Annotated in this window: 51 protein-coding genes (1 of these 51 running past the window's edge); 22 read left to right on the top strand and 29 right to left on the bottom strand. The window is 51.4% G+C overall.

Annotated elements, in window-relative coordinates:
- Positions 1-428: 428 nt before the first annotated feature.
- Together H6F94_RS08015 and H6F94_RS08010 are read left to right on the top strand one after the other, a co-directional pair.
- A complete protein-coding gene (locus H6F94_RS08015; protein WP_190801687.1) occupies positions 429-1322 on the top strand; it encodes a glycosyltransferase in 894 nt (297 codons plus the stop codon).
- A complete protein-coding gene (locus H6F94_RS08010; RefSeq protein ID WP_190801686.1) occupies positions 1319-1462 on the top strand; it encodes a hypothetical protein in 144 nt (47 codons plus the stop codon). The genes H6F94_RS08015 and H6F94_RS08010 overlap by 4 nt, the downstream gene beginning before the upstream one ends.
- 743 nt (positions 1463-2205) lie before the next feature.
- Here the strand turns inward: H6F94_RS08010 and H6F94_RS08005 are convergent.
- Positions 2206-3141, bottom strand: coding sequence for a DMT family transporter (locus tag H6F94_RS08005; protein ID WP_190801685.1), 936 nt, complete (start codon positions 3139-3141; stop codon positions 2206-2208).
- An 828-nt stretch (positions 3142-3969) separates the two neighbouring features.
- Between H6F94_RS08005 and H6F94_RS08000 the strand changes: the two genes are divergently transcribed.
- Both H6F94_RS08000 and H6F94_RS07995 read left to right on the top strand, forming a co-directional pair.
- Positions 3970-5196, top strand: coding sequence for a glycosyltransferase family 4 protein (locus tag H6F94_RS08000; RefSeq protein ID WP_190801684.1), 1227 nt, complete (start codon positions 3970-3972; stop codon positions 5194-5196).
- Between the two features lie 251 nt (positions 5197-5447).
- Positions 5448-6182: a peptidylprolyl isomerase gene (locus H6F94_RS07995; protein ID WP_190801683.1), complete on the top strand. Its 735-nt coding sequence runs from the start codon at positions 5448-5450 to the stop codon at positions 6180-6182.
- A 34-nt stretch (positions 6183-6216) separates the two neighbouring features.
- Here H6F94_RS07995 and H6F94_RS07990 read toward each other — a convergent pair whose 3' ends face one another.
- Complete coding sequence (locus H6F94_RS07990; protein ID WP_190801682.1) at positions 6217-6534, bottom strand: hypothetical protein; 318 nt, start codon at positions 6532-6534, stop codon at positions 6217-6219.
- Between the two features lie 573 nt (positions 6535-7107).
- On the opposite strand from H6F94_RS07990, the gene H6F94_RS07985 reads away from it, so the two are divergent.
- From H6F94_RS07985 to H6F94_RS07975, 3 genes are all read left to right on the top strand, one after another.
- Positions 7108-7326, top strand: coding sequence for a hypothetical protein (locus tag H6F94_RS07985; protein WP_190801681.1), 219 nt, complete (start codon positions 7108-7110; stop codon positions 7324-7326).
- 387 nt (positions 7327-7713) lie between these two features.
- Positions 7714-8775 carry a hypothetical protein gene (locus H6F94_RS07980; protein ID WP_190801680.1) on the top strand — a complete coding sequence of 354 codons (1062 nt, stop codon included), beginning with the start codon at positions 7714-7716 and terminating at the stop codon, positions 8773-8775.
- Between the two features lie 99 nt (positions 8776-8874).
- Positions 8875-9168 carry a hypothetical protein gene (locus H6F94_RS07975; RefSeq protein ID WP_190801679.1) on the top strand — a complete coding sequence of 98 codons (294 nt, stop codon included), beginning with the start codon at positions 8875-8877 and terminating at the stop codon, positions 9166-9168.
- 18 nt (positions 9169-9186) lie between these two features.
- Here H6F94_RS07975 and H6F94_RS07970 read toward each other — a convergent pair whose 3' ends face one another.
- From H6F94_RS07970 to H6F94_RS07940, 7 genes are all read right to left on the bottom strand, one after another.
- Positions 9187-10068, bottom strand: a complete 882-nt coding sequence (locus H6F94_RS07970) for an alpha/beta fold hydrolase (RefSeq protein WP_190801678.1) — start codon at positions 10066-10068, stop codon at positions 9187-9189.
- 61 nt (positions 10069-10129) lie between these two features.
- Complete coding sequence (locus H6F94_RS07965) at positions 10130-11035, bottom strand: alpha/beta fold hydrolase (protein ID WP_190801677.1); 906 nt, start codon at positions 11033-11035, stop codon at positions 10130-10132.
- 96 nt (positions 11036-11131) lie between these two features.
- The gene (pip, locus tag H6F94_RS07960; RefSeq protein ID WP_199320265.1) at positions 11132-12076 is read right to left on the bottom strand and encodes a prolyl aminopeptidase; all 945 of its coding nucleotides are present in this window, start codon (positions 12074-12076) and stop codon (positions 11132-11134) included.
- 33 nt (positions 12077-12109) lie between these two features.
- Entirely contained in the window at positions 12110-12499 is a 390-nt protein-coding gene (locus tag H6F94_RS07955; RefSeq protein ID WP_190801675.1) for a RidA family protein, read from the bottom strand.
- Positions 12500-12509: 10 nt separating this feature from the next.
- Positions 12510-13712, bottom strand: a complete 1203-nt coding sequence (locus H6F94_RS07950; protein ID WP_190801674.1) for an amino acid ABC transporter permease — start codon at positions 13710-13712, stop codon at positions 12510-12512.
- 3 nt (positions 13713-13715) lie between these two features.
- Positions 13716-14882 carry an amino acid ABC transporter permease gene (locus H6F94_RS07945; protein ID WP_190801673.1) on the bottom strand — a complete coding sequence of 389 codons (1167 nt, stop codon included), beginning with the start codon at positions 14880-14882 and terminating at the stop codon, positions 13716-13718.
- 184 nt (positions 14883-15066) lie between these two features.
- On the bottom strand, positions 15067-16146 hold the full coding sequence (locus H6F94_RS07940; RefSeq protein ID WP_199320264.1) for an amino acid ABC transporter substrate-binding protein: 1080 nt from the start codon (positions 16144-16146) through the stop codon (positions 15067-15069).
- A gap of 328 nt (positions 16147-16474) precedes the next feature.
- Between H6F94_RS07940 and H6F94_RS07935 the strand changes: the two genes are divergently transcribed.
- Entirely contained in the window at positions 16475-17236 is a 762-nt protein-coding gene (locus H6F94_RS07935) for an ATP-binding cassette domain-containing protein (protein ID WP_313949244.1), read from the top strand.
- Between the two features lie 656 nt (positions 17237-17892).
- Positions 17893-18213, top strand: a complete 321-nt coding sequence (locus H6F94_RS07930) for a hypothetical protein (RefSeq protein ID WP_190801670.1) — start codon at positions 17893-17895, stop codon at positions 18211-18213.
- A gap of 33 nt (positions 18214-18246) precedes the next feature.
- Here the strand turns inward: H6F94_RS07930 and H6F94_RS07925 are convergent, their stop codons facing one another.
- From H6F94_RS07925 to H6F94_RS07865, 13 genes are all read right to left on the bottom strand, one after another.
- Entirely contained in the window at positions 18247-18954 is a 708-nt protein-coding gene (locus tag H6F94_RS07925; RefSeq protein ID WP_190801669.1) for an ABC transporter ATP-binding protein, read from the bottom strand.
- Positions 18955-18956: 2 nt separating this feature from the next.
- Positions 18957-19733 (bottom strand): ABC transporter ATP-binding protein, encoded by a 777-nt coding sequence (locus tag H6F94_RS07920; protein WP_190801668.1) that lies wholly within the window; start codon positions 19731-19733, stop codon positions 18957-18959.
- 2 nt (positions 19734-19735) lie between these two features.
- Positions 19736-21307 carry a branched-chain amino acid ABC transporter permease gene (locus tag H6F94_RS07915; protein ID WP_190801667.1) on the bottom strand — a complete coding sequence of 524 codons (1572 nt, stop codon included), beginning with the start codon at positions 21305-21307 and terminating at the stop codon, positions 19736-19738.
- A 6-nt stretch (positions 21308-21313) separates the two neighbouring features.
- A complete protein-coding gene (locus H6F94_RS07910) occupies positions 21314-22390 on the bottom strand; it encodes a branched-chain amino acid ABC transporter permease (RefSeq protein WP_190801666.1) in 1077 nt (358 codons plus the stop codon).
- 93 nt (positions 22391-22483) lie between these two features.
- A complete protein-coding gene (locus H6F94_RS07905) occupies positions 22484-23800 on the bottom strand; it encodes a branched-chain amino acid ABC transporter substrate-binding protein (protein WP_199320263.1) in 1317 nt (438 codons plus the stop codon).
- A 298-nt stretch (positions 23801-24098) separates the two neighbouring features.
- On the bottom strand, positions 24099-24848 hold the full coding sequence (urtE, locus tag H6F94_RS07900) for an urea ABC transporter ATP-binding subunit UrtE (RefSeq protein ID WP_242041042.1): 750 nt from the start codon (positions 24846-24848) through the stop codon (positions 24099-24101).
- Positions 24849-25640, bottom strand: coding sequence for an urea ABC transporter ATP-binding protein UrtD (gene urtD, locus H6F94_RS07895; RefSeq protein ID WP_190801665.1), 792 nt, complete (start codon positions 25638-25640; stop codon positions 24849-24851).
- Complete coding sequence (gene urtC / locus H6F94_RS07890; RefSeq protein WP_190801664.1) at positions 25637-26764, bottom strand: urea ABC transporter permease subunit UrtC; 1128 nt, start codon at positions 26762-26764, stop codon at positions 25637-25639. The genes urtD and urtC overlap by 4 nt, the downstream gene beginning before the upstream one ends.
- A 14-nt stretch (positions 26765-26778) precedes the next feature.
- Positions 26779-27936 carry an ABC transporter permease subunit gene (locus H6F94_RS07885; protein ID WP_190801663.1) on the bottom strand — a complete coding sequence of 386 codons (1158 nt, stop codon included), beginning with the start codon at positions 27934-27936 and terminating at the stop codon, positions 26779-26781.
- 106 nt (positions 27937-28042) lie between these two features.
- Positions 28043-29359 (bottom strand): urea ABC transporter substrate-binding protein, encoded by a 1317-nt coding sequence (gene urtA / locus H6F94_RS07880; protein ID WP_190801662.1) that lies wholly within the window; start codon positions 29357-29359, stop codon positions 28043-28045.
- Between the two features lie 286 nt (positions 29360-29645).
- The gene (aroF, locus tag H6F94_RS07875; protein ID WP_190801661.1) at positions 29646-30671 is read right to left on the bottom strand and encodes a 3-deoxy-7-phosphoheptulonate synthase; all 1026 of its coding nucleotides are present in this window, start codon (positions 30669-30671) and stop codon (positions 29646-29648) included.
- 371 nt (positions 30672-31042) lie between these two features.
- The gene (locus H6F94_RS07870; protein WP_190801660.1) at positions 31043-31660 is read right to left on the bottom strand and encodes a TenA family protein; all 618 of its coding nucleotides are present in this window, start codon (positions 31658-31660) and stop codon (positions 31043-31045) included.
- A 165-nt stretch (positions 31661-31825) separates the two neighbouring features.
- Positions 31826-33208, bottom strand: a complete 1383-nt coding sequence (locus H6F94_RS07865) for a 1-acyl-sn-glycerol-3-phosphate acyltransferase (protein ID WP_190801659.1) — start codon at positions 33206-33208, stop codon at positions 31826-31828.
- Positions 33209-33513: 305 nt separating this feature from the next.
- Here H6F94_RS07865 and H6F94_RS07860 point away from each other — a divergent pair, with 305 nt between their 5' ends.
- On the top strand, positions 33514-34086 hold the full coding sequence (locus H6F94_RS07860) for a hypothetical protein (RefSeq protein WP_190801658.1): 573 nt from the start codon (positions 33514-33516) through the stop codon (positions 34084-34086).
- 143 nt (positions 34087-34229) lie between these two features.
- Here H6F94_RS07860 and H6F94_RS07855 read toward each other — a convergent pair whose 3' ends face one another.
- The 3 genes from H6F94_RS07855 to H6F94_RS07845 form a co-directional block, all read right to left on the bottom strand.
- On the bottom strand, positions 34230-34439 hold the full coding sequence (locus H6F94_RS07855; RefSeq protein WP_190801657.1) for an acetyltransferase: 210 nt from the start codon (positions 34437-34439) through the stop codon (positions 34230-34232).
- A 110-nt stretch (positions 34440-34549) separates the two neighbouring features.
- Positions 34550-36253: a CocE/NonD family hydrolase gene (locus H6F94_RS07850; RefSeq protein WP_190801656.1), complete on the bottom strand. Its 1704-nt coding sequence runs from the start codon at positions 36251-36253 to the stop codon at positions 34550-34552.
- 162 nt (positions 36254-36415) lie between these two features.
- Complete coding sequence (locus H6F94_RS07845; protein WP_190801655.1) at positions 36416-37084, bottom strand: hypothetical protein; 669 nt, start codon at positions 37082-37084, stop codon at positions 36416-36418.
- 411 nt (positions 37085-37495) lie between these two features.
- Here H6F94_RS07845 and H6F94_RS07840 point away from each other — a divergent pair, with 411 nt between their 5' ends.
- Positions 37496-37675, top strand: a complete 180-nt coding sequence (locus H6F94_RS07840) for a hypothetical protein (protein WP_190801654.1) — start codon at positions 37496-37498, stop codon at positions 37673-37675.
- Positions 37676-37809: 134 nt separating this feature from the next.
- Positions 37810-38430: a hypothetical protein gene (locus H6F94_RS07835; RefSeq protein ID WP_190801653.1), complete on the top strand. Its 621-nt coding sequence runs from the start codon at positions 37810-37812 to the stop codon at positions 38428-38430.
- 23 nt (positions 38431-38453) lie between these two features.
- Here H6F94_RS07835 and H6F94_RS07830 read toward each other — a convergent pair whose 3' ends face one another.
- Complete coding sequence (locus H6F94_RS07830) at positions 38454-39467, bottom strand: hypothetical protein (protein WP_190801652.1); 1014 nt, start codon at positions 39465-39467, stop codon at positions 38454-38456.
- Positions 39468-40135: 668 nt separating this feature from the next.
- On the opposite strand from H6F94_RS07830, the gene H6F94_RS07825 reads away from it, so the two are divergent.
- From H6F94_RS07825 to H6F94_RS07815, 3 genes are all read left to right on the top strand, one after another.
- Positions 40136-40363 carry a DUF2281 domain-containing protein gene (locus tag H6F94_RS07825; RefSeq protein WP_190801651.1) on the top strand — a complete coding sequence of 76 codons (228 nt, stop codon included), beginning with the start codon at positions 40136-40138 and terminating at the stop codon, positions 40361-40363.
- On the top strand, positions 40364-40750 hold the full coding sequence (locus H6F94_RS07820; protein WP_190801650.1) for a type II toxin-antitoxin system VapC family toxin: 387 nt from the start codon (positions 40364-40366) through the stop codon (positions 40748-40750).
- A gap of 470 nt (positions 40751-41220) precedes the next feature.
- Positions 41221-41790 (top strand): Uma2 family endonuclease, encoded by a 570-nt coding sequence (locus H6F94_RS07815; RefSeq protein ID WP_190801649.1) that lies wholly within the window; start codon positions 41221-41223, stop codon positions 41788-41790.
- A 173-nt stretch (positions 41791-41963) separates the two neighbouring features.
- Here the strand turns inward: H6F94_RS07815 and H6F94_RS07810 are convergent, their stop codons facing one another.
- On the bottom strand, positions 41964-42767 hold the full coding sequence (locus H6F94_RS07810; protein WP_190801648.1) for a creatininase family protein: 804 nt from the start codon (positions 42765-42767) through the stop codon (positions 41964-41966).
- Between the two features lie 72 nt (positions 42768-42839).
- Here H6F94_RS07810 and H6F94_RS07805 point away from each other — a divergent pair, with 72 nt between their 5' ends.
- Positions 42840-43208 (top strand): hypothetical protein, encoded by a 369-nt coding sequence (locus H6F94_RS07805; protein ID WP_190801647.1) that lies wholly within the window; start codon positions 42840-42842, stop codon positions 43206-43208.
- A 21-nt stretch (positions 43209-43229) separates the two neighbouring features.
- Here H6F94_RS07805 and H6F94_RS07800 read toward each other — a convergent pair whose 3' ends face one another.
- Positions 43230-43961: an AAA family ATPase gene (locus H6F94_RS07800; RefSeq protein WP_190801646.1), complete on the bottom strand. Its 732-nt coding sequence runs from the start codon at positions 43959-43961 to the stop codon at positions 43230-43232.
- A 1688-nt stretch (positions 43962-45649) separates the two neighbouring features.
- Between H6F94_RS07800 and H6F94_RS07795 the strand changes: the two genes are divergently transcribed.
- A complete protein-coding gene (locus H6F94_RS07795) occupies positions 45650-47023 on the top strand; it encodes an HlyD family secretion protein (RefSeq protein WP_190801645.1) in 1374 nt (457 codons plus the stop codon).
- A 5-nt stretch (positions 47024-47028) separates the two neighbouring features.
- The gene (locus tag H6F94_RS07790) at positions 47029-49260 is read left to right on the top strand and encodes a glycosyltransferase (RefSeq protein ID WP_190801644.1); all 2232 of its coding nucleotides are present in this window, start codon (positions 47029-47031) and stop codon (positions 49258-49260) included.
- A gap of 199 nt (positions 49261-49459) precedes the next feature.
- Here the strand turns inward: H6F94_RS07790 and H6F94_RS07785 are convergent, their stop codons facing one another.
- Positions 49460-49711, bottom strand: a complete 252-nt coding sequence (locus tag H6F94_RS07785) for a hypothetical protein (protein WP_190801643.1) — start codon at positions 49709-49711, stop codon at positions 49460-49462.
- A gap of 73 nt (positions 49712-49784) precedes the next feature.
- On the opposite strand from H6F94_RS07785, the gene H6F94_RS07780 reads away from it, so the two are divergent.
- The 4 genes from H6F94_RS07780 to H6F94_RS07765 all read left to right on the top strand — a co-directional run.
- Positions 49785-51215, top strand: a complete 1431-nt coding sequence (locus tag H6F94_RS07780; RefSeq protein ID WP_190801642.1) for a nucleotide sugar dehydrogenase — start codon at positions 49785-49787, stop codon at positions 51213-51215.
- A 350-nt stretch (positions 51216-51565) separates the two neighbouring features.
- Positions 51566-52321, top strand: coding sequence for a polysaccharide lyase (locus H6F94_RS07775; protein WP_190801641.1), 756 nt, complete (start codon positions 51566-51568; stop codon positions 52319-52321).
- Positions 52322-52330: 9 nt separating this feature from the next.
- Positions 52331-55615, top strand: a complete 3285-nt coding sequence (locus H6F94_RS07770) for a right-handed parallel beta-helix repeat-containing protein (RefSeq protein WP_190801640.1) — start codon at positions 52331-52333, stop codon at positions 55613-55615.
- A gap of 116 nt (positions 55616-55731) precedes the next feature.
- A protein-coding gene (locus H6F94_RS07765; RefSeq protein WP_190801639.1) for a B12-binding domain-containing radical SAM protein crosses the window boundary here: on the top strand, positions 55732-57338 show its 5' portion. The gene runs 64 nt beyond the window's last position; the window shows 1607 of its 1671 coding nt (coding positions 1-1607); it begins with the start codon at positions 55732-55734; its stop codon lies beyond the right edge, outside the window.

Raw genomic sequence — 57338 nt, 5'->3', positions numbered from 1 at the left:
CGCGTTCCCAAGACCAGAGTTCCAAACTCAGACCTGTTTCGGAGCAACACAGCTCTATTTTGCTTGGTAAAAGTTCGTCTAGTAAAAACAACTTCAAAAACAACTTCAGTCTCTGACTTGTCTATATTTCTAGGAGATCCGGAACTTCGTGCTATTCCGCCAGTTGTTCGATTCGGAGTCTTGTACCTATACTTACCTGGCCGCTGATTTGGCAACCAAAGCGGCTGTTCTGGTAGACCCGGTTCTGGAACAGATTGAGCGTGACCGCCAGCTCCTTCAGGAATTAGACCTTACTCTCCGCTGTTGTTTATAAACTCATATCCACGCTGATCATGTGACTAGCACGAGTCACTTGCGAGCAGCAACCGGATGCTTGGTGACCGTTCCGGCTGAGGCTAGGGTCACTGGCTCGGACCGATGTATTACGGATGGAGCCAATTTTTGTCGATGGTCGGCAACCGCAAATTCGTCAAGGGATCTGGTCGGTTGCAGATATTTTTATCTCCCTGGCTGACAACATTCAGGAAACTTTCGGCCTGACACCTGTTGAAGCAATGGCGGCTGGTTTGCCGGTGGTGGTCGCAGGTTGGGATGGTTACCAGGATACGGTGCGCCACGAGGTTGATGGCTTCCGGATTCCCACCCTAATGCCACCGGCTGGTTGTGGTTTGGATCTGGCTGTCGGTTACCACGATGACAGCCTGAATTACAGTACCTATGTCGGTCACGCCAGCATGATGACTGCTGTGGATATTGATGCTTGTGCTCAGGCTTTAGCAACTCTGTTTACCCAACCGGAACTGCGTCAGCGTTTAGGAGCTAATGGTCGTCAACGGGCCCGTGAAGTTTATGACTGGCGAGTGGTGATTGCGGCCTACGAAAACTTCTGGCAAGAGCTAGCCGAACTGCGAGCCGCCGCCTCTTCTACGGCCCCGTGCGCTCCAGGTATGCCGGCCAATCCTCTCTGCGATGACCCCTGCCAACTGCTAGCCCATTATCCCACTCAGAGCTTAAAGCCAGCGCAGGTTTTGCACTTAGGGGCGATGGCAACGCCGGAGAAGTTGCAGCTGCTGCGTACAACCTGGATGACCAATTTCGGCTCTAGCAAGCGCTCCTCCAATGCCGTTATTGATCAAGTGTTGACTGCCATTACTAATTTGGGCTCTCTAACCGTAGAGGAGATTCTACAGCGTTATGGCGGCACAGAGCCTGCCAGTCAAACTTCTCTGTATCGCACGTTGGGCTATTTGTTGAAGTTTGATGTTCTGTGTGTGAAGAGCAATCTTGAATGTCAACTTTCTGAAAAGGAGTACCTCTCATGAAAACCAAGTGGATGATTTATAAAGAACTAGAATTAATTCCCGATTCAGTGCCAGAACCTCAATCTGCACGCCGGAGCTTTACCGTATGGCTCAGTGAAATCTGGCAGCTTTCGTTTACTCGTCCAGCCCAAATGCGATGAACCACAGATTAAGGGATTAGTAGACCGGGTCGGTCAGTTTTGGTGGAATGCTCACGATCCAATCACAGAACAGACTAATTATTTAGAAACCGAGACTAAAGTCTTTCTCTGGTTGGATCAACTTTCCTCGCGCTAGTTTTTGTTTCTGCCTAGGAAACACAAGCTGTTTAGAAGACGATTAGATTGTTAAATCATGTCTCTCTAAAAACCTTAAATTCTGTTCACCCTGAAGGGATTACCTCTGATGAAAACTAAGTGGACAATCTACAAAGAGTTAGAACTGATTCCTAATTCAGTTCCGGAGCCTCAAGTCGCTCAATTAAAGCTACCATTGTGGCTCAGCAATGTTGGTCGAACTCTGACTGGAGCTTTGAGAAGAAGGCCCACGCCTCATATCTGGCAGAGTTCGGGTTCTAAGAAAAAGTCCCAATGGTACGTCTATGATCCGGCGACTGGACGAACTACTACTCTAGAATCTGAGGCAGAAGTTTTTTGCTGGTTGGAGCACCTTTCTGCTCGTTAAACCTACACTTATTTCTATGGACAACCCGCGTTACAAAACTCCGATATAGCCTCAACCTAGAGCAACTTTAAAACCTTAAATCTCTTGACGAATTGGATGTTTCGTAGGGAGCAAAAAAGTTGCAGAACTGAAATGTCTGCTGGAGCAAGCCCAGTAAAAAGGGTAGAAAAGCGAACTACTGCCTTTCTACCCAGCTATTGATTGCCCTTACAAAAAGCAATTAGGCAGAATCTTGCTGCCCGCGCTGCCAACTCTCCAGGTACAGCAGTCCAATCGCACTCAGTAATAGGACAGATCCTAGTAGCCCAAGCGAGCCCAACTGCTCACCTAGCAACCAACTGGCAAGCAGCGTTGCCGTTAAGGGCTCTAGTAAGGCAGCAATGCTGGCAACCGTCGCTGTCGTATGGCAGATGCCACTGAAATACAGCAGGTAAGCCAAGGCTGTAGGTACCAGGCCCAAATACAGCAAGAGCGTCCAGCCAAGAGGCGAATACTGGATAACCAAGCCAGTGGTCGCCAGCGTGAAGAGCAGCAAAGTCGCTGCCCCTACACCGATGCTCACTGTCAGCGATTGCAGTGGATGATATCGCCCAGCCAAGGCCCGGCTAGTCAGGACGACCAGGGCGTAGGTCAGTCCTGAGCCGAGCGCGAGTAGTACCCCGAGGGCCGGATTCGCTTGTGCAGTCACGGCTTGAGGCTCGATTCCAACTAAGAGAGCTGTGCCGATAACTGCTAGGCCTGCCGTCAGAAGCACACCGCGCGATAACCGCTCATGTAGCAGGGCGGACGCAAGCAGGGCGACCCAGACGGGCGCAGTGCAGAGGGTAATCAGCGTTGCTGCCGCGACCCCAATCTGAGCAATCGCTGCAAAATAACAGGACTGGGAGAGCGCCATCATGATGCCGATTAGCAACATCAGCATTAGATGCCGCCGAGCTATCTGGAACATACTTCGGCCCAGGACGAGCCAGCAGACCAGGGCCAAGACGGGTACTGCAAGGGCCAACCGGAAAAAGGCAACCGACAGGGGATTAGCTGCACTCAACTGGTAAATTGCTTGGACAACCACCCCGACCGTGCCCCACAAAGTGGTAGCAAGCACGATCAACCGTAGGCCCAGACGCACTTGCGCCTGGACTTCAATTTGCGTTTTCATGAAAGCCTATCCTTGCCTCACAAAGTTAGCGGGTCATGCGAGCGTGAGGGCAGGATGGCTTAGTCCATGAGTTCAACTCAAAGCAGAGGTCCACTCAGAGACCTCAAAAACCTTCAATGATCCTGCCCTAGTGGAGATAGGCAGGAGGGGGCGAGACTGTATGGCAGGGCTTAAGTAACAACATCTTGCTCCAAGCGGATGGCTCCAAACGGATAGCGGAGCCTTTCCGTAAGATACAGCAATTAGAGGGAAAGGAATGCTGATAGACTCGGAGGCTTTTCTCCAGGTCTTCTTTGCATTTGCTTAAGCCTGCCTTGGCACTGAGCATTCATTCATAAGTTTGGCTGAAGTGTTTCGTGAATTCACGTAAGCGTTTCTTGGATTGGGACAAGCATTGCTTGAATTCGCTCAAGCGTTTGCTGGATCTGAACCGGTATTTCTTAGATCTACTCAAGCTAATTCTTGCAACAGCCTTCCCTCCAGGCCTCTCTTCGCTGGCTGCGCACTTGTGAGAAGAAGCTCAGTAGCTCTCCCCGCGCTTCTCAGTGAGTGAGCCTAGTAAGGGGCTGATAGCGCCTCGCTAGTTTGAGTAGGGTAGGGGCGCACAACATGCGTCCCTACTTTATAGTGTGAGCGTTTGCCACAGTGCTGGCTTAATAGTCGTTGCCTGTGTTTTTAGGGACGCTCCAAGTTTCTTCTTGGCTGACGTTGAACTTCTCTAGTTCTTCCCGATTAGTCTTTAATCTAAAAGATATTGAGCGAAGAGCCTGTATCTAAGCCACCGCAGGGCTCTAACAGGCTCCATCCTTTACCCCCTGGACGAGTCCCATGCGCATTCTCTTCTTGCACTCCAACTTTCCCGCCCAGTTCCGCCACATTGCGACGGCACTCGCCAAAGATCCCAACAATCAGGTTGTGTTTGGCACCACTCGGCGGGAAGGCAGCCTTCCTGGTGTTCACAAAGTGCTCTACCAGGAATCCCGTGCCGTGCACCCAGAGACTCACCACTATGTGCGTCCGCTTGAGGGGGCCGTTTTGCAGGGGCAGGCTGTGTATCGAATGGCGCAAAAATTGAAGGCTCAAGGCTTCGTCCCTGATGTTGTCTTTGGTCACTCCGGTTGGGGACCAACCTTATTTATTAAAGACATTTTTCCCCAAGCCAAACTGCTCTGCTATTTCGAGTGGTTCTATCACGCTCATGGCTCCGATGCTGATTTTGACCCCACCGATCCTTTAGATGCGGACAACGAAATCCGGATTCGAGTAAAGAATGCTCCGATTCTATTAGACCTGGTCAGTTGTGATGCAGGGTTGGCTCCTACTCAATGGCAGCGTCAGCAATTTCCTATCGAATTGCAGTCCAAAATCAAAGTGATGCATGACGGGGTTGATACCAGCTTCTTTCAGCCGAATCCAGGTGCAAAATTGGTACTGCCCTCGGTAGGTTTGGATTTGTCCCATGTCGAGGAAGTTGTCACTTATGCCACAAGGGGCATGGAACCTTATCGAGGCTTTCCTCAGTTTATGGAAGCAGCTGCTCTAACTCAGCAGCGCCGTCCTAACTGTCATGTTGTGGTAGTTGGTGATGACCGGGTTGCCTACGGTAAAGCCTTGCCAGATGGAAAGACTTATAAGCAGCTCATGCTGGAAAAACTGCCTCTGGATCTATCCCGCCTACACTTCACCGGCTCGCTACCCTACCAGCAGTATCTTCAAGTTCTGCAAGCTTCTTCGGCGCATATCTATCTCACCCGTCCGTTTGTGTTGTCCTGGTCAATGTTGGAGGCAATGGCAACAGGTTGTCTGGTGGTTGGCTCTAGCACTGCTCCAGTCCAAGAAGTCATTCAAGACGGTAAAAATGGCCTGTTGGTAGATTTCTTTTCGCCTCAAGCAATCGCTGAACGAGTAGACGAAGCGCTGGATCATCCCAATCGCATGGCCTCAGTGCGAGCGAAAGCCCGAAGAACAATTCAGACCCAGTACGATTTGGCTCGATTGCTGCCCCAGCATTTGCAGTGCCTGGGCGAAGGGTTTGGCAAGATGTGTCCCACTTAATTGTTTTCGCATCTGATCGGGATTTCCCAAATCACAAACTGCAGTCCGCTATTTCCTCAACATTGATGGCATTAAAAGAGAAAGCAAAAGTGACACACATCCAGGCGGATTGATCTTGAAGCTTGGTTCTAATTCACGCCTTCATGACGGATTACAGATAGCCTAACGCTTTGACAAAAGGTAAAAGACGTTGCTCTAATCGTAGAACAGCGCTTATCAGTGCTGGTAAAAAACAATTAAAAAGGAACACAATGACAACTCACTCAGCTCAAGCGGATAGCACAGCAGTTTGTCAACTTAATGACGACGCAATTGCTCCTGAAACATTGTTGCTACTCTGGGTCAAACATCAGATGCTTTCTCAACTGCGGCGCGAAGTTTTAATCGATCAGGCGATTGCGCCAATTGCTTGTACTCCCGAAGAAATTGCTAGTGCCTGTCAGCAGTTTTATGGTCACAAGCAATTGGCTTCAGAAGTAGAACAGCGGGCCTGGTTGGACCGTCATTCCCTAAATTCAGAGCAATTGCAAGATTTAGCAACCCGGCAACTCAGAATTGAGAAGTTTAAGCGAGTGACCTGGGGGCATACGCTGGAATCCTACTTTCTCAAGCGCAAAGATCAGTTCGACCGAGCTATCTACTCTCTAATCCGTAGCCAAAACTGGAATATTTCGCAAGAGCTTTACTTTCGGATTCAGGCCGGAGAGCAGATGTTTGCAGAATTGGCGCAAGAATTTTCTCAAGGACCTGAAGCTCAAACCGGTGGCTTTGTCGGTCCAGTGGATTTGGTCAGCCTTCATCCAACTCTGGCTCGGGTTCTTGCTACCAGCCAGCCAGGTCAACTCTGGTCACCCATGCGTTTAGGCGAATGGATTGTGGTGCGGCTAGAAAGGATGCTGTCAGCGAGCTTGGATGACTCGATGCGGCAACAGTTACTCAATGAGCTGTTTGAGAGCTGGTTGCAAGAGAAGATCGTCGCAGCGTAAGCAGCGCGTAAACACCAACTCCTTCTAAGAGGCGTTAGCAAGGACGCTCGACAAAGTAGGTTTCTACCTGAGGTTCGGAGTGCTCCACCGTCGGCTGATCCCACTTATCAGCCAGCTCAGCAACAAACGTCATCGCTTCTGCCTGATGCTCTAGAGTCAAGTCCTCAAAGTTTACGGTCTGCTGTGTTTCCTGCAGTTTTCCTTCAACCACATCCATCCATTGGATCGTGAACGTAACCCCCACTTGATCCAGTTTGGCTCGAAGTTGCTGTAGTTCTTCTGGCTCATTTCCCAAGCCATCTGGATAATAAACAGATTCTATGGGTTGGGGTGAACGAGAGATTGGGGCCATAATCTGATCTCAATTCGACTGCACGAAACTTAAAGAAACTGCCTGGGCAGAGGTGCAAATTCACCTAGGCACAAGGCTAACAATTAAGTTTGCTTACAGCATAGAACTTGTTATCGAGTTCGATGTCAATTATCTGCCGAGGTATTTCTCTTGATAGAGTTTCACCCTGATTTGACCGGCCTTCGCATTGCTGTTGCCTGGTTTAGCTTACCCACGCTATGCCTTAGCTATAGCTCATCAAGCCTGTGCGGTGAGCCGTATAGCGATGTGCTTTATGCGTAATCTATTCAAAGATCTGCCTGAAAACAGTAAACAGCAGGTCCTAGGTTAGATCAGGAATGTGTTACGAAAACTTTAGCTGACACTAAGGTATTGACAATTTCTTCTGTTTGTAGCTAGCCATAACTTTGCCTCCCACTAACCCTAAGGGATTACCCAATCGGGCGAAGTCATCGGGTTGAAGTAACCGTAATCTGTTATTGGTTGCCTCACCCCTGATGGGATGCCAGCGCTGTTAAAAGCCAGGGTTAGCGTCAGCCTGAAGTCCATCTGATTCCACACCTGTAACTTGATATGACTCCAATTCGTGAAATTGTGCAACAGGTTTTTGCCACTGGTTATCTAACAGTGGAAACAGAAGAACAGCTGCGGCTGCTTCTGAGAACCAGGTACGACTCCCGAGACTTGGAAGCTTTCATGGCATTGCAGCAGGCAGCGATGATGGGGCAAGTCAGGCAGCAGTCCCGTGAATTGTTGGGGGTAGCTAGGGAACTACAACCTAGCGCCCGATAAGAGCAAGAGAACCCGCTGGGTTGATTGGTCTGTGGAGATTTTCACTAGTATGCCCCTATCTGTCATGTGACGGCCTGTTGCGAGAGTGAGCCGCTCAGCATTGCCCTGTAGAAGCTGACTCAGGAACTGGTTTAAGCTCTGGGTCAGGAACTGGTTTAGGATCTGGGTCCGCTTGAGCCCAATGCTTGAGTAGGCTAGGAGTGTTCATCATTAAAAATTGTGGGGCCAGCAGGCTAAAAACTGCTGGTTTTTTGCATTGGGTTCAAGCTTTCTAAATACTTTCTGAGTGGCGTCCGGGAAGCACGACCACTTACGAGTAGCATCTGTTGTACAGACACCATTAACAATATGCAGAATCGGGCTGGCTCCCGGTAAGGTCAGAGGACGATGACGGTTTCAGGTAGGTCGCAACATCGTTTCCGACTCACGGCTACACTTCTGATCGGCAGTTTAGCCCTAGGCGGCTGTACCCCAGAAAAGGCTAGAGCGCTTCAAGGTGCAGTCGTTCAATTCAAGATTGAGTCCCTCGCTGCGATTGAGGATATTGAGGAGATGCATCGGCGTGAGCTAGCTCCGCCACCCCGTCCAGAATCGGAAGTTCGAGAGTCTTTCATCCGCAATGTCTTGAACTACAACGAGAGCCTGAACCCAGAGATTGTAGAACTGGCGCTCGATCCGGATGCCGTGGCTCTCAACCCACAGTCGCAGGCTCAATGGAATGCGTTTATGGACGACTTGCGAACGCAATACAGCACCTTTGCCGGCATCTTTGATGATTTGGAGAGTGGTAGTTTTGTCGCTGCGGAAGCTGTGAAAAGTTCAGCAGAACATGCGCAGATGCTAACTCTACAGATGGCCGCTTTTGCCGCCGCTCTCGACAAAAATCCGCCTATTTTAATTCAGTATCGCAGTGCAATTGTCACTGAGCTCGACGCTCTGCGTGAGCAATATCAAAAGAATCAGCGCCAGATTCGTCGAGCCAGAAGCCAGAACAACAGCGCAACTCTTGAGCGACTTCAAGCCAATAATCGTGAACTAGAGCAGCAAACGGGTGTCTTAATGGATCGTTGGAAGCAGGTTAAAGCAGATGAGCAGGAGTTGTTGCAAACCACGATGGCTCAATGCTTGAAAACTGCCACATTAGGTAAAGATCTGACGCAGTTGATCAATACTTACGAAACGCTGAACCTGAACGATATCAATTCAGCCGTTGCTGGAATTTTAAACACAGTAGCTGGCATCACAGGCCGGGATTACAACAGCCTCAGAGCGAGATCGGCAACTGTCCTCAATGCCATTCAAGAGAGCCCCGTTTGGAGCGGAGTTGCCAATACTGCCTTAAGCCGAGTCAGTGCAGTAGTCGCCAATCGCACGGCATTGGTCAGTGGCACAATTCCAGAGATAACTGTTCCACCCCCACCGGCACGCCGCCCGACCTCACGCTCCTAGTTCAGCGCTCTTAATCCAGTTTCTAATTGCTCGGTTTCTAATTGCTCGGTTCCTCAACAGTTTCTGCCCCACGTGTTCATTCTTTAGGAGTGATTGATCATGGATGACAATGATACGACCGTTCTGCAAGAGGCCTATGCAGCTGTTGCCCAGATAGACGTTCGATACAAAAAGGCAGACTTTAATCGCAAGGCCAAGCTTAAAACAGAGCGAGATGCGGCATTTAGTGCGCTCTCAGAAGTCCGCATCAAACTACTAGAAGAAGAAGAGCTCTGCTCTCCCCAGCAAGTGCAGGACATGAAAGCCATCCGTCAAGCAATTGAAAAGGCAGGTGATGCTCAATCATTGATGGTGGCTAGTGCTCGTCTAGTTAAGTTTTTAGCCCGTCTCTGAGCCCGTTCCTGAGTAAGCCTAGCGCTGCACAGAAGCAGGTAAAGCTGCGAGGAATTCCTGCATGTATTGAGTCACCAACTCAGGCTGCTCCTGTTGAACCCAGTGGCCGCAGTTGGGAATATAGCGGATGCGAAAATCACGCACGTAGGCTTCTGTGCCCTCGGTCAATTCTTTACCCAAAGCGACATCATTTTCGCCCCAAATCATCAGGGTAGGAACTTCTAAAACTGGCCAAGAGCGAGCGAGCAGACCTCTAGCAGCGCTGCGGTAGTAGTTCAACATAGCGGTCAGCGCGCCCCGCTTTGAGGCTGCATCTTTGTAAGCTTCAATGTCTGCCTGAGTAAAGGCGCTCTTGTTGATCGCACTTCCTCTAAAAGCAGTTTCGATAAATTGGTAGTCAGAAAGTTGAAGTAAGAACTCTGGAATCCAGGGCAATTGAAACAGAAAAATATATGAACTGCGTACCAATTGCTGAGGCAAGCGTAGGCCTTCAGCAAATTTGGCGGGGTGAGGCAAGTTCAGCACAATCAGACGCTCCACCATTTGGGGATGGGCATAGGCGAAGCTCCATGCAACTGCACCGCCCCAATCGTGTCCCACGAGAACACAGTGCTCGTAGCCTAGCCCGCGAATCACGCCTGCGACATCTTCGACCAACTCACTCATGCGATAGGCGTCGGTCCCCTTAGGCTTATCACTCTCGTTGTAGCCGCGTAGGTCAAGGGCAACGACTTTGTAGTTCTGAGCGAACTCAGGAATTTGATGTCGCCAGGAATACCAAAACTCTGGAAAACCATGCAGCATCAACATCAGGGGGCCTTCTCCCTGAGTTACGTAATGTAGCCGGATGCCATTGCTGGCAATGTAGCCGTGTTGCCAGGATCCTTCGAGCACAGCCATAGCTTTTCCCCTGATTGGCCGGGTTGGTTGTAGCGCCCTTTTCTGGCATTAACGCACAGGTTTAAGAACCGGATGTACTCCTGAAGGCAAGAATCTGTTCAGCTGTGAACTGTGGTTGTTCCAAGTGTGGGACGTGCCCACAATTTTTGACCCAGACCAACTTGCTGTGGGCAATCGCTTGCTGCAGACGGGAGGCATCGCCTGTGCCCAAAATCCGGTCCGAGTCGCCCCACAAAATCAGCGTGGGCTGGGTCAGTTGTGCCAACTTGTTGCCAAACGCCCGGTAGCCGCCGCTTTTGGTAAAGGCGATTAGGGCTTCGCGCCAACCCGGCATCTCTAAATGTAAGGCCGCACATAAAGCTGCATCGGCAGAGGCAAAGCTAGGGTCGTAGTAGGCCGTGCGGCTCACCTGGTCCCGTACCCTAGGACTGCGTAGAAACTCCGCTGCCCAGACATCCAGCGGCGGCACTAGGAAGCGACCCATCACTGGACCACTGCTGTAACCGGCGCTGCCGATCAGCACCAGATTTTGGACTACCTCTGGATAGCTGATAGCGAGATCGATGGCAGCGGCTCCGCCCATCGAGACCCCTACCAGGGTCACCGGTTGCCCAATCAGCGTTTGCCAAGCTTGGTAAAGATGGGTCTTGATCGCTGTGGGGCCAAAGGGAATACCTGCCAATCGCTCGGTGAAGCCGAATCCCAACAAGTCCAGGGCCCAGGTTTCAGCCTGAGTAGCTAGCAGGGGCAGCAGCCGACGGAACTCGAACACAGAGCTATCAAAGCCGTGTAATAGCAAAATTGGCGGCACCGGGGTTCCTGCCTTGCCCTGACGCACATAGCTTGTGGCAATTGGTTGGGGGCTGAGGGGCGTTGAGATCAGTTGCCGCTCAATGTTCTGAGCCAGGGCAATAGAGGTTGGTTCGATCAGAGCGTTGACCTGAGGCGGAAGGAAATCAGCAAACATAGTCCCTCAGTGTACCGTTGAGGGTTCCGCAAGCCGACTGGCTATTGACTCACTAACTGATTAACTGGCTAATTAGCCGGCTAATCAACCGATTGACTATAAATGAGCAAAGCGGTCGGTCGCCTCGATCAAGGCGTCCCGGATTCCAGGCTCCGTCATCGAATGACCAGCATCGGCAATAACCTTCAACTCTGCCTCCGGCCAAGCTCGATGTAGTTCCCAAGCCGAAATCATCGGGCAGACGATGTCGTAGCGGCCCTGCACAATTACCGCCGGAATTTGACGGATGCGATCGACATTTTCGATAAGCTGTTCTTCACGCTCAAAAAAGCCTTTGTTGACAAAATAGTGGCATTCAATGCGAGCAAAGGCGTCAGCAAATTGGCTCTGGCCAAATTTGTTCAATAGGCCAGGATCCTGGAGTAATTTACTAGTACTAGCCTCCCAAGCGGACCAAGCCCGAGCCGCTTCCAGTTGAATTTGAGGATCTGAACTAGTCAGGCGTTGGTAGTAGGCAGCAATTAAATCATGGCGCTCATTCACTGGAATTGGTTGGAGATAGCTCTCCCAGGCGTCTGGAAATAAATAGCTCGCGCCTTCTTGGTAAAACCACAACAATTCCTTCTGCCTGAGCATAAAAATGCCCCGCAAAATCAGTCCTTTGCAGCGCTCGGGATGAGTTTGACTGTAGGCCAGAGCTAAGGTACTGCCCCAACTGCCACCAAAGACAACCCACTGATCAATGCCCAACTGCTCCCGCAGTTTTTCAATATCAGCAACTAAATTCCAGGTGGTATTCTCGCGCAGTTCTGCATGGGGGGTGCTTTTGCCACAGCCGCGTTGATCGAAAATGACAAGGCGCCAGAGTTCAGGGTCGAAATAGCGCCGATGGAATGGGTCACTACCGCCTCCAGGCCCACCATGCAGAAACACAATCGGCTTGCCTAGCGGGTTGCCACACTGCTCGAAATAAAGCGTGTGCAGTTCGGAAACCTTCAGCTCGCCCGAATGGTACGGTTCAATCTTTGGGTAAAGTGGCATCACTGGTTCGCAAGCTGACTGCAAGGCACTGGTTCAACCGCCACAATAGACGACGAGGTCAATCTCGACGTCGCCTAAGCCAGCGAGACCAATCACGCCCACCGTGGTCCGACAGGGCAAGCGTCCTGCTGGAAAGTAGGAGGCATAGATCTCGTTGACCACCGGGTAGTCCCTGAAGTCGGTGATGAAAACCCGCGCCATCACTACCTTGTCAAAGCCTGCCTGAGTGTGGTCCAGAACCAGCTTCAGATTGTCCATCACCTGCTTGACTTGCTCAGGAATCGGACCGCGTTTGATTTCGCCTGTGGCTGGATCTTCTGCAAGTTGACCTGTGATGTAGAGAAAATCTCCCGCTCTAACCGCATGCGCATAGGGGGCAACTGGCGGTAGCGTGCCCTCTGGCAGAGTAATGTATTCCAGCATCTTGAATGAATTAACGGTCCCCCAAACCCAAGGATTTTTCTAACTGTTGGCTTGCATAGGAAATAGCAAAGCAGAAGATGGCGTAAATCACACCAACAAAAATTAGGCATTCCGCCTGTGTGCCCAGCCACTCGGGTTGTGCGAAGGCGGCTCTTCCCGCACCCAGCAAGTCGATTAGACCAATAATGAACACCAATGAGGTGTCTTTGAACATGGTCAAAAATGAACCGACCAGCGATGGGATTGAAGTGCGCAAGGCCTGAGGCAAGACTACCAAAAAGGTGATCTGGGCCGGGTTCAGCCCTAAAGCTCGGGCTGCTTCTGCCTGACCGGAGGGAATTGATTGCAAACCGCCGCGAATGTCCTCAGCCATGTAGACAGCGGTAAACAAAGTCAAGCCTACGGTTGCTCGGAAGACTAGGTCAATTCTGGCGCCTGCCAGGAAAAAGGGCAGCAGTAAGCTAGCTGCAAACAAAATCACGGTTAGCGGAATGCCCCGGATCAGCTCGATCGTGAAAGTGCAGACCAGCCTTACTACCGGCAGGGTAGCGTTGGAACGCCCCAAGGCCAGCAACACGCCCAAGGGAAATCCTAGGATTAAGGACCAGATCGTCAGCACAAAGGTGAGCAGGAGCCCCGACCATTGACGGGTGCTCACTAAGCGCATGCCCGTGATGCCGCCGCCCAATAGCAGAATTGCCATTACCGGCAAACTCAACAGCCAGGCCAACAGAACCCAGCGCTGCCAGTTGCTCCGCCGCCAGCCTAGGGCAATCCCCGCAATCATCGCAACTACGATGACGCCTAGGTAGAGTCGTGCCTGTCCCAAGGGCAGCAAAGTCAAAATGCCACAAAAAATCGCTACAGCGTAGGTGTATTTCAGCAGCAATCCCTGCCACACACCTGCACTCAATCCCATCAGTGCTAAAGCAATGCCCAGAACCAGCCAGACCCGAAACAGTTGCTCACCGGGATAGGTGCCGGTCATAAAGATCTTGAGGTTGGCCGGGATTACTGCCCACCTAGCAGCCCCAAACGCCCAGCTTAAAAAACCACTAATCACAGCAATCAGCAGGGCTGCTGAGATTAGGGTCAATGCAGTATTGAACCAGGAATTAAACAGATTTTCGTGTAGCCAGGCTTGCGGCGTCACCCGCTTAGTAGGTGGCCTGAGCAAGTCTTCAGAATCAGGCAGATAAGAACCAGTCGTCATCGCTTAACGCTCCACCAATTTGACTCGCTCGTTGAGCCAGTTCATCCCTAGGGAAACCAGCAAATTCAGGGCTAAGTAGGACAGCATGATCATGGTGAAGACTTCGACGGTTTTGCCCGACTGGTTCACAATGATGCTGCCTACACCAAACAAATCGGGATAGCCAACCGCTGTTGCCAAACTAGAGTTTTTGATCAGAGTTTGATACTGAGTATTCAGGGAAGGAATAATGCTGCGCAGGGCAATCGGCGCGATGACTAAGCGAAAGGCGTTCATTTCTGATAAGCCAATTGAACGCGCTGCCTCTCGTTGGCCCTTAGGTACAGCCTGGAAGCCGCCTCGCACGATTTCGGCAATATAAGTGCCGGTGTAAGCCACGAGCCCCAGCAGAATCCCTAGAAATTCGGCACTAATTTGGCCGCCGCCTTGCAGATTGAAGCCCACCATCTTGGGCACATCCAAAGCAAAAGGGTCACGACCTGAGAAGGCCCAGACGAGACCTGCGACCAGCAAAGCCCCCACTAGCGATATGACACCTGCCCATCTCTCGTTTAGGTCTGGTCGCCAGCGCTGCAAAAGTTTCCAACTGCCCCAACCAACCAGCACCATCAGGACTAGGGTGGGCAGTAGTATGACATCGGGTTGCGGGTAAGCTAAGCCCCGCTGGCTGAAGTAAGCCATATTGAATAACGAGAAGCCACTTTCTACTTGGGGTAAGCCCAGGAAAACGGCTTGATACCAATAAATAATGATCAGTAGAACCGGAATATTGCGGAAGATCTCGGTCAAGCCGGAGGCCAGTTGTCGAGCTAGCCAGTTACTGGAGAGACGAGCAACGCCCAGCGCAAAGCCCATGATGGTCGACAAGACAATGCTGACCACCGATACCCAAATGGTGTTAACTAGCCCCACAATAAACGCTTTGAAGTAGCTATCGGCGGGGGTATAGGGAATCCCTTCAGAGATCCCGAAGTTAGCTGAGTTTTTGAGAAAATCAAAGCCCAAGTCAAGGCCTGCTTTTGCCAAGCCGATGACCATATTGCGGTAGAGAATACTAAGCCCTACCGCGACTGCAACTAAAAAGAGGGCCTGTAGGACAATCCGGATTATGCGTTCGTCGCGCCAGAATGGAGGCCGAGTTTGATCGTGATGATCTCGAAGGGAAGTCATTGCGAATTTTCGCGCTAATAACAGGACTTGAGTTTTGTACTACAGAATTTGAGCTACAAAAACTGAAATAGGGGCTAGTTTATAGCCCCTAGCTATCGCCTAACCAACGTTGTACAAGGGCTAATTAACAGCCAGTGAATAGGCCATTAAACCGGTCGCTAAACGGCTCACTAAATGGGAAGATTTAGCGAAAAGGAATGGAGTACATCAACCCGCCTTTGGTGTACAAGTCATTTAAGCCCCGCTCTACACCTAGTGGCTTAAGGTGACGGTCGAAAATCTCGCCATAATTGCCCACACTAGCGATTACTTTAGCCGTCCAATCTGGAGCCAAACCCATCAATTGACCCAGGTTGCCCTCTCCTCCCAAGAAACGCTTAATGTCAGGATCTTGGGTGCTAGCAAAGGTGCTGACGTTCTGGCTGGTAATGCCCCTCTCTTCGGCATAGATTAGAGAGTCAATGGTCCAACGAACAATGTCGGCCCAAACAGGGTCAGATTGAGAAACTAGAGGCCCCAGAGGCTCCTTAGAGATCACCTGGTCGAGAATCGCGCTCTCGTTTGGTGCTTTCAGCGTGCTCTTACGCGAAATCAGGCTGCTTTGGTCACTAGTGACTACATCACAGCGTCCTTGGTCGTAGGCTGCGTAGGTAGCATCATCGTTGTCGAATACCACGGGTGTAAACTTCAAGTTTCTGGCCCGAAAGGCATCCGCCAAGTTCAATTCAGTGGTGGTTCCAGATAGGACACAAATGCTCGCCCCATCCATCTTTTCAATGCTGTCAATGTTTCGGGCCGTCTTCACCATGAAGCCCTGACCATCGTGGTAAGTCGTGGGTGCGAAAATGGCGCCCCACTCAAAATCCCGCGTCAGAGTCCAGGTTGTATTTCGGCTCATCATATCCACTTCGCCTGACTGGATTGCAGTCTGACGGTTAGCAGATTTTACCGGCACAAATTCAACTTTATCTGGCTCACCAAAGACAGCCGCCGAAACTGCTCTGCAAAAGTCAACGTCGAAGCCAGTGTACTTACCAGCTGCATCAACGTTGCCAAAGCCTGGCAATTGATCATTGACTCCGCAAATGAGTTGTCCCCGGCCCTGGATCGTAGATAGCAATGTGCTTCGTGCTGGGCCAGGTGTTCCACCTGCCTGGGGTGATCCAGTTGGGGTTGTTGATTCTGTGCTACAAGCAACTATTAATGAATTCAGCAGTAAAACAAGGCCGATACCTGTAACCCACGCTAGCAGCGTGGAGCGCATTTTCGAAAGTCTGCTAAACATCCTACCTAGCTTCACAATGTTCATCGCCACACTTTAAACTCTCACACCACTCCAGGTGTCAATATGACACCGCTATAATCCCGATAGTGTAACGTCATATACGGTTTTTTTTGGCCAATAAACTCAGTACTGCAACGATATGAAATAAACCTGTAGACTTGTGTAAATGAATGTAAGCAGGATAACTTTGGCTAGAGCGTTCGTCCGGCCCTGTACGCTATCGTGTTATTAACTACACCCCCCAATTTCCATCAGTAATCATATGAAAAATCAGCGTCAGCACCCCGAGCCCTCAGGAGTAGCATCAGTGCAGACGACAGATACGCCTGGATCGAACACCATTATTGAGTGTGAAGACGTCCACAAGTGGTACGGCGATTTTCACGTTCTTAAGGGCATTAGTCTGCGAGTTCAGCGCGGCGAAGTTTTGGTGCTGTGTGGTCCTTCCGGGTCAGGTAAATCCACCTTTATCCGTACGATTAATCGCCTAGAGGAACATCAACGGGGACGCATTCTTGTTGATGGCATTGAACTGACCACAGATTTGCGCAACATTGATGCCATTCGTCGCGAAGTCGGAATGGTGTTTCAACAGTTTAATCTGTTCCCTCACCTGACCGTTTTACAGAATGTCACCCTCGGTCCAACCTGGGTGAAAAAGGTGAAGCGCAGCGAGGCGGACGAGCGGGGAATGGAGTTGCTACGCCGGGTGGGTATTGCTGAGCAGGCCAAGAAGTTTCCCGGCCAGCTTTCAGGGGGTCAGCAGCAACGGGTTGCTATCGCTCGCGCTTTGGCCATGAACCCAACCGTGATGTTATTTGATGAACCGACCTCTGCACTGGACCCCGAAATGATCAAAGAGGTTCTGGATGTGATGCAGGAATTGGCCGAAACGGGCATGACGATGGTCTGTGTGACTCACGAAATGGGGTTTGCCCGCAGCGTTGCCGACAAAGTTGTATTTTTCGACCGGGGCACAATTGTGGAACAAAATACGCCCGAAGATTTCTTTAATAATCCCCAAGAGGAACGGACTAAGCTATTCCTATCGCAAATCCTGAGCCATTAGTGCTAGTGGTTTAGTGGTAAACCTGGTTAGACTATATAATTTGCTTAAACTTAACAGGAACAGTTGGAGACCATCCATTGTTCCTGTTAATTTTTTTGGGTATTGCATCAATAGCTAGTAATTATTTCTTATAGCTTCTTATGATCTTGTCTCTACTGTGATAGATAGCTTGGTTTTTGTATGAGCTTATAATCAAACTTAAATTTAGGATTAAGTGATAAAAAGACAAGCCTTAGCCCCTACCAGCATTTGCCTCCCTTCTGCCTCAATCACTGGTACAATTTGCCGAGTTTTGACTAGGACAGTTGGCCAGTAGCCTCATTCAGTCTGTTCTAGTTAGTGTTCTAGTCAAAAATGTTGAAATCGTACCTTCTCCCTCTGAAATGCTTAGGGCACAATGAATCGCTATAGAGCCCTTCTCAATCTAATGCATCTATTTCGCTCATGGATACCATTCACGCTATGCTTTGCTTCCCTAAGCAAGGAGCAATAAAGTGTAGACATCCGACTTAACCCCTGGCTTACCAGTTGGCTCCCCGGCCAACTCCCCAACTCCCCGACTAGCTCGCTGCCTGGCTGACCCATTGGCTTGCTACTTGACTGGTTTGCTATCTGGCTGATTAAACCGTCCAACTAAATTACAACGGGAAAGAGCGATGCGTTTAACCATAACGAACGGCTTTGCTCAAGCTTTGAGTTCCTATCTGTATAAGGTAAAGGCTATCACTCCTCAGCTTGAGGGCAAGACAGAAAACAAAGCACTATCTGGAGCGCCTTGCTTATTTAGCCTAGTGGGTCCTGAAGTTCTGCGCTTGCCGCAAGCTTGTCGCGAGGTTGAAGTCCTATCGGGTATAGCCTGGGTTACCAGTGCCGGTCAAGATCTGATCTTGGCGCAAGGTGAGAAGGCTTTGGTGAGCAAGGACAGCGACACGATTATCTCGGCGCTTGGAAGTGAGCCTCTGCTGCTGGCTGCTTAGCGATAAGTCGATTGATTGCCCGATCGCTAAGTCTTAACTCTCACCCAAATAAGCCTTGCGAACCATCTCATTCGTTTGCAGGTCTCGGGCAGTACCGGTTAGTACAACCTGACCCGTTTGCAAAACATAAGCGCGGTTAGCCACAGTTAAGGCCATACGAGCATTCTGCTCAACCAGCAAGATCGTCGTTCCCTGCTCATTAATGTCTTTAACGATCGAGAAAATTTGAGCAACCAGTAAGGGTGCCAAGCCCATACTGGGCTCGTCTAGCATCAGCAGGCGAGGCCGCGACATCATCGCCCGGCCAATGGCCAGCATCTGCTGTTCGCCACCAGACAAGGTGCCGCCTTTTTGATTAATCCGCTCTTTGAGCCGAGGAAACAGGGTTAAGATGCGCTCCAGATCGCTTCTGACGCCGACGCCGTCGCGACGGGAGAACGCGCCCATCTCCAGGTTTTCCAGCACGGTCATCCGTGGGAAAATCAGGCGACCTTCTGGGCTTTGAGAAATGCCAAGGCGAACAATATCCTTGGTGGGCATTGCCTCTAAGGGCCGTCCCTCAAACAAAATACTGCCCTCGCGCGGTCGCAATAAGCCCTGAACCGTGCGCAAAAAAGTCGTTTTTCCGGCGCCATTACTGCCAATCAGCGTCACGACCTCTCCCTGCTCAACCTTCAGCGAAGCCCCTTTGAGCGCGTGGATATTGCCGTAATAGGTGTGGATGTCCCTGACCTCTAGCATGGTTATGCTGTCTCTTCCTCTTTGCCCAAATAGGCTTCGATCACGCGTGGATCGGCTCGGACTGCTGTGGGAGAACCCTCGGCAATTTTGGAGCCGTACTCCATGACACTGACGCGATCAGAAATGCCCATCACAACTTTCATATCGTGCTCAATGAGCAGAACCGTAAGTTGGAGTTCGTCCCGGATGCGATGGATGAAGCGAGTCAGCCCCGCTGTTTCATTCGGGTTCATGCCTGCGGTTGGCTCATCCAGCAACAAGAGTTTTGGTTCTGAGGCCAAGGCTCGGGCAATTTCTAGAAGTCGCTGTTCGCCATAGGCCAGATTCTTGGCCCGTTCTTGCGCTTTGTTGCTGCCTAAGCCCACGAAGTCTAGGAGATGTAACGCTTTGCGCTCAGCATTCTTTTCTTCACTAGCTACTGAAGGCGGCCGAAACACAGTGCCCAGCAACCCCGTTTTGAGACGGCTGTGGCGGCCCACCAATACATTTTCCAGTACGCTCATGTTGCTGAACAGCCGAATGTTCTGAAAGGTTCGGGCAATGCCCAGAGTTGTGAGTCGGTGCGGAGGCGACCCGGTAATCTCCCTGCCATCGAAGACCAGGTGGCCGGAAGTCGGCGTGTAGATGCCGGTAATCATGTTGAAAAACGTGGTTTTGCCGGCGCCATTGGGGCCAATGAGGCTAGCAATCATACCGGGCTCAATTGCAAAATCTACCTGGTTAACCGCAACCAGACCACCAAAGCGCATAGTGAGTTTTTGAGCTTCTAACAGAGCCATTTCTAACTCCTGGCTTCCACCGCAGGGTCTTCTACCACTGGAACCGAGTCGGGTTCCGGCGAATGCAATTCGGCCTGGCGCATGGCATCGGGCACTAGCCCTTCGGGACGCACAATCATCATAACCACCAGCGTTAAACCGAATAGAAGCAGACGCATCTGAATGGGGTCAACGCTGGTTGCCAAAAAGTCTTTCAGCGCTGGGTTAGCAACATTAGGCAGTACCGACGTGCTGAGAACGCCTTTGAGTACCAAGGCTAACTGCGGCAAGTAAAGACGGTCAGCACCCATGATGATAATGCCGCCCAGAATGACACCAGTCATGTTGCCCAATCCCCCCAAAATCACCATGCATAGAATGATCACTGAGACGGAAAAGTCAAAGACACTGGGGAAAATAGCGCTGATGTAGGCTGCGTAAAAAGAACCAGCAAAGCCGGAAAAAGTTGCTCCCATCGCAAAAGCGAGAAGCTTAGTTTTCACCAAATTAATGCCCATAGCGCTGGCCGCTAATTCATCTTCTCGAATTGCTGTCCAGGCCCGGCCTAAACGGCTATTGCGTAGACGGCCGATCATGAAAACAGCAAACACTACCAGCAGCAAAATCAAGTAGTACCAGGGCAGATAATTGCTGGATTGGAACGTGCCCACGATTGGTAGATAGGGCCGTCCAATCGGATTAATACCGGCTTCGCCTCCTGTCAAATTGAACGGTTTATCGCAGCCAACTAGACAAATAGCCATTTCTGGACGGCCCAGAATGCTGCCCAGAATTTTAGAGATCGGTTCGTAGATTTGGATATCAGTCAAATTGCGAAACAGAACCGGCACAATTTCGCCGAACCCCAGGGTCACAATTGCTAAGTAGTCGCCTCGCAAGCGCAGCGTCGGTGCGCCTAAAATGACCCCTGCCAAGGCAGCAACGGCAGCGGCAATCCAGATCACAATCCAGAAATTCCACTGCAAATTAATTTGCGGCGAGGACAAAAAGCCAGTGGTATAAGCGCCAATTGCAAAGAAGGCCGCATAGCCCAAGTCCAGCAGTCCTGCGTAGCCCACGACAATGTTTAAGCCCAGAGCCAGCATCACGAAAATCTGAATCTGAATCACCGTGGCAATCCAGTTGGTTCGGGCAATCTGGTCGATCCAGGGAAAGATCAGCAAGATCAGGGCCAGTAGAATCCAAGTTGCAATTTGCCGGTACTGCTTTAACCCCTGTACTGCCCCCGTGACTGTTGCTGCCACCGTTGTAATCACTGGTGCGAGAAGGGCATATTGCAGGAGTTGCGGCAGCGCCAATGCCGGTTGCCCTGCCGCCGGACGCAACACTAGCCCCTGCAGCACGAGAGCCAGCAAAATCCAACCGCCCAGAACCAGCCCTGCCTCTAGCCCTAACCTGGCTCCGACTTTGGGCGAAGGAATGCTTTGCCGCTGACAAGCCATAAGACCTGCCCCTGCGCCCAAGAGCCAGCCAATGACTGAGCTACTCCAACCCCCAAACACCAGCACCGTTAGAGCCGCGATCAACCCTAAGGCGATACTCAACCGGAGGACCTTCAGCGCCCGCTCTGCCATCGCTGCCTACACCTTTTCCTGAACGTTTTCACCGAGTAGGCCACCGGGTCGAAAGGCCAAAATGATCACCAAAACAGCAAACACCCAGGCGTTAGTCCAACGACTGGAGAGATACTGATCGCTGAGGGCCGACAGAACGCCAATCAAAACCCCGCCCAGCATGGCCCCAATAATGTTACCGATGCCGCCCAATACCGCTGCGGTAAACGCTCGCAGGCCAGCGGTGAATCCCATTGTAAAGACAACGGTGTTGTTATAGAGCGCCACTAGCAGCCCAGCAGAACCCGCTAGGATGCCACCCAGCACAAAGGTCAGGGCAATAATTTGATCGACATTGATGCCCATGATCCGAGCTGCCATTGGATTCTGCGCCGTCGCTCGCATGGCCTTACCAGGGCGCGTGTACTGCACAAACAAGTGCAATCCCACCATCAAGACCGCAGCAACGACTAGCACCACGAGATCCTTGACCGTAAAGGCCACACTGGTCTGAATCCCTAGGGCTTGCAGCAGGTCCGTGCGGGGCAGTAAGTCTGGAAAAGTTTTGGGAGCCGCAGCATTATTGCCCATGCCTGGAATGAACGACTTTAAGCCTCCCCAAAACAGACCCAGGTTTTGAAAAATGAACGAAACCCCAATGGCGGAAATCAAGGGAGCCAAACGCGAAGAATTGCGCAGGGGACGATAAGCGTAGCGCTCAGTCAGCAGGTTCAAACCTCCACAGAAGAGGCCTGCAATCACCAAAGCCAACAACATTGGCACGATGGCTGTTGCCAAAGAGGCCCCATCCTCAAGCCCAAACAAATTAATCACCGTGAGGGAAGCAAAGGCTCCCAACATGTAGAGGTCGCCGTGGGCGAAATTGATCAGCTCGATAATGCCGTAGACCAGGGTATAGCCCAAGGCAATGATGGCGATAATCGCCCCGTTGATCAGACCCACTAGTAACTGCTGAATTAAAACCTCAGGGCTTTGAGCAATGGCACCAACAATTCGGGGGAGATCAAAGCCCGCAATCGGTCCTAACAAGAGGACGACATAGGCTACCGCAAGATACAGAAGAATTCTCTGCCAACGCTTCATCTTTCATCGAACCGGAGGGAACACACGCTTTAACAGGTGAGGGGGGAATTCCCACGGAATCCACCCCTCTGATGACATCAGCCCGTCTTCAACTTATTGGGCTTTAATGACACTGACAAACTGGAATTTGCCATCCTTAACCACGTTGCCAGACATAGTGCCGAGGCTAGTGTCACCATTCGCGTCAAAGCTCCAAGTGCCCAGTAGGCCCTTAAAGTCTTTGGTGCCCATGACCGCATCGCGAATTGCTGCGCGATCATTCTTACAGACTTGGTTGATCCCGTTCACGACTACTTTAGCGGCTTCGTAACCGTAAGAAGCGTAAGCTTCTGGTTCAGCGTTGTATTTTGTCTTGTAGTTTTCGTACCAAGTCTTACCGGCACCGGTTAGTTCCTTGCCTGGAACTCCACCAAAGGTTGCATAGTAGCCCTCAGCATCTTTGCCAGCAGCATCAATCAGTGCTTGCTCAAAGGTGCCATCCGGCCCCATGATTTTGACCTTATCGTTAGTCATGCCAACGTTGCGAGCGTCTTTGATCAGTTGCCCAGCGTTGTTTTGAGTAATGCCGCCAAAGTAGATCAAGTCAGGATTGAGCGCTTTGATCTTAGTCATTAGCGCTTTGTAATCGGCAGCTTTGGCATCGATACCTTCATGTCCCAACACCTCTAGACCAATCTTCTTAGCCGTCTGGTCAAAAATGTCAGCAATGCCTTTGCCGTAAAGCTCCTGATCATCCAGGATGTAAACCCTCTTAGCGCCTAAAGATTTAGCCCAGTTGGCGGCAGCGACCCCTTGAAGGTCATCGGCAGGCACAACGCGAGCGAAGTTGCGTGTGTTCTTGGGATAATAGATATTGGGCTCATTCGGCTCACCTTTGCCCGGTTTTGTGAGACCTGGATAGGTGTTAGCAGGGCTAACCATTACCACGTCAGCCTGGTTCAAAATGGGAATCGCCAGCTTAGCAGCCCCGGAATTATAGGTGCCAATGTAAGCAACGATATTAGGATCGGCAGCGGCTTGGTTAGCGTTGGCTGTTTCTTGGGCTGGATCCCATTTACCTGCAGCAGCCGTTGCGTCGTCTAAAGGTTCGTATTCGAGCTTGATCTTGCCATCACAAGCAGCTGAATTGGTTTCGTCTAACGCTTGTTTAATGCCATTAATGATCGTTTGAGTTTGGCCTAAAGAACTGCCTGTCATTGGCAAACTAGAAACGATCTTAAGGGTGCTGCTGTCTGTGCTACCCGAGGCAGTAGTACCTGCAGCCGGACTTGCACCGGCATTGGGGCTAGACCCAGAACTGGCACAGCTCGCGCATAGCGACGCTACCCACAATGCCAAAGCCAATCGGCTTAGACCTACCCGTGGCATTCCTGTCACGAAGGTACGAGAATTCTGTAATTTCTTAAGCATGTTAGTTAACTCTCTAATGTTCCATTCTGCCGTTCACTTCGTTACACTCGACAACATCCTTAACATTGCAGTAGCTGCCAGAGTGTAACAACGTATACTACTACTTCCTGACCTTAATCAACAACTGAGCAACAGGTCACAAGCTACTTAAAAGCACCAATGGATTTAAGAAAGAGTTAATGATTTTGATCTAGTGTTTATGCATAGTTTATGCTGGCTTGCCTTTGCTTGTCTGTGTTATGGGCTTTGAGTGCAACCCTCGGGTGATTGCTTGGGTTTATCCCGTTGGAGTTACACTTTAAACCGCCAGAAAACGTTGGATAACGTCATTGGAGAGTTCATCGGTCGTTCCTGATGCGACGATGGCTCCCTTTTGCATGGCGTAATAGATGTCGGCCTGACGCGCAAAATGCAAATGCTGCTCAACAAGCAAAACCGAGATATTGTGGGTTTTGATAATCTGACGCACAGCAGACTCAATTTCCAGAATGATCGAGGGTTGAATGCCTTCGGTCGGCTCGTCGAGCACCAATAGGCGTGGCGACGACATTAGTGCCCGAGCAATGGCAAGTTGCTGCTGCTGCCCACCGCTCAGATCGCCACCCATTCGACCCAACATGGTCCGCAAGACTGGAAAGAGTTCAAAGATCTCATCGGGGACTGTTCTCGTGCTGCTCCCTCGACCGCTCCGGGCTTCCAGACCCAGTAATAAATTCTCAAACACTGTCAGCCGAGGAATAACTTCGCGTCCCTGCGGGACATAACCAATCCCCTGCTTAGCCCGTTGATCAGGCCTGAGGCGGGTGATGTTTTGACCACCCAAACGGATCACCCCCTGCCGTGGATTCAGCAAGCCCATCACAGTTTTGAGCAGGGTGGTTTTGCCAACACCATTGCGCCCGATCAGGCAAACCATTTTGCCTTGAGGCACCACCAACTCGACATTGCGAAGAATGTGACTCTGGCCGTAATAAACGTCGAGGTTACTAACCTCTAGCATCGATACAGTGGTTGTATCGGCTGGGTCTAAGCGCTGGGTTTGGGTCATTTAGCCTGCCACCTCATTGACCAATTCGTTCTGGCGCTCGGCTTGATGTTCAGTTTCGGGTTGGCCCAGATAAACTGCAATCACTTGAGGGTCATTTTGCACATCATCAATGGTGCCTTCGCAAAGCCGGGATCCCTCATGCAACACAGTAACGGTGCGTGCGATCTGACGCACGAATACCATGTCATGCTCAATGACCAACACAGAATGTTGGCCTGCCAACGACATCAGTAGCTCGCCAGTTTTTTCGGTTTCCTCATCGGTTAGCCCCGCAACTGGCTCATCTACCAGAAGCAAATCGGGATCCTGGGCGATCACCATGCCAATCTCTAGCCATTGCTTCTCGCCATGAGATAGCAAACCGGCTTGGATATCCGCTTTTTGGGTTAAGCCAATCGTGGCGAGCAGGTCGGCGATTTTGTGGCGTTCTGTAACTGAAGGTCGTTCAAGCAGGGTTGAAAATACGTTTTTGTGGCGGTTGTACGACAACTCCAAATTCTCGCGGGGCGTTAAATTCAGGTACACACGAGGCGTTTGGAATTTGCGACCTACGCCGTGAACAGCAATTTGATGTTCAGAAAATGAGCGTAACGAACGGCCTTTAAATAAAACGCGTCCTTCAGTCGGTTTGACTTTGCCTGTAATCACATCTAAGAACGTGGTTTTGCCCGCACCATTAGGGCCAATGACCACCCGCAACTCGCCCGTCTCCATGCTGAAATTTAGATGGTTCAGCGCCTTGAAGCCGTCAAAACTAACTGTCAAATTCTCGATTTCTAGAATTCTTGTCATGTCGTGCTCCTGGGCAGGGGTTGTTTCCATCGAGACCGCAAAGCTTGTAGCTGCCCCACACCTTGATGCCGCAACCAGCCCACCAAACCATTGGGCAGAACCATGACTACCAGCAAAAATAGTCCGCCTTGAAAGAACAGCCACACATCGGGAAATTGCTCGCTCAGCAGGCTCTTGGCATAGTTCACTAGCACTGCTCCTAGCACCGCTCCAACTAGACTGGCGCGCCCGCCCACCGCCACCCAAATCACCATTTCAATCGAAAAGGCAATGTCCATTGCCTTCGGGGAAATGATGCCGGACTGAACGGTATACAGGGCTCCTGCAACTCCTGCTAGGGCTGCTGAGACAGCAAAGACTAAGACCTTAAAACCAGTGGGATCGTAGCCCGAAAACCGCACTCGGCTCTCATCATCTCGAATCGCAATTAACAAACGGCCAAAGCGGCCACTCGTCAACCAGCGACAGAGCCCGTAAGCAGCGATTAAAAGCAGCACTGTTGCAGTGTAAAAGATAAACTGAGACCGTGCATCGCTCACTGCTGCGCCAAACAGGGTCTTGAAATCGGTCAAGCCGTTGGTGCCATTGATCAGCTTTTGCTGACCATTGAAGAAATTGAAGAAAATAATCGTCGTTGCTTGGGTCAAAATCGAGAAATAGACGCCCCGGATGCGATTGCGAAACACTAGATAGCCCAGCACTGCTGCTAGCAATGCGGGTACCAGAAACACTGCTAAGGACGTGAAGCTAAAGGAGTAAAACGGTCGCCAAAACCAGGGCAGTTCGGTCACACCATAGAGCGTCATGAACTCCGGCAATTGCACGCTGGCATCAAGGGGAATTTGCAACTTTAAGTGCATAGCCAGGGCGTAACCACCCAAGGCAAAAAACACGCCATGCCCCAAGCTGAGCATGCCGGTATAACCCCAAATCAGGTCGATGCCCAACGCTACAATTGCCAGGGCCAAAAATCGCCCCAACAAGTTCATCCGAAAGCCCGACAGCAGAGCTGGTGCGATAAAAATCAGTGCCAGCGCGATCAACGCGACTACCCCTACTTCCAGCAACAAGGCCCGTCGTTTAGCAACATCAACCCCTGGCCTTCCAATCGCCGCATCAGCCATAGCAGCCGCATCCTCTAAGCATCAACGGTTCGTCCTTTCTGTGGGAAGATGCCCGCAGGTCGGTATTGCAAGAAAGTGACAATCAGAATAAACACCATCACCTTCGCCATACTGGTTGTGGCGAAGAAGGTGAAAAAGTCAGCCAAGGGTTGAATGGGTGCCAGCAATAAGGCCAGCGTGCCGGAGCCAATGAGATAACTAGCAACGCCAATTGCCATGGCCCCCACTACACTGCCCACCAACTTGCCAACTCCACCGACCACGACCACCATGAACGTATCCACGATGTAGTTCTGGCCCGTATTTGGACCCACCGAACCTAAGAGACTAACGGCACAACCAGCAACGCCAGCTAGCCCAGATCCAAGAGCAAAGGTGAGCGCATCTACCTTCTGCGTTGGGATGCCCAGGCAAGCGCTCATACTGCGATTTTGGGTGACTGCTCGAATCCGTAAGCCCCAAGGCGAACGCAGTAGAAATAGGTAAACTCCGGCAACGCAAAGTGCCGTCAAGACAATAATGAACAGACGAGCATAAGGCAGTTGAAAAGCACCAATCGGCAGGCCACCTCGTAGCCAACTCGGTGCTGTTACGTCCACATTTTGAGCTCCAAACCAGGGTCTCGTCACCGCTAGCTTGTAAGTCTGCGATAGAAAGACGCCTGTCAAGCTAACAATAGCTAGCGAGAGTGGCAGCAGTATGGCAATCGCCCAGTTACGGATCTGATCGAAATTAGAGCGAGTGCGCAGAAGCTGCAAGCCACCGAAAAAAAGTAAACAGAAGAGCGCGATGCTGATGGTTAAAACCCAATTCACACTACGCACAAACTGCTGCAAAATTAGGCTCACGCCCCAAGTTGCCAATAAGGTTTCTAGCGGTCGTCCGTAGAGGTAACGCACTACCCCTTTTTCCAGCACTAGGCCGACTAGCGCCGTGACTATAAAAGCTAGAGGCAGGGCAAAGAGGATATAGAGCTCGAACCAAGGTCCTCCCAGCAACTTGAAGCCGTTCTGCACCACAAACGTAGTGTAGGCTCCCAACATCATTAACTCGCCGTGGGCCATATTGATCACGCCCATCAGCCCAAATACAATTGCCAGCCCCAGCGCTGCCAATAGCAAAACAGAGCCAATGCTGACTCCGTTGAACAGACCATCTAGAAGCTGTAGCAATTTACCCTTCCTCTTGCCCTTTCTCTTTTGCCCTTTCTTTGGGCATTGGTATGTAAAGGCAATTCGCGCAAGTTTTAGCCGACGCGAATTGCCCTCATGTCACGGCTTAGATCTTGTATTTGCCACCCTTAGTTGCGTCTGACCAATCGCAAGCAAAACCCTTAGTTTCAGTTACAAACTGGTTCCAGGGAATGGGCTTGACCGCTTCCTTGGTTTCGTAAACGATTTCGAACAAACCATCGTCTCTGACTTCACCCAATCGCACAAACTTAGCCAGGTGATGGTTGCTCTCCATTGTCACTCTGCCCTCGGGCGCATCAAAGGTTTGACCAATGGCTGAGGCGCGTACCTTTTCGAGATCATCAGCACTACCGGCTTTCTCAACTGATTGCTTCCACAGGTAGACCATGATGTAAGCAGCTTCCATCGGGTCGTTGACCACACGGTCGGAGCCGTACTTGGCCTTGAATGCTTCCACAAACTTGGTACTGGAAGGTGAGTCCACCGTTTGGAAGTAGTTCCAGGCAGCGTAGTGGCCCTTAAGGTACTCAACGCCAATGGCCTTCACTTCTTCTTCGGCAATACTGACCGACATGGTGGGATACTTATCCGGTCCCAGGCCAGCACCCTGCAATTGCTTGAAGAAGGCAACATTGCTGTCTCCATTCAAGCTATTAAAGATCACGCCGCCATTGGGCAGAGCTTGCTTGATTTTGGTGATGATCGGCGTTACTTCCGTGTTGCCTAAGGGTAAGTAATCCTCACCCACCGTCTTACCACCTAGCGCTTCTAATTGCGCTTTGATGATTGTGTTGGCGGTGCGGGGAAAAACGTAGTCAGAACCAACTAGGAAGAAGTCTTTGCCCTTATTCTTCAGCAGCCAATCAACTGCAGGCTCGATTTGCTGGTTGGGAGCAGCGCCGGTATAGAAAATGTTCTTGGAACACTCTTGGCCCTCGTATTGCACGGGATACCACAGCATGTGGTTTTTCTCTTCGAAGACTGGCAGCACAGCCTTGCGGCTGGCTGAAGTCCAGCAACCAAACACCGTGGCCACCTTGTCTTGATCGATCAACTTCTTGGCCTTTTCGGCAAAAGTTGGCCAGTCAGAGTTGCCGTCTTCAACAACGGCTTCAATTTGCTTACCTAAAACGCCACCAGCGGCATTGATCTCGGCGATTGCAAGTTGTTCGGCATCGACCACACTTTTTTCACTGATTGCCATCGTGCCGCTTAGTGAGTGCAAGATGCCAACCTTAATGGTTTCGCCGCCTGCAGCCGTAGCTGCGGCTTCAGTAGCCGCAGGAGTTGCGGTACCCGTCGTACTGCCCGTGGTTCCTGAGCAAGCCTTGAGGAAAGCACTGCTGCCAAGAGCAATAGTGCCGTATTTAATAAACTTGCGCCGACCAAACTGTCGAGTCATTGAGTGCTCCACTGAGTGATGTTGACTCTGTGCGGTCCCATCTTGAGCGCTCTTCACAGGGACGCGAGCAGCATTGGCGCTACTCGATTACACGCTGGTCATTAAATCACCCGTGTCTGGGGCCAATCGTATCTGATGTTACATTTTTGCTTCAGCTAGCTGCTGGAGTGAGTCAATCTGGGTAGATTGTCATCCTTCTTTAAGGTGAGAAAAACAAAAGCCAGAGCCCTAGACAAAGCTGAGGTTCTGGCTTGCAATCGTAAGTTAAGAAGAAATTAAAAGCAGTTTACGCTACTACTGCCATCTTACGTACGACCTGGCTAATTGCTTTAACATCCTTCACCAGCTCCGCTAGCATCGCTGGGCTAATCGCCTGCTGGGCATCGCTGATGGAGGCATCTGGGATGGGATGAGCTTCTACGATGATGCCATCTGCGCCACAGGCCACCGCAGCACGCGCCATCGGCAACACCAGTTCGCGTCTGCCGGTGCCGTGGCTGGGATCAACGACGACTGGCAAGTGGGTCAGTCCCTTCAGTGCGACGACGGTATTGAGGTCGAGCGTGTTGCGCGTGTGGGTTTCAAAGGTGCGAATGCCACGCTCACACAGAATCACCTGCCAGTTGCCTTGAGACAGGATGTACTCTGCTGCCAACAGAAATTCATTCATCGTGGCCGACAGGCCCCGCTTCAGCATCACAGGCTTGCGGGTGCGGCCTACTTCCAGCAGCAGATCGTAGTTCTGCATATTGCGAGCGCCAATTTGCAGGACATCAGCGCGTTCGCAGGCATACTCAACCTGAGCAGGCGACATCACCTCGGTGACAACCGGCAAGCCCGTAGCAACTCTGGCTGACGCCAGATAATCCAGCCCTACTTCCCCCAAACCCCGGAATCCGTAAGGGGAAGTGCGCGGTTTGTAGGCACCGCCCCGCAGAGCAACGGCACCAGCCTGCTTGACAGCTTGAGCTGCTTCCAGAATCGCTTGCTCTCCTTCAACGGAGCAGGGACCAGCGATCACCGCTACTTCAGGTCCACCCAGGACCACGCCGTTGCCAATATCGACCAGGCTGTCCTGAGGTTGGAAGTCGCGGCTAGCGAGCTTGTAGGGCTTCAGTACGGGAATCACTTGCCCTACTCCCTCAAGAGCGCGAAAGACATTGGCATCTAGGCGGCGGTCATCGCCGATAATGCCCACAATTGTTGTCTCGACGCCTTGAGAGCGGTGCGGTTCGAAGCCGAGATTTTGCACGTAGGCGCAAATCTCGGCAATCTGTTGTTCGCTAGCATCAGCTTCCATCACGATAATCATAGCGAGGTCTCCGTTTAAGTGAGTGAGAGTGAGTGAGTAACGGTTGAAGAATGAACTTTTAGAGAACTGGACTAGAGCAATGAACTGGAACCACAAAAAAACCCGCCTCCCAAATTTCTAGGGGAGGCGGGTTCAGTGTTAACGAAGTTCTGGTATTTTCGTCAGCCTGACCTGTGGCGCACCCCTGTGGCGCTCCTAAAGGTAAAGCTGTACCAGAACTGAGAATTCTTCATAGCCCTCAGCCTAACAAGGCTACAGACGGTTGGCAAGCAGAGACCCTGGATTTCCAGTTAATGTAACGTTTGGCCAACCAACGTTACATTTGGCAAGAATTGAATCTCAAGAATCCCGAGTTCAAGAACTGGGAGATCTTAGGAGTTGTACTCAAAGAAGCCCAACTCTAGTTGCATGGCGCGCCGGTAGATGTAGCGCAGCACCGGACCATCATTGGTATAACGGTCGAGCAAATCCTCCAGTCGCTGCGCCAGAGCCTCAAAGCTGGGATCGGAGTAAGTGTGGATCCATTCTGCATAGATATGCTGCGCGTCTGGTTTGGCCTCGGCTAACTGCTGCCCCAAGAAGGCATATAGCCGCATGCAGGGCGTCATCGCCGCGCAGATCTCACCAATGGTCCGCGTTCCAGCAATCGCCAGCAAAAAGTCGGTGTAGGCGAGAGTCGCCTCGCTGGGGGTAATGTCGGTGAGTTCTACACCCCAACGGTCCGCATAGCTAGCGTGGAGGCGAAGCTCATTGGTGACGCCAATCAGCAGTTCTGCGAATGCATATAGCCCTTCGCGGTCTGGGCTATGAGCTAGAGCTAGGGCATAGCCTCGGGCAAAGGCTTCTAAGAAATAAGCATCTTGACCAATATAATTTTCAAAGCTAGGCCGTGGCAGTGTGCCATCACCTAAGCCCTGTACAAAGCGATGCTCCAGGATGGCCCGAGCCAAATCGGCGTTCTCCTGCCACAGAATCTTAGCAACGCTCATACAGTTGGTAGCTCCTAATTCAATGACTCTGAATTCAATGACTCTGAAGTCTGCGCTGATTGGTTGGGGCTAATTGGTTGGGCTGATTTGTAACTAATACCAGTTCAGGCTGCCTTCATCCGGAAGTGCGCTAGCAGTCCTGCCGTCCTTACTGCGAGAAGTCTGCTAGCTGAGGGGCACGATCAATGACTCTAGGCTGGTTTGTAGATCGCGGGTTAGGTCAGCTACTACCTGCTTGGCAGCCCGACGACCCTGCATCGATCGGGCACGTTCACTCACCGACAAGGGGGTTCCCACCGTTAGCAGTACCCGTTGTCGTCCCAAGCGCGGTCGTGGCCGGGGATTGCCCTTGATTTTGGCCAGCGTATCCCAAAGGAGCAGCGCGGTCTCAGCGACCCGTTCTGCGGTTGGGCGCTCCTGTACATAGTTGCCGGTAACCGCGACAAAACTCTCCACCAGGCGCATGTGCCACATGCGCAAGCTAGCCTCCTCCGCTACCCGATCTGCCAGCCCTCGAACCAAGGGCGGCAAACGTTCGGGCTGTTTGAAGTCCTCCCGAAAAATTCGATCCCAACCTGCCTGCTCTAGACGGCGGCAACGATCAATCACAGTCCCCTTCACAGGCAGATCGAAGTATTGCTCTGCCACCCGCAGAGCAGTATTCATCAGGGTTTGCAAGCGTTGGCTAAAGGCTGCATCGCTGGTAGGGGCCGAAGCTGAGGACTCCTCGGGCAATGGCTGGTCGTAAAAGCGGTGGTAAAACTCTTCCATCGTGCGCAGCAAGTGCTCGCCCAAGCGCAGCAACCTGACTCGGCGGGTCTGGTCTTCCTGGCTAGGCGGCGACGGCACCACAGACAGACCACAATCCGCTTCCATCTGGCTCAGCAGTCGGTCGATTGCGGCCCAAGGTGGGTTGACGTAGCTGTACTGAACGCCCAGCGGCACCAACATGACTTCGGCCTGCTGCCCTGCCGCTGCTAGATCTTCGACACACCACAAGCCCAATTGGGCAATGCCTGGTTCCAAGGGGCTTACGACTTCGCCATGTCCATTGGTTCCGCCTTCTGGAGCGGCGGCTAGGGGAAAGCGCCCATGCATAAACAAGTCGCGGGCTGAGCGCAAGCCTGTGCGATCGACCTTGCCCCGTTGGATTGGGGTAGCGCCCAGGCGAGGATAGAGCCAGGTGACGAACTGCCCCGCCCACAAGGGAATGCCTCGGTCATAGATGAAATGGGCGTGGGTGGGAGGCTGCAAGGGGATGCCAAACCGTCGGGCTGCTTGAGGCACCGCCAGGTTAAGTAGATATAACAAGCTGAAGGGATCATCGGCGCTGGGATGCCGAAAGGCCAACAAAAAACGAACCTTGCCAGTTTGGAACTCCTGGTACAGTTTCGCTAGAGTTTCCAGGTTTCGTGTTTCGATTTGTGCAACCTGAGTTCGTAGCTGTAGCCAGCCGGGTAGGGCCAAGCAAGTCAGACGCAAAACCCAGGGGTTGAAGGCAGGTGGCAGAAATGATAGAGGTGGTTGGGCCTGGAGCCAGTGGCTCATCGCTCGTCCTTAAAGCTATCCAAGCTTTGTTACTAGGTGTGTTGCTAATTGTGTTGCTAATGAAGAGGCTGCCCCGAATTACTCAACTCTCACCTTAGCCCTGCCCAACCTCAAGCTTTAATGCAAACTTTTAAGCTGCCGACGTGAACTCAACTTGAATTTGCGTATTTAGAACGTTGAACGTTTATGAGAATATTTATGAGCAGTTGCGATGGCGCAGCAGGTGACCCCTAGACTGGATTTAGACCGAGAAGATATTGGGCATCGCCCAGTGTATATGGTCTTTTACCTCGGCTAGGGCTGCTATGGCTATGACCCAAACTCTGTCTTGCGATGAAAATACTCTCTCTGCTGTTTTGAAGGGCTACGCCGCTATGGGGCTGGCGGAATGCCATTTCGAGGGAGATTGTGGCCCGTCCTGCGAGGTGTTAGGCAATGCGCTGGCGCAGTTGGGTTTAGCGCCTGCAGTTTGCAGGGGTGTTCTCTATTTAGATCCGGAACGCTACCCTGATTTGCCTCGGGTACAAAATGCAGAAGCGAAGGAATATCAGGGTTGGGCTTTCATACCCACGCGTGAATTCCCGCACTCGCCGGGTCCTTACTATTGGTTGAGTTTGGGCGACCGCATCTTGGATGCTAATCTACCGACCAACGGCCATATTCGCTTGAAGACAACTCCCTTTGACACCGCCGAGAATTTGCGGGCTCAATTGGGATTAGTTTATGTTTCTAGTGCTGAGGGAGCCTGTGTAGACTGCTATAACTTGAGCTTTGATGCGCACGAGATAGATCGTTATACCGGGCTACGCAAAGCTGAAGTAGCGCAACATATTTTGGCCCAGGCCAAAGCTTGGGATCTAGATCGGCCTTATTTGTAACGCTTTTATAGGGTCTTGTATGGCTCTTTCTATAGCCCTGAGGGTTTTAGCCTTTAGGGCTAAGTGACAAGAGCCGCAAACGGTGAGCCCCTCTCTTTCAGAGTTGGGATGATTCGAAGCAGGAAAGAGAGGGAAATGGAGGTTTAGGCGTTTTTGTAGTGCGGATCAACCCAACAACGGGGCAGACTTTCGCCACTAGGAAACACGAGTTCTGACTTCTCGAAGCTGGCTGAATCTTGTTCTTCCTGACCGGATTGGGATTTAGCGCGAACTTGGGATTGTGCGGGGTTGACTAGTTCTGTCACTCCCACCACTTCCACGAGTTCTGACGATTCTTTGTGCTGCAAAAACATGGCATCTCTGTTAAGGTCTCCAGTTTGATTCAACCGAAAACTGCGATTTTTGCCATCTCCCCTTCGCAGGAGGAGGCTTTTCGCGGCTTAGCTCCAACCCACTCAGTCACTTAGCTAACCAGCATCGGCAGGTGTAGGCAGGAGGGAAACTCGGGGCTGTGATGAATCTGCTGGGTAGCCATCTGAAAGTCTTTGACTCGTGCCTCGTGGGGCCAGACTTTGGTGTTGGCGTTGCGGTCGATTAGCGGGAAGGCAGCTGAGGCAATCGTGATTTGCATATGATGCCCTGGGGCGAAGCTGTGGCAGGTCGGGCGCAACTTGATGCGGTAGCGCTGTACCTGGTCGGCAGGCACCCATTCCGGTACTGACCAAGAGTGACGGTAACGCGCCCGCAATACGCCACAAGTGATCAGCAAGCTACTGCCGTTCTCGTCCACGTCCATGAGCTTGACGACCCAGTCGGTGTCGGGGACGCTGGTGGCTGCATACAGTTCAAACACCGGTGTGCCTGCGATCGGTAAAGTGTAATCCAGGCGAGCGCTGCAATAGCTAACTAGGTCGGTGCGTTGGTGAACGCTGCGCTGGTCGTAGGGGCCGTAAGCAGTGCTCGGGTTAGGGATGCGCGGGTCATAAATATAGAAGTCAGGCGGCTGGTCTGTGGGCGGTTCGGTCGAGAGCACGCCGTCGCCATCTGGGCCGTGCGCCATGCCGTTGCTGTGGAGATAGATACGGGTTGAGGTGATTTCAGGCGGCCACTGGCTGAGATCCAGCCAGCGGTTCTCGCCCATCAAGAAGGACTGAACCGGCGACTCTTCTAGAATGCCGTTGGCTTCGCCTTTGAGCCAGTAATCGAACCAGCGCACTTGAGTTCGGTCGATCTGGGCGACGGCTGCTGAGCCGTAATCGACTTCGCCCACTCGCCGCAGCCAGGGCAGATGTCGCCAGGGCCCCACGATCAATTTCTGGGGCTGAGTAGTAGCTTGCTGCGCCTGAGTATAGGTGTTGAGGGTGGCTTCGATGAATAAGTCAGCCCAGCCAGCAATGTGGAGGGCGGGCAGGTTGTAGTGCTCGAAGCGCGAGAGGGGATTAAGTTGCTGCCAGTAGGCGGCATCGGCTTGCGGGTTGTTAACCCAGTCGAAATAGTGTTGCCCTAGTTCACTACTCCCTAGTTCGCTGCTTTTGAGGAGCGGGAACTGGTTAAGCGGGGTGCTGTCGAGCCAACTGCCAATCTGGGCTTGAGCTTTTTGCCAATCGGTTGCTTGGGGTTCGATGCCCTGGAACCAGGCTTTGTTCTGGGCTAGTTGCAAGCCCCAGGGCAGCGCAAAGTCCAGGGCTAAGGCCCCGCCGAAGTAGTACCAGCCATGGTAAAAGTCGGCGGTGGCCATTGCGGGGCAAATCGTGATCAAGCCTGGGGGTTGCTCGACGGCAGCCTGAAACTGGGTGACGCCCTGGTAGGAGAAGCCATACATGCCCACACGCCCATTGGAACCGGGCAGGTCTTGAGCGCACCACTTCACGCTGTCGTAGCCGTCGTCATATTCGGCAGCAAATGGGTAAAAGTCGCCGCCGGATCGGTCGGTGCCGCGCACAGATTGGATTACGACCGTGTAGCCCTGGCGGGCGTACCAGGCGGGGTGGGCGTAGGTGACGGTGGAAGCAATGGCGCGACCATAGGGCAGGCGCATGAGCAGCACTGGCAAGGGGTCGGACACCTGCGGTCGGTAGATGTCGGCCTGCAAGTTGACGCCATCGCGCATGGGGATGGCCACGTCGCGCTCAACCGTTAGTCCAGGCTCACCAAATTGAATGGGCATAGATAGGGGCAGAAGTTAGCGAGACCCTTCCCTGGGCTCCTCCCCGTTGTGGCGAGGGGAGCAGATCTCCCGTTTGCCTACTAGGGGCAGGGGTTGGGGGGTGGGGTTTTGATTTGCTAAGAGTATCAAACCTGGAAAGATTGGGGTGTAGTGCCAAGGCCATCAGACTTTGGGCTTGGCTGCTGCGGCAGGACGGCGGCTAGGATTTTTGAACAGGTCGCGCTGGTCGGGCCGGTTGCGATAAACGGCGCGGCCAATGGTGTTGAGGTAGGTCAGTCGCTCATAGACGGCGCTAATCGCCTGACGCCGGTTTTCAGTGGCGATCTTGCGCTGGCGTTTGGCTTGCTCTTGCTGGCAGTTGAGTTGGTCGAGGCGTTCGCGCAGGGCGAGTCCTTGGGCAGCGTAGTCGTGGGGTTGGCCCAGGGTTTTGAGGAGTTCGGCGTAGCTGCTGGCAATGGCAACTAGGTTGGGCAAGATTTGCAGCAGCTTGGCTTCGCTGCGCAGGCTGGCGCGGAAGTCGCTAGTGGGAAAGGGATTGTGGGGCGTATTGCCAAAGGCAAATTTGCAGCGGTCGCGTAGAAGGCTGCTCCAATCTATGGCTTGTTTAAGGGCGCTGTCTTTGTGAATCGTGAGCGCTTTTTGTTGCGACAGCAACCGATCGTCAATGGGCAGGCGCTCGTAAGCTTGAATCAAGGCTTCGAACTGGTCGAACCACTGTTCGGTCATGCCCAGAGTCGCCAAGTCGCTGAGCAGGTCGCGGGCAATATCTAGTTTGGCTTTGGCCTGCTGTAAAACGATTTCTTCAGGCAAATTGAAACTAAGTTGGCGCATGGGGTGGGACTCTTGGAGAAAAGGATGGGACTAGGGGTGCGAATCAGTAAAGCCTTTGTTGTCTCAATGGCACCCTTCGTCCCACCCAAACGCAAGTTAACTCCCACCCCAAACAGCAGGCGTCCCAGCAATCGCGGAAATTGTCCCAAGTGCTAACAGTCTTTATCCCAGAAGTTACGGAGATGGTCCCACCCTCGGCAGGCTTAGCCCCAGCTTAAGAGAATGAATTTAGTGCCTAACAGAAATTTTTGAAGCTGACAGAAACCCGCTTAGACATCTTGTAAGAGACTACTAGAGACTACCGTAAAGGCTCTAAGGCTCGCAGTGAGAGGGCTCAATCTTACCCACCCCCTTTCAAGACGAGTTTAGATAGAGCCAGACTTGAGAAAGCTTTGCCTCTGAAATTTGCAGATGTCTAACCGGCAACCAGCGGCGTTCATGAGTTACGCCCGCTTCAACGACCAACACGATGATGAAGCGCTAACTACCTTCCGCAAACGATTAGAAGCAGAGGTGCAGGTGCAAACGGGCGAAAAATTTCCTATCTTTCAGGACAAGTCGGATATCCGAGGGGGGCTCAGGGATTATTGAGGACAATGACTTGCGCAATGATCAGAGAGGAGCTAGGGATATTGATGCTGATAGTAGGCAGAAAGTTAAACGTGCTCGCAATTTCGAATGAGTAGAAAATTTGCTGCTAACTTTAAAGTAAAATCTGGAAAAAAATGTCAAAAGCTGCCATTATCCAAACCGGTCAATCCTATACATTTGCAGATTACTTCAAACTAAACTACGAGCCAGAAGACATCCTGGGATATTTCGGTTATACATTTCAGCCGCAAGCTCTAGAACTGTCTAAAACTGATCAACCATTAGAACGCCTACAAGACCTAAAGCAGCGCCTAGAAGAAAGCCTGCCTTATCTAAGCTTAACCAGTGAGACTGCCCGACGCGAATTTCTAATCGCACCTGTCTTGATGGAGCTAATCCATTACACTCATGCTCGGCTGAGAGTTGAATACCCTCTGACAGTCAATGACCAACTCAAAGGAACCTTAGATTACTACCTGCAATCAGAACACCAACTGCTGGTGATTGAGGCCAAAAACGCAGACCTGCAACGCGGCTTTACCCAACTAGCTGTCGAACTGATCGCAATTGATCTCTGGTCCCCCTCCGAAACTCCGCTTCTGTATGGCGCAGTTTCAATGGGCAACATTTGGCAGTTCGGCATCTTGCATCGCGAAACCAAACAAATTGTGCAGGATATCAACCTGTACCGAGTCCCGGCAGATCTAGAGGATTTGCTGCGAATCCTAGTGACAATGCTCCAAGATCGTGGCTAATGCACAAACCTAAGCCGCCAATTCTAAAAACTGCTGTTTCGCCCATAAGAACTGATAAACACCAGCTCCTGAAACACCTCAGGAGAAAACATATCCTTCATATCCCTCAAGTAAGGCATAAATGGCCCAACCAACTCTCGGGGAATCAGCCGCTGCATACTGATCTCAATTTCTCGGATCATCAGGCGAACCATTTCCCAACTCACTTTAAGCCGTGGGTAAAGCAACACACATAGAGGAAATAGCTCTCTTTGCACCGAGCGAATATTGTCTTCCAGCAGACATAGACAGAGATAAGCCTGGAACATCTCAATATCTCGAATTGTCGATTGCCGAACCGCTGGCGAGATCAATTCACCACTGTAACTGTGGTAGCCCGGAACCTGAAGACACGCTTGCTCAAACACCAGATTAGCAATCTCACTACTGCGGGGTAATAGTGCCTGAACCGCCTGCAAAGCCAGCGAATCCTCCTCATGCTCCGCCGCCGCTTCATAACAAGCCCGCAACGGAATATATAAGTGATCGATCATCACCTGCAAGTAAGGTTCAAAACAAGCCTGCTCCGACAGAGTCAGCTTCTCCAGCAACCCCAGGCTCGCATAGTGAACGTGCATGCCAACAAAGCCCAACACGCGGCCATCCTGCTGCGTATAGCGCTGTCTCACCCGACCAAACTCCCAACTACCCTGAACAGAGAGCCGGTCCGGACCATGTCCCTCCCTAAAGACATCCAGCACCATCTCAAACAGCTTGCGGTTATCGACCAGAATCTGCAACGGGTCCAGATAGCGTGGGTCAAGGCGCTGCTGTTGGATAACCTCATCTAGAAATTGGTGAGTTAGCGAGAGAGCCTGGGTTAGCACCAGTGACAGGCTATCTTTAACCTTCTGAGCCGTGCGCAAATGAAGCAGATCTTGGCTTGAGCCAATTCGTACCCGTTGGTCTACTTCTGTAAAGGTAGGTTCACCTAGAAAACGAATGTATCGCTTTGCCCAAAGCATTGCGATGGAAGTTTCACTAGGCTTCTCAGGCATAAGTCCAGGCGTCTTATTCAAGCTTCACTACCACTTAGGAAACTATGACAGGTTGTTATCCAAGGAAGAGCCATCCTTAGGTAAAGATTTTAAAAAAGTTTCTTGTAATACAGCCACAGCATAAAGATATAACTCCAATTGGGCCGAACTGTTCCTCAAAGCCTCCATGACCTACATCCCCATACACAAGCACTTCTCCCTAAAACGGAGCATCCCTTTATGCTTCTCACAGGTCCACAGTCCGTTTTCCGGATTAAGTTTCATGTACAGTATCAGCTACGCACTTCCAATAGGTTGGAACAGATCTTTCCCAGACCCTAGAGAATCAAGCCTGCTGCCAAAGTTGTTCTGAGCCGGAAACATTATTGTTAAAAACTAACAAATCAAATCGTTGAAAAGCTCTAGAGAAATTCTGTAACGAGATAGATAAACTCATTCAAATAGCTACTAAAAAAGCTTCTGCTTACACCGCTTTGATTCAAAATTAATTATGCACTACTTATACACTCAGTACTTGAACTGTAGATTGGACTAGAATATCGTCAAGTTCCAGCAAGATTTCGATGCACACGACACTCTGTACCTAAAGATTGACTCTGCAACAGATTACTAAAGCTCCAATTTTAAGTTCAAGCTATGATAGGGGTGAAGTCCGTACCTTTGCAGATATGGAATTTGAAAGTCTCCGGCAGCAATTTGCAAGCCTACCTCCTAACGCTCAACAAGAAGTAGCTGACTTTATTGCTTTCCTGAAGCAGCGCGACCCATCACCTGAACCTTTAACTCATCAGGATTTGCAACAGGAATCCTTTGTTGGTGTTTGGAAAGATCGAGAAGACTTTCAGGACAGCGGCCAGTGGGTTCGCACACTGCGGCAGCGAGAATGGCTTGATTGAATGACTCGCCTCTTAATAGACACTGATATCTTGATCGATGTTGGGCGTGGAGTTCAGCCTGCAGTTAGCCGTCTTGAATTGGCGTTGCAAACCTCCACCCTAGCAATCAGCGTCATAACCCAAATGGAATTGATCGTTGGGTGCCGCAACCAGCTTGAGCTTCAGAGCTTAGACCGATTCCTTCGACGATTTGAGATATTATCCCTTAACCGGTCAATATCAGAGCGAGCAGTAGAACTCTTGCACATCTACCGTCTTAGCCACGGTCTCTTGATTGCTGACGCATTTATTGCTGCAACTGCTATAGAATTCAAGATGTCTTTGCTCAGTAAGAACCAGCGCGATTATCGATTCATTCAAGAACTTGATCTCCTGCCTTATCCTTAGCCAATATTCAATTTTCCGGCATCCTTCCTAAATGTTCCTAAATGTATTGAGATTAAGCTATTTCACTTCAACTAAAATTGGGACCGTGCCAGAGCAGCTAATATAAGCAACCAGCCTAGCTATAAATTAAATTATGCAGAGAACCTAGAAGGCTCTCTCCCTCTCCATAAGATAAAGGTGTTTGAGGGCTAGAGTTGCTTAGGAGATGAGTTCTCTAAATTGAAATTGCAATCCTACGCGAATCATAAAGCCTTACTTAGGCAATGGCTCCTGCTTACAGGTTTCGAGAACTTCACCATGTAGAGTAGATTGCAAGATGAGTTAGACCTGGCTTTTCTAGCCTTAGCAAATGCTTTGACTACCAACTTATTGAAATTGATCGAAGAACCCGACAGGCAGGCAGCAATATTGACCTATCATCGATTCGCTTGAATCAGTATCATGCGCATCAAGAGGCCAGAGGCGGTCCCATGTCCCTCACCATCGCAGACCTAGAGCAAGTCCAGGCAGAGCATCCCGACTGGCAGATGGAGCTAGTAAACGGCAAGATCATCATCACAGGACCGGCTAACATCCAGTCCAACCAGCTCTGCACAGAATTAGCTAGCCAGCTCCGCAATTGGATCAAACCCCGTAAATTGGGACGGGTCTTTGAGTCTAGTAGTTGCTTTGTCCTACCAGGTACTGATCTGCGAGCCCCAGCAATTTCGCTTGTGATAGAAGAAGGGCTCAGACGATGCCCACCCTCCTGTAGTGACTTGGTTCCAGATTTGGTAGTCGAGGTTCAAGCTCAAGCTAACCAAAACCAGTCTTTACACAAGAAAATGCAGCAATTTTTAGAATTGGGAGTTCAAATTGGGCTTCTGCTCAACCCAGGCAAACGGACCGTGACCGTCTATCGCCCCACAGGGGAGCCAATTGTGTTTGAAGACGGTGACATCTTGACCCTGCCCGACTTGCTACCCGGTTGGGAATTGACTGTTTCTAACCTCTGGCCTACCGATCTTGAACCCGACCTATGGGCTCCCGTCGGTGAGTAAAGGCTATTTAGGCAAGGGGCAAGGGCAAGGTGACATCGCTACCGAAACTGATTGGGTTTATAGAGTTGGTTCGTCTAATTTCCAGGCTCGAACCTAGCTCAGTCAGACATTTATTTCTCTCAATTTCACCGATTAAAAACTCTATCCCAAACAGAGCTTGCAGAATTGAGATCTCAACCCGGTTGTGGCAGCGAAAAAGCACAAATTTCTAACAGGGCTGGTGCCAGTTTCTGAGCCATCAAATCCAGCACCTCCTCGCCTTTAGCAGCAGTGGCAGGGCGTGGATCACCCAGAACTCCGCTCTTAGAGAGATCACTAGTTAGCCAACCGAAGCCTAAACCCCCTTCAATATCCAGCAGATTCAAAGACTTGCGTACGGCAGGCAGTTCCGCGATGTAGGCCTCTACTTGCACCTGCTCCGGTGCGATCGCTAGCAAAATTGAAGTTTCAAAGTCACCGGCATGGATGCCAAAGCGCAGTTCCTCTGGGTCAAATAGATGGGACAGATCTCCCAATAGCCTGAACGGGGTCACTGGAAAGACCAGTAAGTCCGCCAGCTGACGCACATCGCGCGCCACGATATCTAGCACCGCTGGGTTGCCACCATGGCCATTCAGCAATACCAGACGCTTAAAGCCGCTTTGCGCTAGGTTCTCAGCAACCTGGGTCAGCGTTTCGATGAGGGTGGTGGCCTTGAGGGCAATCGTGCCTGCAAAGCCTACATGCTCATTGCTTTTGGTGTAGGCCAAGGTTGGCAACACCCACACTGGGCTCTCTTCGGGTAGCAGACCTAGCGTACGCTCTAGCACTGCCTCTGCCACCAAGCAGTCTGTGTGCAAAGGCAGATGGGGGCCATGCTGCTCTACCGCACCGATCGGTAGAATCACCACACCAGGGTCCTTGGATAGGGCCGCAATCTGAGCACTAGAGCGCCGCGTCAGCGAGTGAAAGTCACACCGGGGAGTAGGCAGAAACATAGACACACGACAGAAGACCGGGGCAAAGGGTCCTCGTTACAATATGAGGCACATGCTACGGAGACTCAAGCTTTGTCAGAGCGCTTTTATCTGAAAAATGTGCGGGAGCAACCCGTTTCTTGTCGTTGTCCATTCTGCCCCGAAGAGATTGAGTTCATCTACACGGGTTTGGGAGAGAGCTTGGAGGCTGGCAAATCTCAGAGCACGGCTCTGCTCGCGACCCTGTTTCAACCCATGAGTGGCTTGGAATCTGCGGTGAAGCGCTTCGTTGCACTGCCCATCGACTCGGGCTTATTTGGCAAAAAGCGATTTGGCACAGCAGGCTTGTGTCCTTGTCAACAGCAAGCCCTCTGTGCCTGTCCTGCCTGCGGCAATGTGCAGACTCCCGCTTCAAAGTTGATCCAAACTTGCCGCACCTGCGGTGTTGAGTTTGCCTTCTAGGAGCGCCTTCTAGCCATTCTTCTAGCCACTGTAGCGATCGTGGTCGATGATGTCTCTGCTCCGAGCATCTAGGCGAGGGGGTAACACCTCGGTGCGACGACGAGGCGGCAGAGAGGTGGGGGCGGGGGGGGTGTTGATAGAGTGAATCACCTGCATCGTACGGGCTGGACGCGGCTGTTGCTGTGTGAGTGAAGAGAACACCCCCGCCAGCACAACACCACCGGTTACCGTTAGTGCCATACCGCCCAGCGCCCAGAGAACGCCTGGAATGACTGGGTTATTGGACTGCTCAGCTGTCGCTGTTGCTGGGAGAGACAGCGTTTGTTGTTGGGGTCTGACCTGCCCCGCTAAGGCTTCCGCTCTGGCCTGCGAGGTCAGAGTGTCAAGGGCCAACTGTTGATCGCGAATCTGGAGCTTAAGACGGTCAGTCTCGGTTCGCTGCTGGTCCAGTAGATCCTTTAATCGCTCAGTTTCCGTTTGCTGGCGCTGCAGCACACGCTCGATATCGGTTTGCTGCTGTTCCAATTGATTTTTGACTTGGCGCTCCAGATTGTCTCCCAATGCTGAGAGATCCTGAGAGCCTGCTGTCTGCGTCAGTAAGGACGTTGTGAGCGAGGGCTGTTCAACGGGAGCTTGCAGGGCACGGGCAACCGGAAGTGTTGCCTCGCCAAGACTCACTCCACCCTTGAGAAAGACAAGCGCTGCAATCCCTGCGAAGGCAGTTCCTGCTAGAAACGCCATGCTATCGCTCATCGCCTCACCTTTGAACCACGACTTGTTGCAACTGGTGCACTCGAACACCCATTACTGTAACCCCACTTACCTCAGGTATCATCCCCATTGGCCAAATGGGGGCGGAGCAGTATTTAGCTACCCCTAGCTTGCTTTTACATTCAAAACCACATTGGTGAGGTTGTCTACCAGCAAATCCAGAGATCTTTTGGCAGAGATCTCTTCAACGACTCCTCGCGTAGAAGCTGACCTCGCCTTGCCTTTACGGGTTTTACACATTTCTATATATAGATCTCGTCTTCGCTTTTAACCCACATCTTCAGCCTGGCTAGTCCTGACGGCTCTTCAGCGGTTGGTGGTGCCTTAAGTTGAACGCTGGTCAGGTTAAAACTCTGATGTGTTTCAGCTCAAGGTTTCGTTGCTGGCCGAGCGCTGGCTAAATTCAAGAATCTCTGACATTGCGTAGCCTAGGAAGCACAACCAGGCCAAAGAACATATCTCTTGCCTGGGGGGTGAAACCCCCCAGGCACCCCTGTGGATTGTGAGGTACTAATGCGCAGGGGTAGTGATGGTTTTTGAGCAGCTCTGCGTTGGTAGAACCCAACCCCCTGGTCTAAGCCCTCCAGGTCGCCCTGTTTTTTAGAGCATTTGCACATAGCAGCTAGGGGAACAATCTCGGCGTTCAACCCCTTTAGCAAATCAACTCTTCACAGATGGTTGAAAAGGCTTACTCTATCTTTATAATATAGATGTATAAGGTGACAGTTATCACCTGACTTAAATATTAGAGGCAACTTAATAATCCACAATATAGCGGTTTATACTATCTTTATAAATAAGCTCTTATTTATGAACCTACGATAAAGTTAAGCCTCCTATTTAATCTTGCTAGGCCCAATATTCATAGACTTACTGCGTAGTTCACTCGAATCTACCTACGGACGGATGAGGCTTACTAAGGCAAACTCTTAAGCTCTGGCAGGCTAGCTTAATACCTCACGGAGTAAGCTAAGCAAGCAGAAGAAGTTCCGTTTTTCAGCGTACGGAATGCAAGCCAATGTAGGAAAGCTGTCCCCCAGCTTTTACAAAGGCAATCATCTCAGCGTTGGCCAGCTAGTTTTAGCTGCAAGAGCAAGTTTGAAAAATGAAGACCTTGGTGAGAGCATGCAGAACGTGAGTCCGGGTGCGAGCGAGGTTGAACCTCCTGCTAGATTTGCCGAACTTGGTGCATCGCAAATGACCATCTTTGACGGAAGTATTCTCCGGTACAATAGCAGAGCAGGATAGACGGTACTCTCGGAAGAATTAGGTACTGTCTTTTCTTCCCTCCATTACGCAATGGTTGCGCGAGCAAGCTCTCTACAAGTTTCAAAGCAGTTCCGCAGTCTTATCGCTGGCAGCCGTAATAGCTCAGTCGATTGGGCTGGAGATTTTCAAGGGCTGACTAATTGCTGCTAAGTACGGGCAGTCCAATTAGTTCGCAGCGAGAAAAGCGGAGATTAACTGAGATAGTGATTCGGGTGTGTTGCTGCGGTTCGCATAGGCTTAGCTTATTTAAGCAATTCTGATGGCTGATGGAACCCCAGCCTTAGCTATCAACGGAGCGCTTACATTGCTGCGTTCAAAAGCTTAGAAGCCTCTGCGTGATCACTTTGCGTGATCAAGATTTGAATTTGGACCTCTAGATTGACATTGGAAAAGTCCGACTCATGTTAGAAACACCTGATGCCAAGAAGCTAGTTGCACGGTCTCCTAACGGAACGCTGGTTGCACTACCTCCTGACCCCCAGCACAAGCGGAAAAAGCGACGTTGGGAACGGCTAGTCTTCGGAGCCCTGTTTCTCTCGATAGGTGCAGCCGCAACTGCTGTTGGTATTGCCGCCATAGGCTATCGCCTCACCCACATTGTGGTAGATAACGGCCTAGTGAATGGACGCATTATGCGGATGCGCGCGCCTATCGATGGGGCAGTCAGCGCTTTCTATGCTCAGCCTGGTGTTGCTGTTAATCCTGGGCAAGTATTAGCTCGGCTCAGCCGCAGTCCAGAAGAGCAGCAGAGCCGCTTGCGCTTGGAAGGTGAGGTAGAACTCAAAGAGGCTAACTTAGCCTCTTCCCGTAAGTCTTTGGCTGTTCTTAAAAGCCAGCTTGAGGATTTGAATGATCGAATCAAGATCTTAAGTGGTCAGCGACCGACCAGCGGCCCCATCGATACGAGTGTTGTTCAGCGACAACTGGCTAAGAGCCAAGCTCAGTTAGACTCAGCTCGGGCTCGGGCATCCGTTGCCCGTTCCAAATACAACCGCTATGCCCAACTAGTACAGGAAGGGGCTGTTTCTAAAAGCCTAGCTGAGCAATTCCGCGGCGAGTGGGAATCCCGTCAGGCGGAAGTTAGAGAAGCAGAATCAGGATTACAAGTGTCACAAGCGGCGCTAGAGGCAGCAAGACTGGGCAAACCGGTCACTAGCTTGCCAAACGTCGATTCAGGCTTGCTCTCGCAGCGCTCTAGCTTGCTCTCAGGCATCCAATCGCAGGAAGGCTACATCAGCACTTTAGAGGTTGAGTTGCGCAACGCCCGAGCCCGGCTAAAAGAGGACCGGTCGCTTTACAGTAACCGTCAGGATTTGGAAGTGAAAGCGCCATTTGCAGGCGTTGTCTACAGTACTAAGCGCGAAGAGGGTGAGCAGGTTCGCTCCTCGGAATCTCTGCTCACGCTTCTGGACTGCAACAACATTTGGGTCGAATCGCTAGTCAATCTGGATCAGTTTAACCAAATCGATGCTTCTAGGCCGGTTAGGGTTCAGTTAGCAGGTAACCCCGAAAAGTACGACGGCAAAATTGAGCTGATGCAGCCGGTCAACAGCGTTCAAGAGACAGAAGGGCAATCGAATCTTTTGCAAGTACAAGCGCTGGTTCCGTCCGTGCCGTCAGAATTGGCAGGCCAGTCCTTGATGCGGGTGATTGTTAGAATCCCACCGCCACCACAGCACGCAAAAGCTCAACAGTTTTGCGGTCTAGGCAGCAATGCCTCAGTAACCTTTCCAATTAAATTCGCGCAAATGCCCAAATTCGTTGCTGGTAGGTGATGGCGATGTCTACATCAATATCAGTTGAGCAAAAAAGTACAAGGACATTCGATGATCCTTATGTCAATTTAATTGGCATTCTGCTTATTTCTCTATTAGGCTTTTTGGGGTTGGTTCTATTGCGCAACCCCGGCCAGGTCACGCTGCTGGGCGGGGCAGGACTGGTTAGCATGGGGGCAGTGGGAGCTTGGCGATGGGCTTGGTTGGGCCTTCACTCTTTGCGCGCTCGTCTTTACTCCCAACTGATCTTTCCCCGTTGGCGTCGGCGGGCAAATGCTGTTCCCCTTGAAGCCTTACCGCATACCTGTTTCTTAGTTCCTACCTTCCGCGAAAAGCGTTGGGTGAATGAGCGGGTCTTCCGGGCAATTTTGCGAGAAGCCAAAGCTATTGAACAGCAGGTCACGGTTTTGGTGGTCAGCGGTGCGGCAGATGAAAACGACTCGATTGCCGAAGTCATTGAGGCAGAGGACATTCGTGCCGACTTCCAACGCTGGGTCCGATTTGTCTCAATTGTGCAAACGGGCAGAGGCAAGCGCAATGCTATGGCCGAGGGTATTCGAGCCTTAGCGACACTCGATTTGCCTCCTGACACTGTAGTTGCGCTGATGGACGGTGACTCTGAATTGGCGCCTGGCACGCTGCAGCAGAGCCTGCCATTCTTCCGACTGTTTCCCAAAATGGGAGCCTTAACCACAGACGAGATCCCGGTCGTTGCTGGCTCTCATGCATTTTCTGAATGGTTTCACTTGCGATTTAGCCAGCGACATCTTCAGATGTGCTCAATGGGTCTGTCTCGCAAAATCATGTGCTTGACTGGGCGCTTCTCTCTGTTCAGAGCTGATATCACGCTCAACCCTTCTTTCGTGCAGCAGATTGAAAATGACATGCTGGACGACTGGCTTTGGGGAGAGTTTAAATTCCTATCGGGAGACGACAAGAGCACTTGGTTCTGGGTGCTTAAAAATGGCTACGACATGATGTACATCCCGGATGTCATTGTGTACTCCCTGGAAAATATTTCCGGCTCAGTCATCAAACGGTCTTATGAGAACATGCGGCGCTGGTTCGGCAATATGCTGCGCAATAGTGGCCGAGCCCTAGCACTAGGACCCGTTCGAACCGGCTGGTTCATGTGGTTCTGCTTACTCGATCAGCGGCTCAGCATGTGGACCTCTTTGATTACCCCAGGTCTCATTATCCTTTGCCTGATTCAACTGAAGTTGCTGGCTCTGAGTCTGTTGCTCTCCTGGGTATGTTTCAGCCGCCCGATCATCTTGCTGCTCATTTTCTGGGGGCGCCCGTCTCACCTCAAGCTAGTTCACTTTCCGATTCTGCTGGCGTCACAGTGGGGTTCTGCGATTATTAAAGTCTGGACGCAATTCAACTTGGCGCAGCAGCGTTGGGCGAATCGCGGTGGACAAACTATGGGCTCAGAGGGTGAATCTTGGAAGCGTCGCGTTCAATTGGGAACCTCCAAGTTTTTATATGCCAGTAGCCTGTTCAGCTTCGTGATTTGTTTGTGCTGGTTGGGTGGAGGCTTAGATCCAGTCGGTGACTTATTAGAACTGCAACAGGGTCAAAAAGCGGCTGCTCAAGCGATGTCTGCACAAATCGTACGAGCAGTGGATTACGGTGTTGTTCCCAGCGATGGCAAGGACGACTCAGCGGCGCTCAGCAAGCTGCTGAACGGGTTGCCTGCGGAGGGCTTAGCTGAGGTAGTTTTGCCTGCGGGTGAATTAGACCTATTCCAGCCAGTTCAAATCCAACGCAGCCACACGACTATTGAAGGGCAAGGGGTTGATCGTACGGTTTTACGAGCCCACTTTAACCACAATATTGGTGACGCTGTGCTCACAATCAAGCAAACTGGCCAGCACCCTATTCAATCAAATTCATCTGACTCGAAAAACTCAAAGAAAAACGACCCGGGGCTGCAAGATATCAAGCTGCAAGGCTTTAGCTTGAGGCAGGAAATTCCTAGCTCGTCAGTTGCTTCCGAGTACAAGGTAGATGGTATTGTCATTGAACAGGTTGCTCAAGCAACTTTGGAGAACTTACACCTAGAAAAGAGCGGCTTTAACCCTCTACGGCTCTATCAAACCCAAGGCGCCAAAATCCAATACGTAACTGTTGATGGTAGTTGGAATAATGGTAGGATTATCATGACTGAAGCAGACGACACAAAGACGGATGCGTTGGTAGTTCAAGGCCAGCCTGAAGTCTCTCAGCTACAGTAGTACAGGTAGCTGCCCTCTGCGTAAGTTTCTGCATAAGTTAGGTCTCCACAATTTCGCAGAGTCATCTTCTTTGACCCTCTTGTTGTGTACGGCGGTTAGTCAACTAGCACTGACGAAGAAGCTGGTCACAAAGCTGATCGCAGAGATCAATCAGAAGTTAGTTGGTAAATTAGTTCATCACGCAACTGCAACAGTGAAACTAATCGCTGATAATTGGGTAGGCTAAACAAGATTGCAGAACTGTTTGCCTCTCAGAAGAGATAACAGGCAGGCCAATAACTTGAACCGCTAATCTGAACGCCAAAGTGTTCAAACCTGCCACAGATTTTAAGCTTGCGAATTTCAGGTTGAACTTTTGCTCTGAAACTTCGTTGATCACATCCTTAGGTTTTGCCAAGGTAGACTCGTTTGTTGCGATGGGAACACTTTTAGCCCACTCGATTTCAAACATAAATGAGCCTTCACTCAGCAACACCTTCGTGTACAGCGGGCATACAACCACGATTCATTTGTAGGAGGCTAGTGTGAGAGTCATAGTATGGGGATTAGGCTACGTTGGCACCGTTGTGGCTGCTTGCCTTGCTCAATTAGGTCATGAGGTTATTGGTGCTGAGCTGAACGCTGAGAAAGTGAAGGCCTTCAACAGCGGACGCAGCCCGATTAAAGAACCTGACCTAGACGAACTCATTCAGGAAGGGATTGCCTCAGGACGCTTGAAGGCAGTCACCGATGCCGAGCAATATGTCTCCTGGGCTGATGCTTCTCTAATTTGTGTTGGTACCCCCAGCGCTCCCGATGGCAGTGCCATGCTGGGCTATATCGAAGGCGTTGCAGGGGTCATCGGTCGCGGCCTCAAATCGAGCGAACGCTATCACGTGGTAGTGCTGCGCAGCACCGTTTTCCCTGGCGTTGCCCGCAACGTGTTGTTGCCCTTGCTAGAGCAGCATTCTGAGCGGACTGCTGGTCAGGACTTCGGCATTGTCGTCAACCCCGAGTTCCTGCGTGAAACCGATGCAATCAAAGACTTCTACGCGCCCCCTTACACGGTGCTCGGTGAGCTTGACACCCGTTCAGGCGATCTAGTCGAAGGGCTGTATGAAGGAGTTGAAGCACCGCTCTATCGGATTCCTCTAGAAGAGGCCGAACTGGTCAAGGTGGTTAACAATACCTTCCATGCCCTCAAGGTTGGCTTTGCCAATGAAATTGGCCGTATCTGCGACCGCCTAGGTCTAGACAGCCACTCGATCATGAAGCTGGTCTGTGCCGATACCAAGCTCAACATCTCGCCAGTTTATCTCAAGCCTGGCTTCGCCTTCGGAGGTTCCTGCCTGCCCAAGGATCTGCGTTCGCTGACCTTCAATGCTCGTCGCCTTGGCGTCGATGTGCCCATCCTGGATGGCATTCTGCCTAGCAACCAGTTGCAGATCGAGGCGGCTCGCTACAAAGTTCACGAGTGCAGTGCTCGGCGCGTGGCTGTGCTCGGTCTAAGCTTCAAGGCTGGTACCGACGATCTGCGCGAAAGCCCAGTGATCGGCCTGATCCGAGAGCTGTGGCAGGACGGCGTAGAATTGCTGGTTTACGACCCCGATGTCCAGCTTGATGAAACGCTGGGTAGCAACCGCGAGTATCTAGAGCGTCAGTTGCCTCAAATCAAGTACATCCTGCGCTCTGACATTGCTGAGGTCCTGCAAGATTGCCAGGCAGTTGTCGTCAGCCAGAAGCGCCCTGAGTTCACTAGCGAACTTCAGAACCTGAAGGAAGACGTGACTGTTATTGACCTAGTACGTCTGAGCGATGGGCCAACCCTACCAGGTGTTGCCAAGTATCGCGGTCTCTCTTGGAATGGCAAGGCTACTGCTAGCACGCCGAAGCCGAGTGCAGACGCATTACTTGAAACAGCGCCAGAGGCTAAAGTGCCAAGCCCCAGCGGCACCGCGCAATTAGCTAGCCGCTAAGCTTAACCCTTGAGAACGTGCGCAGCCTAGTAAGCCAGTGGGTTCACCTCAGGCTCAGGCTGCGCGGTCTCTCATTGGCCAAGCTTATTGGCCAAGCTTGTGCTCTTGGATCTAGCCTGAATCTAATAAGAACAGGCTCGACAGATTTACACTCAAAGCTTCATGATGAGTTTGCGCTGAGTTCAATTCCCCCATTGGGACTGTCTATGAATCAGCATCCTCTTTCTGCTAGGAATCTTATTCATTCACTGCTCATCGTTGCCTCTATCTTTCTGCTGAGCAAACTATTACCGCTGTCATCTCTGCTCTCTGCTTTTAAAACTTGGAATTCAAAAGTTTCCACGTCTGTATTGCCAACTGCTCAAGCCTCAACTCCAACCCTCCGAGCTACTGTTTGGTCTGATCAATTTGAAAGTTCCGATTGGCTCAATCGTTGGCGGGTCAGACGCGGGGGAAGCTGGGGTCTAGACAACACCGAGGTCATGGCTGACCCCAGTGGCCGGTTTGAGAAGATCCTCAGAGTGCGTTATCCGGCCGGTTCAGCTAGCCCTACGGTTGCACGGCAGACTGGTGCCCCTGTTGGTGGCGCTCAATTTTTTGGTGGTCTAGGCCTTGCACCCAGCAATCGTTTGCGTTTGCAATACTACGTCAAATTCTCTAAAGATTTTGATTTTGTCAAAGGGGGCAAACTGCCGGGGCTGTTTGGGGGAACGGTCAATGATGGCCGTCGCATTCCGGATGGAACCAATGGCTTTTCGACTCGCTACATGTGGCGCAGAAATGGAGCGGGTGAAGTCTACGCTTATCTGCCAACCAGTAGTGAGAATGGCACTTCGTTGGGTCGAGGCAACTGGCGATTTAAACCAGGAGTTTGGCAACGCTTAGAGCAGGAGGTGACATTAAATACTCCTGGCAAAAGCGATGGCCGAATTCAGGTCTGGGTAGATGGAAATTTGGTCCTGAGTGCCAACAACCTGACCTTCCGCACGACCGAAAACTTGAGAATCGAAGGTATCTTATTCTCGACTTTCTTCGGTGGTGGTGATCCCTCCTGGGCCACACCAGAAGATGTGTACGTTGATTTTGCTGATTTCGCTGTCAATTAAAGGTTAGCTATGTCCAGCCAATTACTAGACGGGAACACCTACACGGCTCAATCCGGTTTGACTAGTACTCAAGGGACAAGACCACTCTCTACGTCTTTGAGTTCGAGTCCGTCAGGAGAATTAGCGGCTTCGTCTCTAGTCAGTCCCACCAGCAGCCGAGCCAGTAGTTCCAGTCTAGGCACAGCCAGACTAACCAGCACTAGCCCAACAAGTGGTGACCTGGCAGGCAATACACTCGCGACGGCTTATGATGCTGGCCTCCTAAGCAACAGCCTTAGCTTCACAGATGTCGTTAATAATAATGACCCGGTTGATTACATCCGGTTCAGCGTCAATGTTTCTGGCGGTGTCAGCACTTTTTTAAATGGCTTGAGTGCTGGCAACACCATTGATTTGCTGGACAGTTCTGGCAACCTTTTGCAAACTGCAACCAATAGTGGTACTACCTGGACTCAAGGCAACAGCGGTACTACTGGTGGCTCACTCAGCCGCAGTTTGGCGATAGGGACCTACTATCTTCGCGTGTCTCCCACCGCGCTTACAGGCAATCCGCTCTATGCCAATACCAGCTCTTACACGCTCAATTTAGTTTCCCATGAAGCCCCTGGTACGGTAACCGTTGCGGCTAGTAATACGGTTAATGTTGGCAGTGCGGATTACACCGCTACTGGCGTTAATGACCAAGATATTATCAACCAGGCCATTGCCAGTGTTGGGAGTCAGGGTGGCGGCACCGTCCTATTGTTGGGAGGAACCTACAACATCTCTAATAATGTTGTCATTACTTACAACAACATTACGCTGTCTGGTGTTGGTTGGAACACAATTCTCCGGCTGGCTCCCAACACCTTACTGGACGATGCTGGTTTATTAAGGTCTTCTTATAGTAGTTCAGCAGCCAATGCCGCAACGCCGTTCTTCTCGGGTCAGCATTTCAAGCATATGGCCTTGGATGGGAACCGGGCCAATGGCACTTCGTTTATCAATAGTTATGCCAACTATGGCACCTACGTTGATAGCAGCTTCGAGAATATGCGGGTGCATGATTTCCCGCATTACGGCTTCGACCCCCACGAGAATAGCGATGCCGGAGCACCGACTCTCAGGCTCACGATTAAGGATTCTTTGGCCGATCACAATACTGTGGATGGCCTGACCACTGACAATTGTATTGATTCGCTGTTCACCAACAATGTCCTTGACTCTAATGGCAGACACGGCATCAATGTTGTGACAGCCTCTAGAGGCAATACGTTCTCTAATAATGTATCGACCAACAACGGCGGCAACGGCATCACGGTGCAGTCCGGTTCAGATCTCTCCAGAACCTCGGACAGAAATAAACTATTCAATAACACGGTCAGCTCCAATGGCCTGAGCGGCATCTACGTTTATTTCGCCCAAAGCACTGAGATTCGGGGGAACACTATAACTGGCAATGGTCGGCATGGCGTGCAGCTGAGATCAGCGACTTATAGTGTTGTTGCTAATAATACCATCAACGATAATTCCCAGCTTGCTGATAACAAATACATGGGAATTTATCTGGACAATAACACGATCAGTTATTCGACTAATAACCTGGTTCGAGATAACACGATAAGCTCTACTGCGACCAACAAGATACGCTATGGCATAGCTGAGCGTAGTGCGCTAGATGATTACAATGTTTTAGGTGGCAATAGGGTTCAAGGTGCCGTGAAAGGCGCCACCGATCTCAAAGGTCTGAACTCTAAGATTCTGCCGGAGGCTCAAACGCCTAGGTCCTCTTTTGTAGCGACAGCCGCCCAACCCAATGCAGTTGACGCGGGTAACAATCTACAAACTGCGCTCAATCTAGGTTTCCTAACCGGTAGACGCACCCTGATTGATACGGTCAACGGCAACGATCCGATTGATTACTATCGTTTTCGCTTGGGTCGCGGTGCTGCACTCAGTACTTTTCTCAATGGTCTCAGTTCGCCCCACCTAGATTTCCAAATTCTCAGCGGTACGGGGGCTATTTTGAGGCGGTCAGCGGGTGGCTTATCAGAGGGCAAACCGATTGATTCGATTCGAGGCAACTTAGGCCCAGGTACCTACTATCTGCGGGTTTCCAGGTCATCGCCCACAAGTCCTGGCTCAAAATATAGCCTGACCCTCAATCCGATTAGCTGGACCGGTGCCCGTACGCTTGCAGTTGCCGCTAGCAACAGTGTCAATGCTGGAGATGCTCAGTACTTCTGCGATGGCACTGATGATCAACTGGTCATTAATAAGGCAATTGCTGATGTGGCAGCGCAGGGCGGCGGCACAGTTCTATTGCTAGGAGGCACTTACAACGTCTCTAATAACGTGCTCATTGATGGTAGCAATGTCACTCTCTCCGGTGAGGGTTGGTCGAGTATCCTCAGGCTCACTGACAACACGGTGATGAGCGAGTCTGGCCTCGTGCGTGCCTTTGATGTTTCTGGGGTACGGGTTGCTGGTTTGACCATTGATGGCAATCGCCTTAACCAGACAAATTTAAGAGAAAACAAAGGCTTATACGGCACCTTCACTGACAGTGTTCTAGAAGATTTGTATGCCCGCAATTGTGGGGATTATGGCCTCGATCCGCACGAAAACACGCTTACTCGAGCAGCAACAGTTAGACTGACCATTCAATTCTGCCGGGCGGAAAACAACGAAGGCGATGGCATCACGGTTGACAAGCTCAGACAATCAACGATTCGAGACAATCTGGCGATCAACAATGGTCGGCATGGCTTCAATGTGGTGACTGAGTCCTTCAACACTACGTTGATCAACAACACGTCCGTGAACAATGGCTCCAATGGCATTACCGTTCAAACTGGCTCCAAATCAATTCGAATTATCAACAACACGGTTCGGGGCAACAGAGGCAATGGCATTTACCTCTACGGCTCTGGCTATGCAGATTTAGCCAGTCCTCCTCTCGGCTTCGGCGGCAATTTTGTTGAGCGTAATTTCATTGCTGGAAACGGCAGAAATGGCATTCAGGTTCGAGCCTCGTCCTACAACCGGATTGTTGGCAATACCATCCTCAATAACTCTCTGATCTCGACTGATAGATACAACGGTATCTACCTGGATGACGACAACAAAACTTTCTCAACTCGCAATATTGTTCGCAACAACGGTGTTCGCTCTACTGGGGCTAAGAAGCACCGGTTCGGCATTGCTGAGTCAGAGTTCAAAGTCAACTTCAACACTTTTCAGGGAAACGTTGTTCAAAATGCTGTCAGAAGCAATCTCCGCTTGAGAGGACGTCAATCTCGGGTTCTACCCTAGGAGATAGTCAACGTTTAATTCGGATGCACTCAGGGGCTCAAATACCTATCAGCAAAGGCTGTTAAGAAAGGCGCACGTTACAATAGAGATTCCCTGTAATCTGAGCTTTTTTGATCTTGAGCCCCGCTCTGTTTGATGAAGAACGCCTGCTATTTACCCCTGCGGTTCCAGCTGCAGAGGCAGTGCCCGTTGTCTTTGCTTTTCCCAACGAGTATGCGGTTGGCATTACTAGCCTGGGCTATCAAGTCATCTGGGCCATGCTGGCCTCTCGGCCTGACCTGAGGGTTAGCCGAGAGTTCACAGATTGGCGGGAAGCCAGCCGCAACTCGCCAGAACTTTTGGGCTTCTCTCTTTCGTGGGAGTTGGACTACGCCAACCTTCTGAATCTGCTAGAGCAACGCCGGATTCCCATCCACGCCGAACAGCGTACTGAGGAGCATCCACTGGTGTTTGGCGGCGGGCCGGTGCTAACAGCCAATCCAGAACCCTTTGCGTCCTACTTTGATTTGATTCTGCTGGGCGACGGCGAAGAGCTCTTGGGCGAATTTCTGGATGCCTATCAACAGGTTCGCAACTCGGACCGCTGGACCCAACTCAAGCACCTGGCGCAAGTCCCTGGCGTTTATGTACCTGCCGGGTATCAGGCCACTTACGCGGCAGCTGATGGGCCACTGCTCGCTGTGGAACCGGTTGATCCTGCCTTTCCAGCCCGGATCACCAAACGCACTTTTCGAGGCAATACGCTCTCAGCGTCGACTGTGGTCACGCCGAAAGCAGCCTGGGAAAATATCTACATGGTCGAGACGGTGCGCAGTTGCCCAGAGATGTGCCGTTTCTGCCTCGCCAGTTATCTAACGCTGCCCTTCCGCACCCCCGACGTTGAGACTTCGTTAATTCCAGCGATTGAGCGAGGCTTGCAAGTCACCGACCGGATTGGCCTACTGGGAGCTTCGGTAACCCAACACCCTGAATTTGAGACGCTGCTCGATTACTTCGCTCGCCCTGAACACGACCAAGTCCGCCTGAGCCTTGCCTCGGTTCGCGCTGGCACCCTCACGGAAAAGCTAGCCCGTACTCTGACTGAGCATGACACCCATTCGGTGACAATCGCTGTGGAAAGCGGCTCTGAACGGCTGCGGCAGCTGATTAACAAGAAGCTGGATCAAGAAGAAATCCGACAGGCCGCCCGCGCTGCTAAAGCCGGTGGCTTGAAGGCTATGAAGCTCTATGGCATGGTCGGTATTCCAGGCGAAGAGTGGAGCGACTTGGAGCACACGCTGAGTTTGATGCAGGATCTCAGGCGAGTTGCGCCAGGCTTGCGGCTAACGCTGGGTTGTAGCACGTTTGTGCCTAAGGCTCATACTCCTTTCCAGTGGTCGGGTGTAGATGCTGGCGCCGAAAAGAAGCTGAAATTTCTGCAAAAACACTTAGGCAAAGCAGGGATTGATTTTCGCCCTGAGAGTTACAACGGCTCTGTGATTCAGGCCGTGATCTCGCGAGGTGACCGACGCGTCGCTCAGGTGCTGGAACGGGTGCGGCAATACGGCAGCAATCTAGAGTCAGCCTCGGCTGGCAGCTTCCGTCGCGCCTTTAAGGAACTGCGCGGGCAACTGCCCGACTTGGCCTTCTACGTCCATGCTGAATGGTCGATTGTAGGAACCCTACCCTGGAGCCACCTACAGGGACCATTGCCGTTGGGCACCCTGCTTAAACACCGGAGCGA

The sequence above is a fragment of the Leptolyngbya sp. FACHB-261 genome (assembly GCF_014696065.1).
Taxonomy (GTDB): Bacteria; Cyanobacteriota; Cyanobacteriia; order FACHB-261; family FACHB-261; genus FACHB-261.
This window is presented reverse-complemented; position numbering and strand designations above follow the sequence as displayed.

What these genes read in the sequence shown, in the direction of transcription:
- H6F94_RS07865 (WP_190801659.1), bottom strand. Translation starts at nt 33,208, where the DNA reads ATGAGCCACTGGCTCCAGGCCCAACCACCTCTATCATTTCTGCCACCT.
- H6F94_RS07925 (WP_190801669.1), bottom strand. Translation starts at nt 18,954, where the DNA reads ATGCTAGAGGTCAGGGACATCCACACCTATTACGGCAATATCCACGCG.
- H6F94_RS07995 (WP_190801683.1), top strand. Translation starts at nt 5,448, where the DNA reads ATGACAACTCACTCAGCTCAAGCGGATAGCACAGCAGTTTGTCAACTT.
- H6F94_RS07905 (WP_199320263.1), bottom strand. Translation starts at nt 23,800, where the DNA reads ATGCTTAAGAAATTACAGAATTCTCGTACCTTCGTGACAGGAATGCCA.
- H6F94_RS07940 (WP_199320264.1), bottom strand. Translation starts at nt 16,146, where the DNA reads ATGCGCTCCACGCTGCTAGCGTGGGTTACAGGTATCGGCCTTGTTTTA.
- H6F94_RS07845 (WP_190801655.1), bottom strand. Translation starts at nt 37,084, where the DNA reads ATGCGCCAACTTAGTTTCAATTTGCCTGAAGAAATCGTTTTACAGCAG.
- H6F94_RS07910 (WP_190801666.1), bottom strand. Translation starts at nt 22,390, where the DNA reads ATGAAGCGTTGGCAGAGAATTCTTCTGTATCTTGCGGTAGCCTATGTC.
- H6F94_RS07820 (WP_190801650.1), top strand. Translation starts at nt 40,364, where the DNA reads ATGACTCGCCTCTTAATAGACACTGATATCTTGATCGATGTTGGGCGT.
- H6F94_RS07810 (WP_190801648.1), bottom strand. Translation starts at nt 42,767, where the DNA reads ATGTTTCTGCCTACTCCCCGGTGTGACTTTCACTCGCTGACGCGGCGC.
- H6F94_RS07920 (WP_190801668.1), bottom strand. Translation starts at nt 19,733, where the DNA reads ATGGCTCTGTTAGAAGCTCAAAAACTCACTATGCGCTTTGGTGGTCTG.
- H6F94_RS07790 (WP_190801644.1), top strand. Translation starts at nt 47,029, where the DNA reads ATGTCTACATCAATATCAGTTGAGCAAAAAAGTACAAGGACATTCGAT.
- H6F94_RS07955 (WP_190801675.1), bottom strand. Translation starts at nt 12,499, where the DNA reads ATGCTGGAATACATTACTCTGCCAGAGGGCACGCTACCGCCAGTTGCC.
- H6F94_RS07990 (WP_190801682.1), bottom strand. Translation starts at nt 6,534, where the DNA reads ATGGCCCCAATCTCTCGTTCACCCCAACCCATAGAATCTGTTTATTAT.
- H6F94_RS07945 (WP_190801673.1), bottom strand. Translation starts at nt 14,882, where the DNA reads ATGACTTCCCTTCGAGATCATCACGATCAAACTCGGCCTCCATTCTGG.
- H6F94_RS07980 (WP_190801680.1), top strand. Translation starts at nt 7,714, where the DNA reads ATGACGGTTTCAGGTAGGTCGCAACATCGTTTCCGACTCACGGCTACA.
- H6F94_RS07840 (WP_190801654.1), top strand. Translation starts at nt 37,496, where the DNA reads ATGTCTAACCGGCAACCAGCGGCGTTCATGAGTTACGCCCGCTTCAAC.
- H6F94_RS07915 (WP_190801667.1), bottom strand. Translation starts at nt 21,307, where the DNA reads ATGGCAGAGCGGGCGCTGAAGGTCCTCCGGTTGAGTATCGCCTTAGGG.
- H6F94_RS08000 (WP_190801684.1), top strand. Translation starts at nt 3,970, where the DNA reads ATGCGCATTCTCTTCTTGCACTCCAACTTTCCCGCCCAGTTCCGCCAC.
- H6F94_RS07830 (WP_190801652.1), bottom strand. Translation starts at nt 39,467, where the DNA reads ATGCCTGAGAAGCCTAGTGAAACTTCCATCGCAATGCTTTGGGCAAAG.
- urtA (WP_190801662.1), bottom strand. Translation starts at nt 29,359, where the DNA reads ATGACTCGACAGTTTGGTCGGCGCAAGTTTATTAAATACGGCACTATT.
- H6F94_RS07815 (WP_190801649.1), top strand. Translation starts at nt 41,221, where the DNA reads ATGTCCCTCACCATCGCAGACCTAGAGCAAGTCCAGGCAGAGCATCCC.
- H6F94_RS07930 (WP_190801670.1), top strand. Translation starts at nt 17,893, where the DNA reads ATGCGTTTAACCATAACGAACGGCTTTGCTCAAGCTTTGAGTTCCTAT.
- H6F94_RS07970 (WP_190801678.1), bottom strand. Translation starts at nt 10,068, where the DNA reads ATGGCTGTGCTCGAAGGATCCTGGCAACACGGCTACATTGCCAGCAAT.
- urtC (WP_190801664.1), bottom strand. Translation starts at nt 26,764, where the DNA reads ATGGCTGATGCGGCGATTGGAAGGCCAGGGGTTGATGTTGCTAAACGA.
- H6F94_RS07770 (WP_190801640.1), top strand. Translation starts at nt 52,331, where the DNA reads ATGTCCAGCCAATTACTAGACGGGAACACCTACACGGCTCAATCCGGT.
- H6F94_RS08010 (WP_190801686.1), top strand. Translation starts at nt 1,319, where the DNA reads ATGAAAACCAAGTGGATGATTTATAAAGAACTAGAATTAATTCCCGAT.
- H6F94_RS07785 (WP_190801643.1), bottom strand. Translation starts at nt 49,711, where the DNA reads ATGTTTGAAATCGAGTGGGCTAAAAGTGTTCCCATCGCAACAAACGAG.
- urtD (WP_190801665.1), bottom strand. Translation starts at nt 25,640, where the DNA reads ATGACAAGAATTCTAGAAATCGAGAATTTGACAGTTAGTTTTGACGGC.
- H6F94_RS07795 (WP_190801645.1), top strand. Translation starts at nt 45,650, where the DNA reads ATGTTAGAAACACCTGATGCCAAGAAGCTAGTTGCACGGTCTCCTAAC.
- urtE (WP_242041042.1), bottom strand. Translation starts at nt 24,848, where the DNA reads ATGACCCAAACCCAGCGCTTAGACCCAGCCGATACAACCACTGTATCG.
- H6F94_RS07870 (WP_190801660.1), bottom strand. Translation starts at nt 31,660, where the DNA reads ATGAGCGTTGCTAAGATTCTGTGGCAGGAGAACGCCGATTTGGCTCGG.
- pip (WP_199320265.1), bottom strand. Translation starts at nt 12,076, where the DNA reads ATGCCACTTTACCCAAAGATTGAACCGTACCATTCGGGCGAGCTGAAG.
- aroF (WP_190801661.1), bottom strand. Translation starts at nt 30,671, where the DNA reads ATGATTATCGTGATGGAAGCTGATGCTAGCGAACAACAGATTGCCGAG.
- H6F94_RS08005 (WP_190801685.1), bottom strand. Translation starts at nt 3,141, where the DNA reads ATGAAAACGCAAATTGAAGTCCAGGCGCAAGTGCGTCTGGGCCTACGG.
- H6F94_RS07975 (WP_190801679.1), top strand. Translation starts at nt 8,875, where the DNA reads ATGGATGACAATGATACGACCGTTCTGCAAGAGGCCTATGCAGCTGTT.
- H6F94_RS07850 (WP_190801656.1), bottom strand. Translation starts at nt 36,253, where the DNA reads ATGCCCATTCAATTTGGTGAGCCTGGACTAACGGTTGAGCGCGACGTG.
- H6F94_RS07825 (WP_190801651.1), top strand. Translation starts at nt 40,136, where the DNA reads ATGGAATTTGAAAGTCTCCGGCAGCAATTTGCAAGCCTACCTCCTAAC.
- H6F94_RS07985 (WP_190801681.1), top strand. Translation starts at nt 7,108, where the DNA reads ATGACTCCAATTCGTGAAATTGTGCAACAGGTTTTTGCCACTGGTTAT.
- H6F94_RS07800 (WP_190801646.1), bottom strand. Translation starts at nt 43,961, where the DNA reads ATGAGCGATAGCATGGCGTTTCTAGCAGGAACTGCCTTCGCAGGGATT.
- H6F94_RS07965 (WP_190801677.1), bottom strand. Translation starts at nt 11,035, where the DNA reads ATGTTTGCTGATTTCCTTCCGCCTCAGGTCAACGCTCTGATCGAACCA.
- H6F94_RS08015 (WP_190801687.1), top strand. Translation starts at nt 429, where the DNA reads ATGGAGCCAATTTTTGTCGATGGTCGGCAACCGCAAATTCGTCAAGGG.
- H6F94_RS07860 (WP_190801658.1), top strand. Translation starts at nt 33,514, where the DNA reads ATGGCTATGACCCAAACTCTGTCTTGCGATGAAAATACTCTCTCTGCT.
- H6F94_RS07835 (WP_190801653.1), top strand. Translation starts at nt 37,810, where the DNA reads ATGTCAAAAGCTGCCATTATCCAAACCGGTCAATCCTATACATTTGCA.
- H6F94_RS07855 (WP_190801657.1), bottom strand. Translation starts at nt 34,439, where the DNA reads ATGTTTTTGCAGCACAAAGAATCGTCAGAACTCGTGGAAGTGGTGGGA.
- H6F94_RS07950 (WP_190801674.1), bottom strand. Translation starts at nt 13,712, where the DNA reads ATGACGACTGGTTCTTATCTGCCTGATTCTGAAGACTTGCTCAGGCCA.